This window comes from Paenibacillus jiangxiensis (assembly GCF_046098255.1).
Taxonomy (GTDB): Bacteria; Bacillota; Bacilli; order Paenibacillales; family Paenibacillaceae; genus Paenibacillus; species Paenibacillus jiagnxiensis.
Genome location: NZ_JBJURI010000023.1, coordinates 1 through 57,671 on the forward strand (window position 1 = coordinate 1; position 57,671 = coordinate 57,671).

General features: G+C 51.7%; 53 protein-coding genes, 1 pseudogene and 2 riboswitches (1 of these 56 running past the window's edge). Of the genes and pseudogenes, 13 read left to right on the plus strand and 41 right to left on the minus strand.

The window, feature by feature from the left end; translation table 11 throughout:
- The 4 genes and pseudogenes from ACI1P2_RS20580 to ACI1P2_RS20595 form a co-directional block, all read right to left on the minus strand.
- Positions 1–243, minus strand: a pseudogene (locus ACI1P2_RS20580) (hypothetical protein); the annotation flags it as partial.
- Positions 244–1,040: 797 nt separating this feature from the next.
- Entirely contained in the window at positions 1,041–1,211 is a 171-nt protein-coding gene (locus ACI1P2_RS20585; RefSeq protein WP_355322149.1) for a hypothetical protein, read from the minus strand.
- 3 nt (positions 1,212–1,214) lie between these two features.
- Positions 1,215–1,586: a hypothetical protein gene (locus ACI1P2_RS20590; RefSeq protein ID WP_355322151.1), complete on the minus strand. Its 372-nt coding sequence runs from the start codon at positions 1,584–1,586 to the stop codon at positions 1,215–1,217.
- A gap of 77 nt (positions 1,587–1,663) precedes the next feature.
- Positions 1,664–1,873 (minus strand): hypothetical protein, encoded by a 210-nt coding sequence (locus ACI1P2_RS20595; RefSeq protein WP_375356836.1) that lies wholly within the window; start codon positions 1,871–1,873, stop codon positions 1,664–1,666.
- 137 nt (positions 1,874–2,010) lie between these two features.
- On the opposite strand from ACI1P2_RS20595, the gene ACI1P2_RS20600 reads away from it, so the two are divergent.
- Positions 2,011–2,232, plus strand: coding sequence for a YvrJ family protein (locus ACI1P2_RS20600; RefSeq protein WP_355322153.1), 222 nt, complete (start codon positions 2,011–2,013; stop codon positions 2,230–2,232).
- A gap of 546 nt (positions 2,233–2,778) precedes the next feature.
- Here the strand turns inward: ACI1P2_RS20600 and sdhB are convergent.
- The 3 genes from sdhB to ACI1P2_RS20615 all read right to left on the minus strand — a co-directional run bounded on the left by sdhB (position 2,779) and on the right by ACI1P2_RS20615 (position 6,122).
- The gene (gene sdhB / locus ACI1P2_RS20605; RefSeq protein WP_355322155.1) at positions 2,779–3,534 is read right to left on the minus strand and encodes a succinate dehydrogenase iron-sulfur subunit; all 756 of its coding nucleotides are present in this window, start codon (positions 3,532–3,534) and stop codon (positions 2,779–2,781) included.
- Positions 3,535–3,638: 104 nt separating this feature from the next.
- Entirely contained in the window at positions 3,639–5,384 is a 1,746-nt protein-coding gene (sdhA, locus tag ACI1P2_RS20610; protein WP_355322157.1) for a succinate dehydrogenase flavoprotein subunit, read from the minus strand.
- Between the two features lie 69 nt (positions 5,385–5,453).
- Complete coding sequence (locus ACI1P2_RS20615; RefSeq protein WP_355322159.1) at positions 5,454–6,122, minus strand: succinate dehydrogenase cytochrome b558 subunit; 669 nt, start codon at positions 6,120–6,122, stop codon at positions 5,454–5,456.
- Positions 6,123–6,395: 273 nt separating this feature from the next.
- On the opposite strand from ACI1P2_RS20615, the gene ACI1P2_RS20620 reads away from it, so the two are divergent.
- Positions 6,396–7,301, plus strand: a complete 906-nt coding sequence (locus tag ACI1P2_RS20620; RefSeq protein WP_355322161.1) for a LysR family transcriptional regulator — start codon at positions 6,396–6,398, stop codon at positions 7,299–7,301.
- Positions 7,302–7,556: 255 nt separating this feature from the next.
- On the opposite strand, the gene ACI1P2_RS20625 is transcribed toward ACI1P2_RS20620, so the two are convergent.
- Positions 7,557–8,222 carry a potassium channel family protein gene (locus ACI1P2_RS20625; RefSeq protein WP_355322163.1) on the minus strand — a complete coding sequence of 222 codons (666 nt, stop codon included), beginning with the start codon at positions 8,220–8,222 and terminating at the stop codon, positions 7,557–7,559.
- Between the two features lie 18 nt (positions 8,223–8,240).
- A complete protein-coding gene (locus ACI1P2_RS20630; protein WP_355322165.1) occupies positions 8,241–9,584 on the minus strand; it encodes a TrkH family potassium uptake protein in 1,344 nt (447 codons plus the stop codon).
- A gap of 55 nt (positions 9,585–9,639) precedes the next feature.
- Positions 9,640–9,785, minus strand: a riboswitch (cyclic di-AMP (ydaO/yuaA leader).
- A gap of 226 nt (positions 9,786–10,011) precedes the next feature.
- Here ACI1P2_RS20630 and ACI1P2_RS20635 point away from each other — a divergent pair.
- A complete protein-coding gene (locus ACI1P2_RS20635) occupies positions 10,012–11,706 on the plus strand; it encodes a CPBP family intramembrane glutamic endopeptidase (protein WP_355322167.1) in 1,695 nt (564 codons plus the stop codon).
- Here the strand turns inward: ACI1P2_RS20635 and uvrC are convergent.
- The 4 genes from uvrC to ACI1P2_RS20655 all read right to left on the minus strand — a co-directional run bounded on the left by uvrC (position 11,675) and on the right by ACI1P2_RS20655 (position 16,735).
- Positions 11,675–13,666 (minus strand): excinuclease ABC subunit UvrC, encoded by a 1,992-nt coding sequence (gene uvrC / locus ACI1P2_RS20640; protein ID WP_355322169.1) that lies wholly within the window; start codon positions 13,664–13,666, stop codon positions 11,675–11,677. The genes ACI1P2_RS20635 and uvrC overlap by 32 nt on opposite strands.
- A 131-nt stretch (positions 13,667–13,797) precedes the next feature.
- Positions 13,798–14,115 (minus strand): thioredoxin, encoded by a 318-nt coding sequence (gene trxA / locus ACI1P2_RS20645; protein ID WP_355322172.1) that lies wholly within the window; start codon positions 14,113–14,115, stop codon positions 13,798–13,800.
- 138 nt (positions 14,116–14,253) lie between these two features.
- Positions 14,254–15,207 (minus strand): primosomal protein DnaI, encoded by a 954-nt coding sequence (gene dnaI, locus ACI1P2_RS20650; RefSeq protein ID WP_355322174.1) that lies wholly within the window; start codon positions 15,205–15,207, stop codon positions 14,254–14,256.
- Between the two features lie 28 nt (positions 15,208–15,235).
- Entirely contained in the window at positions 15,236–16,735 is a 1,500-nt protein-coding gene (locus tag ACI1P2_RS20655) for a DnaD domain protein (RefSeq protein WP_355322176.1), read from the minus strand.
- 258 nt (positions 16,736–16,993) lie between these two features.
- Here ACI1P2_RS20655 and hemQ point away from each other — a divergent pair, with 258 nt between their 5' ends.
- Positions 16,994–17,761, plus strand: a complete 768-nt coding sequence (hemQ, locus tag ACI1P2_RS20660) for a hydrogen peroxide-dependent heme synthase (RefSeq protein WP_355322178.1) — start codon at positions 16,994–16,996, stop codon at positions 17,759–17,761.
- Positions 17,762–17,835: 74 nt separating this feature from the next.
- On the opposite strand, the gene ACI1P2_RS20665 is transcribed toward hemQ, so the two are convergent.
- On the minus strand, positions 17,836–19,026 hold the full coding sequence (locus ACI1P2_RS20665; RefSeq protein ID WP_355322180.1) for an NAD(P)/FAD-dependent oxidoreductase: 1,191 nt from the start codon (positions 19,024–19,026) through the stop codon (positions 17,836–17,838).
- 156 nt (positions 19,027–19,182) lie between these two features.
- On the opposite strand from ACI1P2_RS20665, the gene ACI1P2_RS20670 reads away from it, so the two are divergent.
- A complete protein-coding gene (locus ACI1P2_RS20670; RefSeq protein ID WP_355322182.1) occupies positions 19,183–20,184 on the plus strand; it encodes an NAD(P)/FAD-dependent oxidoreductase in 1,002 nt (333 codons plus the stop codon).
- Between the two features lie 148 nt (positions 20,185–20,332).
- Here the strand turns inward: ACI1P2_RS20670 and sda are convergent, their stop codons facing one another.
- Together sda and ACI1P2_RS20680 are read right to left on the minus strand one after the other, a co-directional pair.
- On the minus strand, positions 20,333–20,473 hold the full coding sequence (sda, locus tag ACI1P2_RS20675) for a sporulation histidine kinase inhibitor Sda (protein WP_355322184.1): 141 nt from the start codon (positions 20,471–20,473) through the stop codon (positions 20,333–20,335).
- 277 nt (positions 20,474–20,750) lie between these two features.
- Positions 20,751–21,410, minus strand: a complete 660-nt coding sequence (locus tag ACI1P2_RS20680) for a YheC/YheD family protein (RefSeq protein WP_355322186.1) — start codon at positions 21,408–21,410, stop codon at positions 20,751–20,753.
- Between the two features lie 224 nt (positions 21,411–21,634).
- Between ACI1P2_RS20680 and ACI1P2_RS20685 the strand changes: the two genes are divergently transcribed.
- Positions 21,635–23,167 (plus strand): Ppx/GppA phosphatase family protein, encoded by a 1,533-nt coding sequence (locus ACI1P2_RS20685; protein ID WP_355322188.1) that lies wholly within the window; start codon positions 21,635–21,637, stop codon positions 23,165–23,167.
- Here the strand turns inward: ACI1P2_RS20685 and ppk1 are convergent.
- Positions 23,127–25,235, minus strand: coding sequence for a polyphosphate kinase 1 (ppk1, locus tag ACI1P2_RS20690; RefSeq protein WP_355322190.1), 2,109 nt, complete (start codon positions 25,233–25,235; stop codon positions 23,127–23,129). The genes ACI1P2_RS20685 and ppk1 overlap by 41 nt on opposite strands.
- Before the next feature lie 277 nt (positions 25,236–25,512).
- Between ppk1 and ACI1P2_RS20695 the strand changes: the two genes are divergently transcribed.
- The 3 genes from ACI1P2_RS20695 to ACI1P2_RS20705 all read left to right on the plus strand — a co-directional run bounded on the left by ACI1P2_RS20695 (position 25,513) and on the right by ACI1P2_RS20705 (position 27,407).
- Positions 25,513–25,743: a hypothetical protein gene (locus ACI1P2_RS20695; RefSeq protein ID WP_355322192.1), complete on the plus strand. Its 231-nt coding sequence runs from the start codon at positions 25,513–25,515 to the stop codon at positions 25,741–25,743.
- Between the two features lie 142 nt (positions 25,744–25,885).
- Positions 25,886–26,563, plus strand: coding sequence for a futalosine hydrolase (locus ACI1P2_RS20700; RefSeq protein WP_355322194.1), 678 nt, complete (start codon positions 25,886–25,888; stop codon positions 26,561–26,563).
- Position 26,564: 1 nt separating this feature from the next.
- Positions 26,565–27,407, plus strand: a complete 843-nt coding sequence (locus ACI1P2_RS20705; protein ID WP_355322196.1) for a 1,4-dihydroxy-6-naphthoate synthase — start codon at positions 26,565–26,567, stop codon at positions 27,405–27,407.
- Between the two features lie 163 nt (positions 27,408–27,570).
- On the opposite strand, the gene ACI1P2_RS20710 is transcribed toward ACI1P2_RS20705, so the two are convergent.
- The 5 genes from ACI1P2_RS20710 to ACI1P2_RS20730 all read right to left on the minus strand — a co-directional run bounded on the left by ACI1P2_RS20710 (position 27,571) and on the right by ACI1P2_RS20730 (position 30,168).
- The gene (locus tag ACI1P2_RS20710) at positions 27,571–28,581 is read right to left on the minus strand and encodes an LLM class flavin-dependent oxidoreductase (protein WP_355322198.1); all 1,011 of its coding nucleotides are present in this window, start codon (positions 28,579–28,581) and stop codon (positions 27,571–27,573) included.
- 75 nt (positions 28,582–28,656) lie between these two features.
- Positions 28,657–28,968, minus strand: a complete 312-nt coding sequence (locus tag ACI1P2_RS20715; RefSeq protein WP_355322200.1) for a hypothetical protein — start codon at positions 28,966–28,968, stop codon at positions 28,657–28,659.
- A gap of 243 nt (positions 28,969–29,211) precedes the next feature.
- Positions 29,212–29,493 carry a hypothetical protein gene (locus ACI1P2_RS20720; RefSeq protein ID WP_355322369.1) on the minus strand — a complete coding sequence of 94 codons (282 nt, stop codon included), beginning with the start codon at positions 29,491–29,493 and terminating at the stop codon, positions 29,212–29,214.
- Between the two features lie 127 nt (positions 29,494–29,620).
- Complete coding sequence (locus ACI1P2_RS20725) at positions 29,621–29,980, minus strand: HesB/IscA family protein (RefSeq protein ID WP_355322202.1); 360 nt, start codon at positions 29,978–29,980, stop codon at positions 29,621–29,623.
- On the minus strand, positions 29,977–30,168 hold the full coding sequence (locus ACI1P2_RS20730; RefSeq protein WP_355322204.1) for a hypothetical protein: 192 nt from the start codon (positions 30,166–30,168) through the stop codon (positions 29,977–29,979). Before ACI1P2_RS20730 ends, ACI1P2_RS20725 begins: the two co-directional genes overlap by 4 nt.
- A gap of 145 nt (positions 30,169–30,313) precedes the next feature.
- Between ACI1P2_RS20730 and mqnE the strand changes: the two genes are divergently transcribed.
- Together mqnE and ACI1P2_RS20740 are read left to right on the plus strand one after the other, a co-directional pair.
- On the plus strand, positions 30,314–31,420 hold the full coding sequence (gene mqnE, locus ACI1P2_RS20735; protein ID WP_355322206.1) for an aminofutalosine synthase MqnE: 1,107 nt from the start codon (positions 30,314–30,316) through the stop codon (positions 31,418–31,420).
- A gap of 58 nt (positions 31,421–31,478) precedes the next feature.
- Complete coding sequence (locus ACI1P2_RS20740; RefSeq protein ID WP_355322208.1) at positions 31,479–32,546, plus strand: NAD(P)/FAD-dependent oxidoreductase; 1,068 nt, start codon at positions 31,479–31,481, stop codon at positions 32,544–32,546.
- 194 nt (positions 32,547–32,740) lie between these two features.
- Here ACI1P2_RS20740 and ACI1P2_RS20745 read toward each other — a convergent pair whose 3' ends face one another.
- Positions 32,741–32,992 (minus strand): YuzB family protein, encoded by a 252-nt coding sequence (locus tag ACI1P2_RS20745; RefSeq protein ID WP_355322371.1) that lies wholly within the window; start codon positions 32,990–32,992, stop codon positions 32,741–32,743.
- Positions 32,993–33,078: 86 nt separating this feature from the next.
- Between ACI1P2_RS20745 and ACI1P2_RS20750 the strand changes: the two genes are divergently transcribed.
- On the plus strand, positions 33,079–33,321 hold the full coding sequence (locus ACI1P2_RS20750; RefSeq protein WP_355322210.1) for a NifU family protein: 243 nt from the start codon (positions 33,079–33,081) through the stop codon (positions 33,319–33,321).
- A 77-nt stretch (positions 33,322–33,398) separates the two neighbouring features.
- Here ACI1P2_RS20750 and ACI1P2_RS20755 read toward each other — a convergent pair whose 3' ends face one another.
- The 8 genes from ACI1P2_RS20755 to ACI1P2_RS20790 all read right to left on the minus strand — a co-directional run bounded on the left by ACI1P2_RS20755 (position 33,399) and on the right by ACI1P2_RS20790 (position 41,482).
- Entirely contained in the window at positions 33,399–34,166 is a 768-nt protein-coding gene (locus ACI1P2_RS20755; protein ID WP_355322212.1) for an SDR family oxidoreductase, read from the minus strand.
- 149 nt (positions 34,167–34,315) lie between these two features.
- Complete coding sequence (locus tag ACI1P2_RS20760; RefSeq protein ID WP_355322214.1) at positions 34,316–35,152, minus strand: MetQ/NlpA family ABC transporter substrate-binding protein; 837 nt, start codon at positions 35,150–35,152, stop codon at positions 34,316–34,318.
- A gap of 69 nt (positions 35,153–35,221) precedes the next feature.
- Positions 35,222–35,890 (minus strand): methionine ABC transporter permease, encoded by a 669-nt coding sequence (locus ACI1P2_RS20765; protein ID WP_355322216.1) that lies wholly within the window; start codon positions 35,888–35,890, stop codon positions 35,222–35,224.
- The gene (locus ACI1P2_RS20770; protein ID WP_355322218.1) at positions 35,890–36,906 is read right to left on the minus strand and encodes a methionine ABC transporter ATP-binding protein; all 1,017 of its coding nucleotides are present in this window, start codon (positions 36,904–36,906) and stop codon (positions 35,890–35,892) included. The genes ACI1P2_RS20765 and ACI1P2_RS20770 overlap by 1 nt, the downstream gene beginning before the upstream one ends.
- 123 nt (positions 36,907–37,029) lie before the next feature.
- Positions 37,030–37,172: riboswitch (SAM riboswitch) on the minus strand.
- Positions 37,173–37,341: 169 nt separating this feature from the next.
- Positions 37,342–38,061: a Cthe_2314 family HEPN domain-containing protein gene (locus ACI1P2_RS20775; protein ID WP_355322220.1), complete on the minus strand. Its 720-nt coding sequence runs from the start codon at positions 38,059–38,061 to the stop codon at positions 37,342–37,344.
- 47 nt (positions 38,062–38,108) lie between these two features.
- On the minus strand, positions 38,109–39,875 hold the full coding sequence (locus tag ACI1P2_RS20780; protein WP_355322222.1) for a UbiD family decarboxylase: 1,767 nt from the start codon (positions 39,873–39,875) through the stop codon (positions 38,109–38,111).
- A 168-nt stretch (positions 39,876–40,043) separates the two neighbouring features.
- Positions 40,044–40,967 carry a COX15/CtaA family protein gene (locus ACI1P2_RS20785; protein WP_355322224.1) on the minus strand — a complete coding sequence of 308 codons (924 nt, stop codon included), beginning with the start codon at positions 40,965–40,967 and terminating at the stop codon, positions 40,044–40,046.
- A 170-nt stretch (positions 40,968–41,137) separates the two neighbouring features.
- Entirely contained in the window at positions 41,138–41,482 is a 345-nt protein-coding gene (locus ACI1P2_RS20790) for a thioredoxin family protein (protein ID WP_355322226.1), read from the minus strand.
- A 362-nt stretch (positions 41,483–41,844) separates the two neighbouring features.
- On the opposite strand from ACI1P2_RS20790, the gene ACI1P2_RS20795 reads away from it, so the two are divergent.
- A complete protein-coding gene (locus ACI1P2_RS20795) occupies positions 41,845–43,104 on the plus strand; it encodes a DUF2515 family protein (RefSeq protein WP_355322228.1) in 1,260 nt (419 codons plus the stop codon).
- 6 nt (positions 43,105–43,110) lie between these two features.
- Here the strand turns inward: ACI1P2_RS20795 and ACI1P2_RS20800 are convergent, their stop codons facing one another.
- The 10 genes from ACI1P2_RS20800 to ACI1P2_RS20845 all read right to left on the minus strand — a co-directional run.
- Positions 43,111–44,748, minus strand: a complete 1,638-nt coding sequence (locus tag ACI1P2_RS20800; protein WP_355322230.1) for a putative polysaccharide biosynthesis protein — start codon at positions 44,746–44,748, stop codon at positions 43,111–43,113.
- Between the two features lie 24 nt (positions 44,749–44,772).
- Complete coding sequence (locus ACI1P2_RS20805) at positions 44,773–45,252, minus strand: DUF456 domain-containing protein (RefSeq protein WP_355322232.1); 480 nt, start codon at positions 45,250–45,252, stop codon at positions 44,773–44,775.
- Positions 45,253–45,349: 97 nt separating this feature from the next.
- The gene (locus tag ACI1P2_RS20810) at positions 45,350–46,087 is read right to left on the minus strand and encodes a Cof-type HAD-IIB family hydrolase (RefSeq protein ID WP_355322234.1); all 738 of its coding nucleotides are present in this window, start codon (positions 46,085–46,087) and stop codon (positions 45,350–45,352) included.
- Between the two features lie 161 nt (positions 46,088–46,248).
- Positions 46,249–48,324 carry a peptidoglycan D,D-transpeptidase FtsI family protein gene (locus ACI1P2_RS20815; protein WP_408976289.1) on the minus strand — a complete coding sequence of 692 codons (2,076 nt, stop codon included), beginning with the start codon at positions 48,322–48,324 and terminating at the stop codon, positions 46,249–46,251.
- Between the two features lie 220 nt (positions 48,325–48,544).
- Entirely contained in the window at positions 48,545–50,863 is a 2,319-nt protein-coding gene (locus ACI1P2_RS20820) for a glycoside hydrolase family 3 N-terminal domain-containing protein (protein WP_355322236.1), read from the minus strand.
- Between the two features lie 18 nt (positions 50,864–50,881).
- A complete protein-coding gene (locus ACI1P2_RS20825) occupies positions 50,882–52,480 on the minus strand; it encodes a response regulator transcription factor (protein ID WP_355322238.1) in 1,599 nt (532 codons plus the stop codon).
- On the minus strand, positions 52,428–54,257 hold the full coding sequence (locus tag ACI1P2_RS20830) for a sensor histidine kinase (RefSeq protein ID WP_355322240.1): 1,830 nt from the start codon (positions 54,255–54,257) through the stop codon (positions 52,428–52,430). The genes ACI1P2_RS20825 and ACI1P2_RS20830 overlap by 53 nt, the downstream gene beginning before the upstream one ends.
- Before the next feature lie 37 nt (positions 54,258–54,294).
- Positions 54,295–55,125, minus strand: a complete 831-nt coding sequence (locus ACI1P2_RS20835; RefSeq protein WP_355322242.1) for a carbohydrate ABC transporter permease — start codon at positions 55,123–55,125, stop codon at positions 54,295–54,297.
- A 275-nt stretch (positions 55,126–55,400) separates the two neighbouring features.
- Positions 55,401–56,276 carry a carbohydrate ABC transporter permease gene (locus tag ACI1P2_RS20840; RefSeq protein WP_355322244.1) on the minus strand — a complete coding sequence of 292 codons (876 nt, stop codon included), beginning with the start codon at positions 56,274–56,276 and terminating at the stop codon, positions 55,401–55,403.
- 185 nt (positions 56,277–56,461) lie between these two features.
- Positions 56,462–57,671, minus strand: the 3' portion of a protein-coding gene (locus ACI1P2_RS20845) for an extracellular solute-binding protein (protein ID WP_355322246.1). It continues 101 nt past the right edge of the window; the window shows 1,210 of its 1,311 coding nt (coding positions 102–1,311); the start codon falls outside the window, past its right edge; the stop codon is at positions 56,462–56,464.

A 57,671-nucleotide genomic window follows, 5' to 3' on the forward strand; every position in this document is an offset into this window, starting at 1 on the left:
TGAATTTGCAAATCCTAAAAGCTTCTCAACTTTCCAAGTTCCATAGAAATATTTTTCAGTTTCACTATCCAAATTTATAAGTTCTGCATTAAGACAATCGGATGTGTTTTTTGGAATAATAGACTCATCCGTTGCAGGTTTAGGCTCACTAGAAGTATTTGGATTTGATGTCGTCTCAACATTTCCACAAGCCGATGCTAGCATCATCATTATCATGATACAAACCAATAATATTTTTTTCATATTTCACACTCCCAACAATACCGACGAGGCTAATAGCAATACATTTTTCTTGATAATATCATCCCGCTTTCATAATTGTTTTACCTTAATTATACACAAGGAAAAATCCAAATAGTTTAAAAAAATCTATTTAAAGTTAAAATTATGTAATGTTTTGAGTAATCGTTCCCTGTGTCACTAATCCCCAGATCACAGTTTTGCTCATATATAACAAACGCAAAAAATATAATGTAGCGTATCAATACGCAATATGGTATGATGTAACTAACCCAAATAAAGGAAGACATAGTAAGAAGTTGTCTCCCGTTTTCTGTCTAAGTCATATCCATAATTTCACTATTTTTTAACTGAATTGTAACCTGGAAAATCGAAACATTTTGCATCTTTCTGACGTAAAAAGAATACCTCTACGAGATTTAGGCTCTTAACACACGAACTCATGTTTGGTATAATGTAATAAACTGGTACATAATCGGCATTCAAGAAAGGGGGCTCCTCGTCTATGCTAGTCTATGAAAACCAATCAGTAGACTTCGCTTCAAAATTGCCCGTACAAGTACAGCAGCATATTATGGGGTTGGTAGATGCAAGTCCAACGTCTGACTTTTATTGTCATATAACAACGGAAATCCCTAATGTGCATGTATACTTGATCGAACGTAACCAGTTAGAATTGTACACTCTTTGTCATGTGTTCTCGTGTGACCAAATCGGACAGGACTATTCCTATCAAAGTTTCTCTGCAGGAGAAATCATTACGATGTATCAATTGGTTGCTCAGGCTGAGCCTTCTTAGGCTAAGCCTCTTTATCCTTTTTTTCTCGAATAACACGTTCGTATTCTTCTTCGATGGTTTTGGACAAGAGTTCTGTAGCTGTCATATTGACTTTCTTCGCGGCTGTGGCCAGTTGCTTTTTTATATAAGCAGGCACATCATAATGAAATTTGACTTTATTTCCGTAAGCCAAGTTTTATTCCTCCTCCATAATCTCGTGGTATTTATTTTCGATAATGCGGATCAGTAACTGCGTAGCTGATATTCCTTGTAGTGCAGCTGCTTCAATTAGCTTCTCCTTAATTTCGGGCTGAAACTCATAAGGCAACTTCAATTTAGGTTCTACCATACGGCCATCTAATGACTTTTCAGCATCCAAGGCCAGTTCCACTAAAGAATCAAAGGACGACTCCTTAGAAGCTTCTCTTCCGTATTTGGGCAACACCCTTATCAGATACTGCTTTAAGGCCCTTTGACTATCCTCCGCTAATTCGATTCCAAATTTCTTGCCATCTATCTTAATGTCACAGTCCACATTCAGCCCAAATAAATTGATACTATACTTCATGCTTTCCCTCCTTTTCAACTATGGATATTATATAGTGATTCGTTACGTACCACAACATTTATCCTTTATTTTATTACTCATTTGTCATTAAATTGCGAAGAAACTCCTAACAATTCAGAAAAAATCGCGTGGCCTTTTTCCCTGTAGTTAGCTATTAAACTTAAAGTGGCCATGACTACCAACTGTGATTGAGATATTCCCGTATCCTGAGCAATTTTCAATAACTCCGCTCTGGGTTTCTCCGGAAGGTACACGGTTAACCGCGAGGGCTTTTCTTTGGATTCCATTAACATCACCTTAATCTATTTTCTATCATTATAACACATATTTTATGTTAAACAAGCATATTAAATATGTTACTGTAATTTATATAGCGTAACGTCACGTTATATGTTATTATATTGTTGAGAAAGGAGGCTTCCTTATGGATCTACAAGCTGCTGTTCAGTTAATTGGAAACGTTGGATTTCCAATTGCCATTTCGCTCATTCTTCTGCAGACCATTCTCGTTAAATTTAACAAACAAATGGAGGGATTAGAGAAGCGATTGGCTCAGCTTGATAAGACGATGAACTTGCTTGTCAGGACGATTCATCAAACTCCCCCAAAAACAATGGATCTCCAGGACAAAAAAATCGATTTGTGAAGGGTTTCATTAAAGAACCGGCATTAGTCGGTTCTTTCCTTTTGCTACTTTTCCAGCCTACAATCCGACCATCCTGAAACTGCTGCCTCCCCCTCCTTCGGAGGTTCACCACATTCTACCCTATCCCTCCTTTTTCGCGCCCACAGTTTCTTGAAAAGGTCTAACATCCGAATCCTTTGTAACGTTACTAATGGCTGAAACATACTCCCCATATGAATCGGATCAAGATTGCTCAAAATAAGCTACAGAGTCGTCAGGGATATAAATTCGTGTCCCTACATTTTTAATACTCCGGTTCGGGAACTGAAACTTATAGGTGAACGTGGTTTCGCCACGTATCACCTTATTCGGCTGCCGCCTGGACTGAATCACTTTGGAAATGGACGAGGGGCAACTTCAGAATGAGATTATGTCACCCCACTCTGCTCAAAAACACAAAAAACACCGTTCATCAACCACTGGTATGGGCTAGTGAACGGTGCTTCTGTCACATCATCACATATTTTTACAGTTAGAGTATCACAACATCATGAAACAGGCAAGTTTTTATACGGTTAACCAACGTCTGAACATGCGCTTTGTCGTTTCCTTATTCATTTCCGCGATCGAGGTCGTCAGCGGAATGCCCTTTGGACAGGAGCGAACGCAGTTTTGCGAGTTGCCGCAGCCTTCGATTCCATCGTCTTCCATCAGGGCGTCCAGACGCTCATCCTTATTCATCTCGCCTGTAGGATGGCTATTGAACAAACGGACCTGGGAAATGGCCGCTGGCCCGATAAAATTCGTCTTTTCGTTTACGTTCGGACAAGCCTCCACACAGACACCGCAGGTCATGCATTTGGACAGCTCATACGCCCACTGGCGCTTCGTCTCGGCCATGCGCGGTCCCGGACCGAGATCATAGGTTCCGTCAATCGGGATCCATGCCTTCACTTTCTTGAGCGCTCTGAACATGCGGCTGCGGTCAATAACCAGATCCCGCACGACAGGGAAGGTGCTCATCGGAGCCACGGTGATCGGCTGCTCCAGCTTGTCGACCAGAGCGGCGCAGGCCTGGCGGGGCTTGCCGTTAATGACCATCGAGCAGGCGCCGCACACCTCCTCAAGACAGTTGGACTCCCAGCAGACCGGAGCCGTATGGCTGCCTCCGCTATTGACCGGATTGCGCTGAATCTCCATAAGCGCACTGATGACGTTCATGCCCGGACGATACGGCACTTCAAATTCTTCCTTGTACGGTGCCGATTCCGGTGTGTCCTGGCGGGTAATCTTAAATTTCACCGTTTTGGTCACTGTGGACATCGCTTCTTCATCCTTTCTCTCCGGCCCTGTCCTCCTGCATAGGACGGCCACGGCCGGGCAGTTTGGCTGCATGTATTTAAAACAGGTGTTTAAAGGTTCAGCTCTTATTTGCTCTTGGAGTAATCGCGGATCCGTGGCGGGATCAGCGACACATCAACCGGCTCATAGGAGATTTCCGGTCCGTCAGGCGTCCATTCAGCAATCGTCGTTTTCAGGAAATCCTCGTCATTGCGGTCCGGATAATCCGGCTTGTAATGCGCACCGCGGCTTTCGTTGCGCAGCAGCGCACCCTTGGTCATCGCTTCGGCCAGCTCCAGCATGTTCCAGAGCTGACGTGTAAAGGCCGCACCCGAGTTGTTCCAGCGCGAGGCATCGTTAATATTGATTTTGGTGTAGCGTTCCTTCAATTCCTTGATTTTGTTGATCGTCGCTTCCAGCTTGTCATTGTAACGAACAACCGTCATATTGTTGGTCATCCACTCGCCAAGCTCTTTATGGATAACATAAGCGTTCTCGTTGCCCTCGTTGCGCAGAATCTTTTCGTACTTCTCCGTCTGTCTCGTTTTGTAGCCTTCGAATACGGAGGAAGACACGTCCTGGGCCGATTTCTTCAGGCCTTTGATGTACTCAACCGCTTTAGGCCCTGCAACCATGCCGCCAAAGATGGCGGACAGGAGGGAGTTTGCGCCCAGACGGTTTGCGCCGTGATATTGGTATTCGCATTCGCCGGCGGCGAACAGCCCCGGGATGTTGGTCATCTGGTTGTAGTCGACCCACATGCCGCCCATGGAGTAGTGAACCGCCGGGAAGATTTTCATCGGAAGCTTGCGCGGGTCGTCCCCTACGAACTTTTCATAGATTTCGATGATGCCGCCGAGTTTGACATCCAGTTCCTTCGGATCCTTGTGAGACAGGTCCAGATACACCATGTTCTCGCCGTTGATGCCCAGCCCCTGATCCACGCAGACGCTGAAAATCTCGCGGGTAGCGATATCGCGGGGCACAAGGTTGCCGTAAGCCGGATATTTCTCCTCCAGGAAGTACCATGGCTTGCCGTCCTTGTAGGTCCAGATCCGACCGCCCTCACCGCGCGCGGATTCGGACATCAGCCGCAACTTGTCATCTCCCGGAATGGCCGTCGGGTGAATCTGGATGAACTCGCCGTTCGCATAGCGTACGCCCTGCTGGTATACCGCTGCGGCGGCTGTACCCGTGTTGATGACGGAGTTCGTCGTCTTGCCGAAAACAATGCCAGGCCCGCCGGACGCAAGAATGACCGCATCGGACGGAAACGTCTGCACTTCCATCGTCTTCAAATCCTGAGCGACGATGCCGCGGCAGATGCCCTCATCATCAACGACGGCCTGCAGGAACTCGGAGTTCTCGTATTTCGTGACCAGACCCGCCGATTCCCAGCGGCGGACTTGCTCGTCCAGGGCGTACAGCAGCTGCTGTCCAGTCGTTGCGCCCGCAAACGCCGTACGGTGATGCTGGGTACCCCCGAAGCGGCGGAAATCCAGCAGCCCCTCGGGTGTGCGGTTAAACATTACGCCCATACGGTCCATCAGGTGAATGATGCCGGGTGCGGCTTCGCACATTGCTTTTACCGGCGGCTGATTGGCGAGGAAGTCTCCACCGTATACCGTATCGTCAAAATGAATCCAAGGGGAGTCGCCCTCCCCTTTCGTATTTACCGCTCCGTTGATGCCGCCCTGGGCGCATACGGAGTGCGAACGTTTTACCGGAACCAATGAAAACAGATCTACGTGAACCCCTGCCTCAGCCGCTTTGATGGTCGCCATCAGACCGGCCAGGCCGCCGCCCACGATAATAACTTTGGTTGCTGCCATGACTGCTCACTCCTTCTTGAAAATTGCATGGGTATATGCTCCGGGACGTTTTCGTCCTGGAAACGGGATTTAAGCCTTAAAAGCCCCAATCCACTGCGCAAGTGCCGTTGCCTCCTGGAATTCAGCCCCGCGGAATGCGAAGAGCGTTGCAATAAACATAATCGACATGATGGCAAAGATGCTCATGCAGATATAGGATGACACACGCTGCGCGCGCGGTCCAACCGTAATGCCCCAGCTTACGCAAAAGGACCACAGGCCGTTGGCAAAATGGAAGGAAACAGATACAACGCTGATCAGATAAAGAGTAAAGTACAGAGGATTGGTCACAATATTGTGCATCACTCCGCCGAGCTCCTCATGTGTCACATTGCCGAGCGCAACCTGAAAGCGTGTATCGTACACGTGCCAGATGATAAACACGAAAGCGATGATTCCCGTAATGCGCTGCAGGAGATATCTCCAGTTCCGCTCGTATCCGTAATTGTTCACGTTTGGTTTGGCCTGAAACGCGATATACAAACCATAAATGCCATGAAACAGCAGCGGCAGATAAATGAGGAAGATCTCCAGCACCAATACGAGCGGCAGGCCGTTCAGGAATGCCACGCTCCTGTTAAAGCCTTCCTTGCCGCCTTCCACAGCCGTAAAGTTGGTGATCAAATGCTCAACGAAAAACAGAGCAAGCGGAATGACACCAAGCAGGGAGTGAATCTTGCGGGAATAATACCCTTTCATACGTTGTGTACCCCTTTCCAATAACAGCGTTTTCATAAGACATATACATTATAACAGCCCCCCGCGGGAGGATGCGACAAAGTGTTCCATAAATTTACACATCCAAATTTGAACAACTTGTGTCGCTTACATGTTACTCCTTTTTATCTTATAATGGAATTGCAATATATTTATTAAAACTTATACCTTTTATGCATATATGGCCAGAGGGCCTCTGAATCCCGCCAATCTGGTCGTACCGCCGAAAATTCGGCAGAAAGGAGCAATATTTTTATGTTTGAAGAAATGAACGCCTACGCCATCGTAGTTGAACAGTCCAGCCTGAATAAAGCCTCGAAGCTGTTAAATTTGTCACAACCGGCCCTGTCCCGCAAAATCGTCAAACTCGAAGAGGAATTGGGCGTCAAGCTATTCAACCGTCGCGGCAAGCGCCTTGAGCTGACTTCTCCCGGCCGGTTCGTGTATACCTTTGCCCTGGAGCAGCGGCAGCGGCAAATCCGCTTCCTGCAAAAGCTGTCGCAATATAAAAACGAAGGCGGCAGCGAACTGACGCTTGGAGCGAGCCTCACGACGATTCAGACGACCCTGCCCACGCTGGTCGAAGCTTTCATGAACAAGCATCCGCACACCGAGCTCAAACTGCTGACAGGCAAGACACATGAAATCGTCGGTTTTGTGCGCGACAAGAAGGCCGATGCCGGTATTGTCGGCTCCGCCATTGAGGAACCGGGCATGAGCTGTGTCCCCCTCTTTGACGACCATCTGGAGCTGGTCGTTCCGAGCGGCCATCCGCTGACTTCCCAAAACGGTTTGATCGGCATGTCCACTCTGCAGAGCTTGCCGATGATCACCTTCTCCAAAGGCACCTGGTACAGGCGGCTGACCGACGAATTGTTCCAGCTGAGCGGAATCATGCCCGATATCCGCATGGAAATCGACTCCTTTGAGGCGATTGTCCGGCTGCTGCCGACCTGCAAGGCAGCATCGCTGCTGCCGAAGTCTTATCTGCGGCCCGAGCTGCTGCGGGATAACGGCTTAGTGGCGCTCTATATTCCCGAGCTGAAGGAGACCCGGCGCACGACCTGCCTCATCTATTCCGAAACGGCCGAGCACGGTCCGGCGGCAAGACAATGGATCGGTGAAACCCGCGCTTCCTTTGCCGGCTACCGGATGGTGTGAAGTAAAAGCTTTACGCTCCGAGGCGCTCCGAAAACGAAGCATTCCTCCAATCGCTGTTGACCCTCCGGGCCAAAGGCGAACGCTTCGCTTTTCCGGAATTGCTTCGTCTTCTCCGCTGATTCGTGCATATCCCCTTTTTCAAAAAGAATAAATAAAAGGTCAAGGACAAAGACCATCCTTGACTTTTTTGCCAGTGAAAAGAGAGGGAATGACTTCTAACAAAATAAAGCATTCTCTGTATAATAGACAGGATGATTACCGATTAACCACTTCTTCTTCAAAACGTCCGATATTATCGTTTGTGCCGATGATGACCATGATGTCATCGCAGTGCACCTTATCCATTGCCGTAGGCGCAATCAGCACCCCGTTGCTGGTGTGAATAGCCACGATGCTGCAGCCGAATCGGGTCCGCGTATTGAGCTCGGACAGCGTTTTTCCATCCAGGCATGCCGGCACGTTCAGTTCCGCGATCGTGTAGTCCTTGGAAAGCTGCAGATAATCAAGCAGATTGGGGGTGACCAGCTGGTGGGCGACCCGTATGCCCATATCCCGCTCCGGGTATACAATGCGGTCTACCCCCAGCTTTTCCAGCGCCCTTCCGTGCAGCTTGGAGATCGCTTTGGCCACCACCGTCTTGATGCCCAGTTCCTTCAATAAAATGGTGGCGAGAATGCTCATCTGGATATCATCTCCGATGGCCACGATGCCGCAATCCATATTGCGGACCCCGATGGAGCGGAGCAGCTGCTCATCGGTTGCATCACCGGCCACCGCATGGGTCAGATGCTCGCTCATTTCCTCCACGACATCTTCATCCCTGTCGATGCCGAGCACCTCGCATCCCATTTCCATAAGCTGCAATCCCAGGCTGGAGCCAAAACGTCCCAAACCGATAATCACGAACTGCTGAGTCTTCATTGCTGATCTGTAACTCCCTTATCCTATAATCATTTTGCCTTCCGGGTGACGGTAAAGCTCTTTGTCCTGTTTTTTCCCCAAAGCGTACGCGAGCGTGATCGGCCCAAGCCTGCCCGCAAACATCGTGAAGCTGATCATTATTTTGCCGATCACCGTCAAATCAGGCGTCAGCCCCATCGAAAGTCCAACCGTGCCAAAAGCGGAGGTTGTTTCAAACAAAATCATCAAGAAATGATGATCCTCAGTAGTTGTCAATATCATCGTGACGGCAATGACGAGAAAAAGGGCGAGCAGCGTGATCGTAAGTGCCTTCAGAATACGCTCCTGCGCCAGCCGATAACGATAGATCACGACATCTTCCCTGCCGCGCACCATAGACACCACAGCTCCCGCCAGGATCGTAAAAGTCGTCGTTTTAATACCGCCGCCTGTTGAGCCCGGAGAAGCACCGATAAACATCAATATAATAATGAAAAACTGCGTGGCCTGACGGAGTCCGGCGATATCCAGCGTATTGGCGCCAGCCGTGCGCGGCGTAACGGACTGAAAAAGCGAAGCCAGAATTTTGCCTGACCATGGCAGGCTGCCGAGCGTCCTTGGATTTGTGAATTCGAAGACGAAAATGACCAAGGCCCCGGTAACAATAAGCACTGCTGTCATCGTAAGCACAACTTTGGTATGCAGGGACAACTTTCTTTTCTTGCGGTACCCCACCAGATCCGACATGACCACAAAACCGATACCGCCTGTAACGATCAAAAACATGGCTGTAAAATTGACAACCGGATCATTCACATACAACGTCAAGCTGCGGAATTCGCCGAACAGGTCAAAACCCGCATTGTTGAACATCGAAATGGAATGCCATACGCCAAAGTAAATAGCTCTGCCCACAGGCATATCAAAGGACCAGCGGACCGCGAACACCACGGCGCACACCGCTTCTATGATGAGCGAGTACAGCAGCACCTTGCGGATCAGGGCGACGATGCCCTCCATGGAGGTCTGATTCATCGCTTCCTGGAGAATGAGCCGTTCTTTCAGTGAAATTCTGCGTTTGAACACGAGAGCTACCAAGGTGGCCATCGTCATGAAGCCAAGACCACCGATCTGGATTAACAGCACGATGACGACCTGACCGAATACAGTAAAATGTGTGCCTGTATCCACTACGACCAGACCGGTCACGCAAGTGGCCGACGTCGCGGTGAACAAGGCGTCAATAAACGGCAGCGGCACCCCCGACGTATTGGATATGGGCAGCATAAGCAGCCCTGCTCCGAGCAAAATAATAAGGGCAAAACCACTCACAAGAATGCGCGGAGGAGAAAGAGCAAGCCACTTTAGTTTTGGAATTATCATTCTACACCCCTAGAAAAAGTCAATAAAAAAGACACCGGAAAACCGAGTGCCCTGACCAGGTTCCTGCTGCAGCCTACGAGGTTAGCTGACGGATTCGGACCGCAGAATTGTCCTATTCGGACCCGGCCATGACCAGGCACGAAATTCACCCCAATTTAATGGTTCCCCCGTTTTCATAATGAAATTCGGCATTTATGCAATTGCAAACAAATTATAAACCTTCTCCCTGGACATCACAAAAGAAGCTTTTCATGAAAAAGACTCAAATAACGCCAATTCAGTGCAAAAGATGCTGTCCTGCTGCAAGGAATCCTACATTATTGTATTCTTTCATCTTTTTCATCGTATTTGCACACGCTTATGAAGCGGTTGGCGGTCAACAGAACACTATGTTATCTTAAAATGGTCCAGATGAAGGAGGTATTAAATGAATCCCATAGGAAAACCGGTTAAATTAACCGCTGATTTCAAAAAGCTGAGCATCCTGGGCATCATCGGCCTCGCCGTGTTTCTGCTGCTGCAGGTGCTGCTGCCGGTGCTCGCATCCTTAAACCAGAATCAGCCGGGGGATGTAATCAGCAAACAGCAGGCAGTAGAGAGCGCTGAAGCTTTTGCAAAGTCCGTTTTAGGCTACGAAGGCTCAGCGGAAGAAATTCCGGCCCCGGCCTATGAAGCACAATCCGAGCTGTACGGTTATCTTTCCAGGGAGCAGCTGCTTCCCGAATACAACCGGGTGTGGAGCGGCAAATATCCTTATGAATTTTACCGGGTCAGTCTTCCCGACCCGGCTCAGGATCGAACCGTGATGGTTGATGTGGGGCTGCAGACGGGAAAACCTGCCGGTTTTATTATCCAAATGAGCGACGGATTTTATAACAGCACCGAAGCCCTCCCTGAGGGGGAAACCCGAAGCGGGCTGCTGCGGACGTACGAAGCGGGCCTGTCGCTTGCAGATAAAGAGGCATTGGCAGCGCCCGTGCTGAAGCAGATGGGATATAACACGGAAAATCTGACAGTGGAGAGCCGCGAAGACGAACCAGGGCTCACCTATTCGGATAAAGGAAGCATGATCGGGGATGCCGCGCTTCAGATCAGGTTGACGTTTGAAAACGGGGAAGTCCGTTCCCTGGGGTCCTCCTTTGCCGTGCCTCCTTCCCAAACGGAATATGTGGATCAGCAGACAAAGCTTGCGAACCTTCTGTATTATATTGGCTATATGCTGTTTTCCTTTGTACTCGGCGTGCTTGCCGTGGTGTATAGCAGCTTGACCCGGCGTCATACCTCGTTTACCCGCGGCATTGTTCTGAGCTTCGTTTATTTTGCCATTTCGGTGCTGACCCTGTTCAACATGATGCCTTATTTGCAGGCCCAATCCGCCAACAGAGACGCTTTGATCTTCGGCATCGGACTGCAAATCATCTTTAACCTGATGATGGGGGTTATTATTTATTTCTCCTTTGTAGGAGGCAATGGGCTTTGGAAAAAGGCTGGCCTTAATCCGTGGCCGCGCGCCAAGGAGCCCGGATACGGCGTGTATGTGCTGCGCAGTATGGGCGCCGGATATCTGTGGGCTTTCATCCTGCTGGGGGTTCAGTCCGTCATCTTTGTCATTCTCAACCTGCTGATCGGCAGCTGGTCCACCATAGATGAAACGCAGTCGCCGTATAATATGGTCTATGCCTGGCTGTTGCCGATCATGGCATGGATGGCCGGAATCGGGGAAGAAGCGCTTTACAGGCTGTTCGGCATCCCGATGCTGAGAAAGATCGTGCGCAGCACGCTGGCCGCAAGCGCCATCAGCTCCCTGATCTGGGCGTTCGGGCATACCTTGTATCCGATTTACCCTGTTATTACCCGTCCGATCGAGCTGCTGTTCCTTGGCCTGATTTTCAGCTTTATTTTCCTGAGATACGGCTTTATTACCGCAATGTTCAGTCATGTCGTGTTCGACAGCATTCTCATGGGAATCAGTCTGATGTCGATGGGAGATCCCGTCAACATCGCCGTAGGGGCCATCGGAATGGTGCTGCCGGCTGTTGTCGGCTATGTAGTGTACCTCTTTAACCCTACAAAAAAGGAGAAGCCGTATATTACGACTCCTCATCCTGAAGGGCAGCTATAATTTGTCTGGCGAGCTTGTCGCCAATGGAGAGAGGCCGGAAATCTTCAACGCTGGCCTCTTTTATTTTTTTGATGGAGCCGAAATGCTTGAGCAGCATTTTGCGCCGTTTTTCCCCGATGCCCGCAATAGAATCCAGTCTTGAGGTCACCATGGACTTGCCGCGCTGCTCCCTGTGGAAAGTGATGGCAAAGCGGTGAACCTCCTCCTGAATTCGCTGCAGCAAGTAAAATTCCTCGCTGCTGCGCGGCAAAGCCACCGTCTCCGGCGGATCGCCTACCAGCAGTTGGGACGTCTTATGCTTGGCATCCTTGACGAGGCCGCATACCGGGATGAACAGGCCCAGCTCGTTCTGCAGCACATCCACCGCTGCCGAAATTTGGCCGCGGCCGCCGTCCACCACAATCAGATCGGGCATCTCCAGGTTTTCCTTCAGCACCCGTTCATAACGGCGGCGGATGACCTCACGCATCGTTTCATAATCATCCGGTCCCTGTACAGAGCGGATTTTGTATTTGCGGTATTCCTTCTTGGCAGGCTTGCCATCGATAAACACGATCATTGCGGATACCGGATTGGCCCCCTGAATGTTGGAGTTATCGAACGCCTCTACGCGGTGAAGGCTCTCCAGGCCGATGGCGCGTCCCAGATTATCCGCCGCTTTGGACGTTCTTTCCTCATCCCTGGCGATCAGACGGAACTTCTCATCCAGCGCAACCCGGGCATTCTCGGTGGCCATGCTGACCATCTGGCGCTTCAGCCCTCGCTGCGGAAGCAGCACCTTGACCTCAAGCCATTGCTGCAGCGCGGCTGCCGCCGTATGAGGGTCCTCCAGACCGCCGCCTGCCAATGACTGCGGGTCTTCCTCTGCCTCCGCCGGCTTGCTCTCGCCCGTCGTGTAGGAAGCAGCCGATTCGGCCGCTTGATCAGCCTTCGGCAGGTCTGCTCCCTCCGCACTCTTCTCCTCCACGGAGGCGGCATCCTGCTCGGAGGGCGCGTCAGGCAGCAAAATTTCCTGCGGCAGCGCCGGATTGTCGCTGTAGTATTGGGTCACGTAAGAAATAAAGTCATTATACGGCTCACCGTAGAACGGGAAGGTCGACATATGGCGTTCGATCATTTTGCCCTTGCGGACGTACAGGATCTGCACGCACATCCAGCCTTTGTCCACGGCAAAGCCGAACACGTCACGGTCCTTCGTATCCGCGGTAGTAATCTTCTGCTTCTCCATGAGCGCTTCGATGCTGATGATTTGATCCCGCAGTTCCTTCGCCCGCTCGAAATACAACTCCTCGGCAGCTTCCTGCATTTTGCGCTGCAGTTCCTTCTTGATCTCCTCATGCCCTCCGCCGAGAAACGAGCTGATTTCCTCTCTGATCTGCTGGTACGTCTCCTGGCTCACTTCATATTCACACGGACCGAGGCATTGATTCATGTGATAATACAGGCATACCTCCTTAGGCATGGCCCCGCATTTGCGCAAGGGATACATCCGGTCCAGCAGCTTCTTCGTTTGGTGGGCCGCATAAGCATTGGGATAGGGCCCGAAATATTTCGCTTTATCTTTAAGCACCCGCCGCGTAACCTCCAGGCGCGGATGCGGTTCATTCGTTATTTTGAGGTAAGGAAACGTTTTGTCATCCTTCAGCAGCACATTGTAGCGCGGCTGATATTTCTTAATCAGATTGCACTCAAGAATAAGGGCTTCCATGTTGCTGGCTGTTACAATGTATTCAAAATCGCGGATCTCGGAGACAAGGCGCTGGGTCTTGCCGTTATGGCTGCCCCGGAAATAAGAGCGGACCCGGTTTTTTAATACCTTGGCCTTGCCTACATAAATGATGGTGCCCTCCCGGTTCTTCATCAGGTAACAGCCCGATGAGTCCGGAAGCAGCGCCAGTTTGTTATTGATGTTCTCCAACGCCTTCTCCTGCTCCCGCAGGGCATCCGCATAGGATTCCATTCTCCCGGTCTCTCCTCCCATGATGGTCTTGTTCTATTATATAATACGAAAAAATACCCCCGGCTAACACCGGGGGCATCCATCAGACCCTGAGTACCGGAGGCCGATGCCGGCCCCGGATCCGGGTGCTGTTACTGATGCTTGCTGATCATGTTTTTCAGCGCTTCTTTGGAGTTCAGACCCACAACCTTGTCAACGGGCTGGCCGTCTTTGAATACGATCAGGGTAGGAATGCTCATTACGCCGAAACGGGAAGCGGACTCCGGATTTTCATCCACATTGACTTTAGCGATCTTTAGATCGTCGCCAACTTCTGTGGACAGTTCTTCCAGAATTGGAGCAAGCATTTTGCAAGGCCCGCACCATGGAGCCCAGAAATCAACAAGAACTGTTCCTTGACCTTCAACTTCTGTATTGAAAGACTGATCGGACACGTTCACAATAGCCATTGCAAATTCCTCCTTATGGGAAAGTCGTATAAGTATATTATAACCTGTTGTGTCTGATAAGACACTTCACACATTATAGCACACAATTGTTTCGATAGAAATGAAAATATAAAAATATCAGTCAATGTACTCCAAATTCTACTCCGATCCGCGCTGGTTCTTGCCCTTCACCGGGACCACATCCACAAACGGACGAATCCGGTCCATCAGGCGCTGCCCTTTGTATAGCTCCTCCCCGTCCCGGCTCGTAAAGCTCAAGTGCCGCTCCAGATCCTGCAGCGAATAATTGGAGGTGTAAAAAGTAGGCTTGCGGTTCATACGGTAATTCAGGATGGAGCCCAGCACATGGTCCCTGACCCAGGGACTCAGATTTTCCGCCCCGATGTCGTCAAAGACAAGCAGATCGCAATTTTTCAAAAGCTCCGTCGTCTCCTTCAGCTTCTGTCCGTCCTGGATCATCGATTTCAAATCCTCGACAAAATCCGGCATATAGACGATGACTCCATTATACCCCACCGCAGCCAGCTCATTCAGCATATATCCCATCAGGTATGTCTTACCGGTGCCGAAGGAGCCCTCAAGATATAAGCCGCTCGTTTGCAGTCCATTATCCTTCGTTTCCGCAATATAACGGAATACCTGGGTCACTGCTGGAGCACGCTGAGGATCCTTGCGGGCAATCTCCACCGCATCATATCCTTCCCGCAGCGCCCGTTCGTCAACATAAAAGCTGCGAATCCGCTGCTTAACCTGCTGCTCGTGTTCATGCGCCAGCTGAAGCCCGCACGGCGTATGTGAATCCACAATCTGCGCTTGTCCGTTGATCTGTTCAACCGAAAGCTTGCAGTAGTGGCCTTGAAAATCATTCGGACACCGCTCCAGCCCCGGACACTGGCTGCAGTTGCGGCGGTCCCGCGCATATTGGTAAAGCCGGCTCATGTTCAGCCGCAGCAGTTCCTCCTTCACCTCCGGATGCCCGGCGCGGAATTCCATAACCAGCGGGTCGTTCATCACCTGGTCGGCAATGCTGCGGGAGCGTTGACGGAAGGAGGGACTTTGCAGCTGCTGCAGCAAGTCTCCCATCGATTCCATGGCCTATCTTCCTTTCTAGTCTATTGCATTAACTGTTTTTCCGTCCGGCCTGCAGCTGTTCCGCCATGCGGAGAGCTTCCTCCAGTTCTTCCTCCGTTACCAAATCTCCTGCGGATTGATTCTGGATGACCGGGATCGACGGTTTGCCCGATGTGCTCTTATACGCACGCGAGCGCGTGCTCCCGGCGGTCTGCTTGCCTTTTACCTTGGCCTGATCACGTATATATTCAACAGCCTTCTCATAGGTATTCACCTGCTTCAGCAGCATATTGGAGGCGATTGCTTCCACAAAATTGCGGTTGATCCGCTGCTCATTGCCCGTCGTAAGCAGGGTGAGCAGATAATGAATCAGCACGTTAATGACCTCGCCAGGCAGCTTATAGCTTAAATCCAGCTTCTCGAAAATGTCCAGGAGATTTCCCGGAACCGTGCCGGGAAAAAAGGTTTGCAGCAGCCGGTTATACGGTTCATTGCGCAGCATCATATTATATTGATGGATATCACATTTGTCGGCAAACTGCGGAGGAACCTCCACATAATATTCCATTTCTACAGGCTGCTCGTCCGGCAGCTCATCTGTCGCAGCATTAAATTCCTGACGGAGGGCAACCACCTTGGCCGCCTTGATCCGCTGCTCCTCTTGCCTTTTCAAATCCTGTCTGAACTGCATGCTGGCCTTGTACTGCAGCTCGTCCAGCAGCAGTTCGCCCTGCGCGTTAAATATTTCGTCCTCGTCCAGCAGGCGGCTGATGTCCTGGGCTGTCAGCGAGTATTTGCGGGCGACGTACTTCACGACTCCAAACTGCTCATGATCAAAGCGCAGCCGCTCTACATGCTTGCGGTTGGCCGACTCCCGCGGAAAGCGGAGAATGATGTCCGCATAGTTGATGCTCTCCTCATCTTCCAGGGGGATTGTCCCCTTTTGCCGGGATACGGACACTTCGGACAGCGCCTGCTCCAACTCATAATCAATAACATGGGTGTTGAGCTCGAACAGCTCGTAAAAGGGTACGGAAATATTCTCCTTGCTGCGAGAGGTGCTCGTCCATTCAGCCGTCTCCTCGCTCCACAGGGAGGAGCGCAGGGACAGCACCGCGAATTTGCCGATTTTGTCGCGCAGCAGCAGCGTAAGATGCTGGGTGCGGAAAAACTCCGGCGGCGATAGCGGCGGCTGCAGCTCGTATTCATACATATAATCATCCGCTTCAGGTACGTAAAGGCGTGAAGTCTGCAGGAGACCAACCGCTTCCAGTTTGGACGTCTGCTCAATCAGGAACTTGCGGCCTTTTTCGCTCGGCTCAAGGCCAAGCGTCAGAAACAGGCTGCGCTGCTGTTCAGGCGGCGAATAGCCGATCCGGCCCGCGGGAACCTGCTGGAACAGCAGCCGGTACAGACTGATGGCAAATGCGCCTGCAAGGGGTTGGTATACCTGGCCGAGCATGACCTCATCCATGGTGCTGAGGCCAAACTCCCGGTATACGCAGAAACGGTGGTTTTCGGTGAAATGCAGCAGGTTCTTCATGCGCATCGTTCATTCTTCCTTTCCTCACATCACGTTCTCCAAGATGTTTTACTATTCTATCATACTTGGGCCTCTCTTCGATGCGGAAATAAAGGTAAAATTGCGGTATTTTGGCTGCCGCAGCCGCCCGCATTCGTCAAATTTCACGAATTCGTCTTTTTGCGGCTCCTCATGAATTGTTCACCATTCGTTCATTTGCCCCGCTGCTTTTGAATGGGATAGAATGGGAGGGGTGAAACATGCCAAGAACAGGAGTGAACGTGAATGAACCAACCCGCATCAACCACAAATGAAGCGGCAGCCACACTGGAAGGCTGGTATGCGCTCCATGATTTCCGGTCCATCAACTGGACAGCCTGGAAGGCGGCGGATGATGAAGAACGCGCCGGCGCGTTGGACGAGCTGAATGATTTTATGAAGGAATGGTCCGATGTGGAAGCAGCGGCTGCCGGAAGTTCGACGGCGTATGCTATCGTCGGCCAGAAAGCCGACTTCGTCATGATGCACCTGCGCGAGACACTTGAGGATTTGAACAAGCTTGAAACGGAGTTCAACAAAACTACCTTTGCCAAATATACTACAAAAGCCTACTCTTATGTAAGTGTTGTAGAGTTGAGCAATTATCTTGGAGGCAAGGACGAGGACCCGATGCAGAATCCGCAAATTGTCGCACGCCTGAAGCCGATCCTGCCGAAGAATCGTTATATCTGCTTTTATCCGATGAACAAGAAGCGCGACTTGAGCGATAACTGGTACATGCTGTCCATGGAAGAGCGGAAGGGCATGATGCGCAGCCACGGCTTGATCGGACGCAGCTATGCCGGAAAGGTCAAGCAGATCATTACAGGTTCCGTCGGCTTTGACGATTGGGAATGGGGCGTAACCCTCTTTTCCGATGATTCGCTGCAGTTCAAGAAGCTTGTATATGAAATGCGCTTCGACGAGGTCAGCGCCCGCTTCGGCGATTTCGGCTCGTTCTACGTCGGTAGTCTGCTAGACGTGGAGTCGTTCGGAGATATGATGAAGCTGTAAAACGCAGCGCATGAAAAAAGCCGTTCACAGATTTAACCGTGAACGGCTTTTTAATTTGCAGGAGAGGCGCTCATTTAAAAAAATCTTCCCTTCTTCAACACCAGCGGAATGCCGCCGATGATGAACAAATACCGGATGTCGACCATTTTTTTGAGCTGTGCCGCCACCCATCCCTTGATCTTTTTCTCGCCTACGACGGCAACCGCCTCTCCGCGGCCCAGGGAAGCCACCGTCCCTTTATTGCTGAACTTGAATTTTTGCAGCTCCTTGCCGCGGATGGCGGCAGCGATATTTTTCGCACAGACGACTCCCTGCTGCATCGCAATCTGGGCAGTCGGCGGATAAGGACGCCCTTCCGGGTTCATAAACACGGAGTTATCGCCGATCATATATACATGATCATGGCCGGGAGCACGCAAATACTCGTCGACCTTAACCCGTCCGCGCATCACCTCAAAGCCTGCTTCCTCGATCAAGTGATTGCCGCGGATGCCCCCAGTCCAGACAACCATGCCCGCAGGAATCATTTCACCTTCACCGATGATGACACCGTCAGCAAGACATTCTTTAATCGGAATACCGATTCTGAAGGCAACTCCTTTGCGCTTCAGAACGTCCATTGCATATTCGACCAGTTCGGGGTCGAAACCCGGCAGCGCCGTCGGGGCTGCTTCGACGTTGATGATTTTAATATCCTGCGGGTGGATATCGTACTCTCTGCACAGCTGCGGCAGCCGGTCCGCCAGCTCAGCCACAAATTCAATGCCTGTAAAGCCTGCTCCACCGACAACAAAGGTCAGTCTGGCCGGGTTACTGTCATTTTTATACTTGGCCAGTTGATAAGAAATATGGTCCCGGATCAGCCGTACGGAATTAATGCTGCGGATCGTGAATGCATTTTCCAGCATGCCGGGAATGCCGAAGGTTTCGGGATCCCCGCCGAGTCCCAGCACCAGATAGTCATAATCAAGCGAGCCTTTATCCAGCATCACCTTCTTTTCGTCCAGCTTGATGGCCTGAACCGTGGACTTGATAAAATCCACCCTGAGCTTATCAATCAGTCTGGAAATGGGAATTCTCGCGTGCTCAATGGAGTCTGTGCCCGCAGCCGGCATATGCAGGTGGGTCGTGATGTAATGATAATCATGACGGTTTACGAGCGTCACCTCAGCCTCTTTGTGCCTGAGTTCCTTCTGCAGGCTCTGAGCGGTCAGAATGCCGCCGTAGCCAGCGCCAAGAATTACAACTTTAGGAACACTGCCCATATGGATACCCCTTCCGGTTTTTCTTTCTTTGTCAGTGAGGCTCTTAACTTTCCAACAACCTGCTGTGCGTTTATAATAATAGAAATTGAATCAAACGTTCGGCGGATACAACCAATATACGAATGATTCAATGTACATTGTGGAGGTGTTGAACCAGTGACAGAGCAAATAACAGGCGCTGACATGAGCGATCTGATTATTATAGGAGGCGGCCCTGCAGGCTTATTCGCCGCATTCTATGGCGGCATGCGTCAGGCATCCGTCACCTTGATAGAAAGTATGCCCCAACTTGGAGGCCAGCTTGCAGCATTGTATCCTGAAAAATACATATATGATGTGGCAGGTTTTCCGAAAGTGACCGCACAGGAACTTGTAAACAACCTGGTGCAGCAAATGAATCATTTTAACCCAACGATTCGCCTTGAGGAAAAGGTGCTGTCCGTAGAGAAGAAAGAGGAGCGTCACTTTGTCGTTACGACCGATGCCGCCGAATATCACGGAAAAGCCGTTATTATTACTGCAGGCGTAGGCGCCTTTGAGCCCCGCAGGCTTGATCTTCCGGAAGCGGCCCGCTTCGAGAAGAGCAATCTTCATTATTTTGTCAGCGATCTGAACCGCTTTGCCGGCAAAAAAGTGCTCATCAGCGGCGGTGGCGATTCGGCGGTGGACTGGGCGCTTATGCTGGAGCCGATTGCGGAGCAGGTCACGCTGATTCACCGGCGCGACAAATTCCGTGCCCATGAGCACAGTGTCGAAAACCTGATCGCATCCAAGGTGCAGGTGATTACACCGACCGAAATTACAGAACTGCACGGAGAAGACCGGATTGCCAAGGTTACGCTCTCTCATGTAAAAACGAAGGAAACGCAAACCATTGATGTAGATGATGTGATCGTCAACTTCGGCTTTGTTTCTTCGCTGGGTCCTATTTCTGAATGGGGGCTGGAAATCGAAAACAACTCCATTGTGGTCGATACCCGCCAGCAAACCAATATTCCCGGGCTATTCGCGGCAGGGGATATTACAACCTATCCCGGCAAGCTGAAGCTGATTGCCGTCGGCTTTGGCGAAGCGCCTACAGCGGTAAATAACGCCAAGGTGTATTTTGATCCAGATGCCAAGCTGTCGCCGGGGCACAGCAGCAATATGAAGCTTTAAAAGTGGGGCTACCCTAGCATATGACATGAAAAGGCGCTTTACTCCCATTTTCATCATTGGGAATAAAGCGCCTTTGATTTAGGTGTTCATCTGGCTGGCAGCATAAACGGACTACCCTCTACCTGAGCAACAGAACATTGAAGATTTCTTATTGAAGAGAATAATCCGTAATGGTCAGATTTCTTCTATAGATCTCTGCCAATAGCAAGGAGATAAAATCGTCCTCTAGATCAAGCTCGATTGCCAAGTGGTAGGATTCCAGCAGCATTTCGTCCGTCAGCATACCCATCTCCGACACACCTTTCCTTTTTTTTCCTCGCCTCTTATTCTATCAAAATAGATAAACAGGAACAAGCGTTCTTGTTATCCACAAGCAGCTGTGGAAATCCTGTGTACAGTTTGTTGGTAAGTAGTCCAAAGCTTGATAAATCACAGTGGACAATGTGGATAAAAATTATACACAACCTTGTCGACTGCAAATGTGGAAAAAATTTTTTTTTAGATTGGCTTGTCAGAAATCTATTACCCTCGCAACTGCTGCCATAAACGAGCTCCCCATACTGCTATTACTGCGGACGTGTATTGACTTCCAGAATCCATATCCTTCCGCTGCGGTCTATGCCGTAGTCAAAGCCCAGTTGGCCCAAACCCGGAAAATGGCTCTCCAGAACAGAAATGCAAAGCCGGGTAAGCCCCCTCATTTCTTTTAATTTGGCCGAAGCCGAAGTACCTCTCAAAGATCTGCTCAGCCCTGCACGCCCCGGAAGCAGTGTGCCTCCTTTGCACAGATTGGTGACCACCAGACCGGGACGGGCGAGCCTGCCGACCATTGCGCGGAATTCCCAATGCTCTCCGTTCTTTACCGTTTTGACCCTGTAATCGATCGGCCTGCCCCCGATGGTTGCCAGCTCGATTCCCTGCTGTATGAGATAGGATCTTTTTAGCTTAATGGAGGATAGAACCCTTACAAGATCCTCAAAACGTGAACAGCGATATGTCTGGGATAGGCGTGTGCAATAATAGCCCGCAGCATGCCGCCCGACTTTGATGACACCGTGTCCTCCTCCTCCCTTTACCGGCTTGATGAATACGAATCTGTGCCGCTCCAGCATCCGTCTTAACTCTTCAGGAGAATATTTAACCGTCTGGGGAATATGAGCAGCAACCTGTCCGTTTTGCAGTAGCGCTTCCGTCTTCAGCAATTTGCTTGCAAGCTGTCTAGCCATAGCAAATCTCCTTTCCGGTCCTCCTAATACTATATCTACTCAAATAGACTCTTTCTTTCTTGTATGTTTGTCCAAGGCTGAGGCCTGTTTTGTCCACATAGATTTGAAATAGTAGTATCTGTGCTGCGGTATTGGTACAATATAAACTACAGCTTGACACTACAGGGCTGCGGCTTTCGCATCAGCCTTCGACCTGCCAAATCACTGTTAAGGGAGTGTACATAATGCACAGCAGTATAGGCATCATGGATATCGGCTCCAACTCTATCCGGCTGGTTATCTATGAAATAAAAGATACGGGGGCCTACCGTATCGTGAGAGAATATAAGGAATCGGCACGGCTTAGCGAGAAGGTCGGACCCGACGGAAGAATGGGACGGGAGGCGGTACTGGGCATCGCTCCCCTTTTGCGCCAATTTAAGGCGATATGCGAGCAGAATAATGTGTCCCGGATTAGAGCCGGAGCAACGGCAGCCATACGAAATGCGGTTAACTCTGAAGAGGTCCTGGCCTGGATCGAAGAAGAAACCGGATTGCTGGTGGAGGTGCTCTCAGGAGAGGAAGAGGGCAACGCAGGCTTTCTCGGCGTGGTCAACTCGATGAACGTACGTGACGGCATGATCATTGATATTGGCGGGGGAAGCACGGAGGTCACCCTGTTCAGGGAGCGGAAACGGCTCAAAACGTTCTCCTTTCCTTTCGGAGCCGTGAATATGAACCTCCGCTTTGGCCAGGAGAGCAGGGACGGAATCTGGGATGCGGAACAGATCGCCAGGCTGGAACAATACGTTCAGTCCGCCCTTGAGGAGCATCCATGGATCACTTCGAATCCGGGTCTGCCCTTTATCGGTCTTGGGGGGACGATGAGAACACTGGCCAAAATCAGCCAGCGGACACGGGATTACTCCCTGCAGGTGACCCACCATTATGAGATGGCGGCGGATGAGGTTGACCGGATGTTCGCCCATCTGCCCCGTCTCAGCAACGGACAGCGCAAAAAAATTGCCGGCCTGTCCAAGGACAGAGCCGACATTTTTATTCCAGGTCTGATTATACTTCAGACCATCTTCCGCGCAGCCCAGGGCGCATCCTTTCTAATCAGCGGGGCGGGCCTGCGCGACGGGCTCTTCCACGAGCTTGTCCGTCCGGAGAATCCCGTGCTGCCTGATCCGCTTCAGAGCTCGCTGCGTAATGTGCTGGAGTTCGGCGTTCCCGCCGCCCCGGATCACCTTGACCGGGTATTAAACTACACGCAGCAGCTGTACCGGCTCCTAACAGGAGAGAGCTGCCTGCTTGATGAACGGGTGACCCGAACCGCAGCTATGCTTTACAAAGCCGGGACCGCCCTGAATTATTATCATTACACGCAGCACAGCGTGTACTGGATCATGCGCGCCGGATTAGCCGGCTTGTCGCACCGGGAAATGGTTCTGGCAGCCATCGCCGCTGATTACCATCCGAAAAACCGGACCGAGCGCCTGCTTCATGCCCATAAAGACATCTTGCAGCCGCTGGATATGCAAAAAGTCCACCGCATCGGTTCCCTGCTCCAGCTGGGGATCGCGCTGGACCGCAGTGAAACCGGTTTGGTGGACAATATGGTGCCTTCCTTCGACGACGGCTCCCTTCATTTGCGTCTGCACAGCCGCGAGGAGCCTATCCTGGAGCTCAAGGCCATGGAAAACGCGGCCAAGGATGTGCAAAAAGCATGGGATATTATTTTATCGTGGTCTGTATTTCTTTCTTCCAATTCGTGACCTTCATCGCCTCAAATTGACTGCGGACGGGCGGGCTGTCGTTTTTCACAAAACGATAGCTTCCGTTCGGCATCAGTTGTCTGGCTTTTTCATTGTCACTGAGGGAAAGCTGGAGAATATCAACTACCATCTGCTTGAGTCCTTCATCAAACACAGGGCACATCAGCTCGATCCTGCGCGATAAATTGCGTGTCATCCAATCCGCACTGGAGAGGAACACTTCCGAATGGCCTGCATTCTCAAAATAAAAGATTCTTGAGTGCTCCAGAAAACGGTCGACGATGCTGATCACCCGTATGTTTTCGCTTAGTCCCGGAACCCCTGGACGCAGGCAGCATACTCCGCGCACAATCAGGTCGATTTTGACCCCGGCCTGGGAAGCTTCATACAGCTCATCAATCATCTCCTGGTTGGACAAGGAGTTCACCTTGGCTATAATTTTTGCCGGCCTTCCTGCTCTGGCATGTCCGGATTCCCGGCGAATCAATTCAAACAGCTTCGGCTTTAGCCCTGTCGGAGCGGCAGAAAGAGCCTGCAGCTGCTTAACCGTGGAAAAACCGGTGATTTCGTTGAACAGCCCCGATGCGTCCTCGCCAATAACCGGATTGGACGTGAACAGCCCGACGTCTGTGTAAGCTCTGGCCGTGCTTTCATTATAATTGCCTGTCCCAACATGCACATAGCGTTTGAGGGAGTTCTGCTCATGCCTTACGACAAGGATGATTTTTGCATGCGTTTTGAGGCCGACCAGCCCGTACACGACATGGCATCCCGCCTTTTCCAGCTTGCGCGCCCAGGCGATATTGCGTTCCTCATCGAATCTTGCCTTCAGCTCAACCACAACCGTAACCTGCTTGCCGGATTCGGCGGCGTGCGCCAGAGCGGGAATGAGACGGGATTCCCCGTTAACCCGGTACAGCGTCATTTTGATGGCCATCACATCCGGATCCTCGGAAGCCTCCAGCACAAAATCCGTAACCGCATCAAACGATTCATATGGATGGTATACCAGCACATCGCGGCTGCGCAGCACCTCGAACATGTCCTCGCGCAGCGGCAGCTCCGGCGGATACAGAGGCTTGATCTGCGGAAAGCGCAGATGCGAATAGCCTTCAAGACCGTCGGCAAAGGAGGACAGAAATCCGAGATCCAGCGGCCCGTCCGTTTCGAATACGTGATCGAACAACTCGAATTCTGTCTGCAGCTCCAGCAGAGCGTATGGATGAATGCCTTTTTCAACCTCCAGCCTTACAGGGGCTCCCCTTCTCCGTCTGCGCAGCTCCTTCTCGATCTCCTCCAGCAGATCCTCCGCTTCCTCTTCATTGATGCTCAGGTCAGCATTGCGCGTCACCCGGAAGCCATGAACAGATTCCGGGATGTAGCCGCTGAACAACGTATGGATATGGTGCTTGATTAAATCCTCAATCAGAATAAAATGCTTGTTTTTACTGTTCGCGCGGCGCGGAACGGCAACGACGCGCGGAATATTCGAAGGAACCTGGACAATGGCGAAAAACGGCTTCTCATCGGGACCGTCCCCCTTCCGCCGCAGCACGACCGCGAGATAGATATATCTGTGATGCACAAGCGGAAACGGACGGCTCTGATCGACCGCCATCGGTGTCAGCACCGGAAAAATAATGTCATGGTAGTAGGTGTCCAAAGCCTTGCGCTGGGTAGCGTTCAGATCCTCGTAATCCAGGAATACAAGCCCTTTCTTCACCATCTGGCGCGACACTTCGCGGAAGGTCTTGTACTGCTCGGATACCATTTCCGAAATTCTTTTGACCAACCGCTTGTACAAACCTGGCGAAGTGTAGCCGGTAAAATCCTTCTGCATGAAGCCTGCTTTGATTTTCTCCCGGGTTTCCGCTACACGGACGGACATGAATTCGTCCAGGTTGCTGGAGACGATGGCGAGAAACTTGGCCCGTTCCAGCAGCGGAGTATCCGGAGCCTGCGCTTCCTGCAGCACCCTGCGGTTAAACTCGATCCAGCTGAGATCACGATTGAAATAACGGGCTGCCCTTGCTTTGTCGCTCTCGGCGTGACTTTCTTCTTTGATCATAGTGACCTCCATTATTTGCCCCATAATTGAATTGTCTTTGTCTTCAATGTTGTCCCGCTTATTCCCGTAATGCCGGAAGAACGAAATCTTACCTGGTTATTGTACTATCGGTATCGTCTGCATTCACCATCAGTATATCAACAAAATGTAAAATCTGCGTAAACGCACAACTTTTGTCCTTTACAAAACAGCCTATACACGTTAAAGTCATTACTTGAATCAAATTTTTTATGTGGCATCACTGGCCCAGCAAAGCCAAAATCCGGGAGGACGATCTATGGATTCGAAGAAAAAACCCCGCATTCTGCAAAAAAATATCGATTTTTTTATAGCCGCATTGTCCCAAACCCCCGTTACGGTATGGCAGGAAGATCCGACAGGTGTATACTGTGAGATCGGAAGCGGGCTTATTGAAATGTTCTCGGATACGACTATACGCGTCCGCAATGCTGATGGCAGCAAAAGTCATTTCGACCGGGACATCACCATGTTCCAGGGTATTCATTAATTTTAGGGTACTGATTTTTTTCAGCTATGCAAGCGCCTGAAGGCGCTTTTTTTGTTTTTTCATAAGCTGCGGTTATTTTGAATGCTGCTTTCAAAAGGTGTATGATGAGTAACGAATCGAATTATGGAAGCAGGGATCACTTGTGCAAGAGACATCTTCCTTTAACCCTTCCGTCCAGGAAGGAAGCATATTGATTATGACGGCGGTGGAAGCCGAGCGGGAGGCTGTTCTGCGCGGCCTGAACGGCAGCCCACGCTTTGATGTGCAGCTGGCCGGGGTAGGCCCGGCTTCGGCAGCCGCCCTTACGGCAGGGCGGCTGGCCGCTGGCGGCTACCTGGCTGTCATCAGCGCCGGCATCGGCGGAGGTTTCGCCGGAGTTGCGCCGGTGGAATCGGTCGTGGTGGCGACCTCCATCATCGCTGCGGATCTTGGCGCCGAAACGGCGGAAGGCTTCAGCAGCGTGGACGAGCTCGGCTTCGGCTCCAGCCGTCTGCCGGTGGACGCCGGGACCGCCGCCCGTTGGGTCCAGCTCCTTGCGGCCGGCGGTCTGCAGGCCTGTGTCGGCCCGGTGCTGACCGTGTCCACGGTGACGGGCACCGCCGCCGCGGCGGCGGCGCTGGCCGAGCGGGTACCGGGCGCCGCCGCCGAAGCGATGGAAGGCTACGGGGTCGCCATGGCCGCGCGCTACGCAGGGCTGCCCGCGTTTGAGCTGCGCGCCATCTCCAATGCCGTCGGCCCCCGCAACCGTGCCGAATGGCGGATCAAAGAGGCGCTGCAGTCGCTTGAAGCTGCATTCAAGATTTTAACGGAGGTTTTATAAGATGAAGATTGCATTTTCGCCATGCCCCAACGACACCTTTGTATTTCACGCATTGGTACACGGATTGGTTGAGGGCGCACCCGAGTTTGAGGTCAAATATGCCGATATCGATATTACGAACAATCTGGCCGTAACGCCCGAGGGACTGGATGTCATGAAAATCTCCTATGCCGCCCTGCCATGGGTGCTGGATGACTACGCCCTGCTGCCTTGCGGCGGCGCGCTGGGACGCGGCTGCGGCCCGCTCGTGCTGACGCTGGACGGCTCCACAGACCCGGTAGCCCTGTCAGGCAAGCGCGTGGCTGTTCCAAGCGAACGCTCCACCGCCTACCTGCTGTTCCGCCTCTGGGCGGCCAAGCATGTGCCGGGCGGCGTGGGCGAGATCGTTGTCATGCCGTTTGACCAGATCATGCCGGCTGTACGGGATGGACAGATGGACGCGGGACTGGTTATTCACGAAGCACGCTTCACTTATCCCGAATACGGGCTCAGCCTGCAGGTGGATCTGGGCAGCTGGTGGGAAGAGGATACGGGACTGCCGATTCCGCTTGGGGCTATCATTGCCCGCCGCAATCTGGATCTGAAAGCGATCGCCGGCTGGATCCGTGCCTCCGTGGAATATGCGTGGCAGCATCCCGAGGCTTCCCGCGATTACGTTTTATCACACGCCCAGGAAATGTCTCCGGACGTGGCACAGTCCCATATCAATCTGTACGTTAATGATTTCACGGCTGATCTTGGCGAGAGCGGTTATGCCGCAATTGAGGTTCTGCTCGGCCGCGCCGCCGCCGAGGGCCTGGTTCCTTCATTTGATCCCGCCAAGCTGCGTCCGGATCACGTATAACATTCAATAGTCAATTAGAAAAAGACAGTCCGCCATGCCTGAACTGCACCAATTTGTTTGATACGACTAGCAGTGGAAGTGCAGTTCACAAGCCGCGAACTGTCTTTTTTGTTTTTCATGAATAATTTCCCGAAATACAGAAAAAATAATATTCCGCTAAAAATTATAGATCATCAACAGCTTCTTTCAGCAGCTCCAACGAACGCTTGCGCTGCTGGAAATCATAAATCAGCGACAACGCCATAAGCTCATCAAACCGGTAGCTCTGCTGCAGCTCACGAATTTTTCGGCGGATGGTGGAAGGGGAACCGATCACGTAAATGCTGCGGATTCGTTCCAATTCCTCCAGTTCGCCAGCGGACAGGTTCTCCAGCGCTGCTCTGGCTGACTGCGGATCTGCCAGCCTTACGATGCGCCCCTTATTCAGCATCAGGCTGAAACGCAGTGAACCAACGGCCGCTTCCTCCGCTTCTTCGTCTGTATCTGCGGCAATGATTCGTATGGCAAGCATGCTGTAGGGCTGTTCTATAACATCCGACGGGCGGAACGTGTCCCTGTACCGCTGGAAGGAAAGCAGCGCCTTCTGCTGCTGGGTTTCGGAAAAGAAAGCAAAAGCGTAAGGCAATCCTGCCGTCCCCGCCAGCCTAGCGCTGGAAGGGCTCGTGCCAAGCATCCAAAGCTGCGGCTTTACCGAAATTCTGGGGGTAGTCATCAAACCGTGCAATGGATGCTTCACTGGAAGGATGTCCTTCAAATATTCCTGCAGCTGTCTCAGTTGATCGGAAAAAGTATCGGGGTCCCGCAGCTGCAAATCCTGCAGCGCTTTGGTGGACAGCGGAACACCGCCGGGCGCCCGACCTACACCCAGATCGATCCGTCCCGGCGCCAATGCACCGAGCACGCGAAAATTTTCCGCTACCTTGTACGGGCTGTAATGCGGCAGCATGACGCCGCCGGAGCCCACGCGTATCCGTCTTGTCCTGGCAGCCAGGAAGCTAATGAGCACCTCGGGGGAGGAGCCTCCCAGCGCATCCGTGCTGTGGTGCTCCGATACCCAATAACGCTCGTAACCCAAACTGTCCGCATGCACCGCCGTTTCCACTGTCTGCAGGAAAGCTTCCTCAGGCGATTCCTGATCCCGCAGCACAGTTTGATCAAGTACGCTAACTTTCATTTGGACTCACATCCTAACCAATACAGAAAAAGCCTTGAGCGTGCGGTGCACCCAAGACTTGATCCCATTTTTTCATTAGGCCTCTATTACTTCCGGTTTAAATACATTGTCCAGCTTCGTGCCCAGCCTTTTCACCAAAGGGACCTTGATATCCCGGCTCAGCTCTTTAAGAAAAGTCTCCACATCGCAGTTCACGCGCTCCAGCCGCAGTTCTATAGAACCATCGCCGATAATGCTCGAATTGGCTTCTTCGGGCACCACGACTTCAACGTCATACTTTTTGGTCAGCGTGTTGCTGTAACGGGAGAAAATTTCAATCAACTCGTCATTGCTGAACTTTTCGATCGCTGTCTTCCCTTTGTTTGTAAATTTCAGTTTCACTCTCACTTGTCCTGTCCCCTTTTCGTTCAACCATAAAATTTGTGCAAATCACGGAAGCTGCTCTGGCTGCGTATGGGCCCATAAAGAGACGACCTGAAATCCTATGATGAACCTTACATAATTATATCAATATTTTCATTATTTTTCACCACAAGTTGTTCGCTTATTCGTTCTCCTTTAGTAAAGCAAAGACGATTGCCGGAAAGACAATCGCTTTTGCTTGAGGGGGGACTTGGCCAAACATCCCCATTATACAGGCTTGGTGCATGTCCAGCCGTGGGACTCGTATTCCCGGACCGCATCCCGCAAATCCTCCGCATCATCGGAATAGATCGTGACCGGAGGAAGGGCAACCAGACATTCATCCGCAGCGTAATCGATCATGACATCCTCGACCTCGTAATACAGCATGTCCCCAAAAGCGGGATCGGTTATTTTATGTCCTGTATTTGGCAGACTGTAAGATTCGAACGTTCTGGAAACCTTCGTATATTCCTTTACGCCCGTGGCGGATATTTGCTGGGTGATCACTATTTTCAAGTTAAATCTCTCCTTATGAATACCATGGTCCAACAGAGCTTTTAAGCCGCAAAAAACCTCCATAAGCAGATAGGATGCTATCCTGCTATGGAGGTTTTTAACTGCTGACATCTCTGCCTCAGCACTGCTCCGGATTCGGCGCGCCTGCGTCTTCGCGTGTGCGGAAAGAGGAGCCGCAGCCGCATGTAGCGATGGCGTTCGGATTATGGATGGTGAAGCCGCCGGACATGCCGGATTCCTCGAAGTCGATTTCCAGACCGTTGAGGTAGGGGAGACTCTCCTTCTCCATAACCACCTTCAAGTCCTGGACGTCCATATATATATCCTGATCGCTTTCCTGATCATCGAAACCCATTGCATATGAGAAACCTGTGCAGCCACCTGGTGTTACACCCAGACGCAGGAACATATTCGGCACTTCCTGCTGTGCAAGCATTTCCTTCAGGCGCCCGGCAGCTGAATCTGTAATTGTAATCATTGCTTTTCCTCCTTTTCCTTGCATTCTACCTCTTCAGTATACTCCAGTTTCGGCAGAGCCTCAAGCCATGGAAGCGCCCGTCCACCAAGGACAAAAGCACTGTTTTTCTCGCCGATCCGGTTGAACACCCGGCAGGTCAGGTTTATAATAGATGGGTGCGTAACAAACAAATGTCGGAATTTCGTCATAGATAAGACCGATATCGTTCGTTTTGTAACATTTTTCACAGCATAACATGCTCCGCGAAGCCGGAAGCGTACCGACGGAACGGGACATCCTGTGTGTATCGGCTGACAATGGCTGATCGCTCAGCATTTTGGAGGAGGAATAGGTATGTCCACATTAGTATCACCCTTTACAGAGCGAAGAATGGCGGAGATTGTTGAGAAGGTCCGCAACGGCGAGCGTCTGACGCTTGAAGACGGCGTGTACCTTTATGAGACCGACGATCTTCTGACCTTGGGCCAGCTCGCTAACGAAGCCAATTTGCGCAAGAACGGCAAAAAAGTGTATTTCATTGAAAATATGAGCCTGTACTTCACCAATGTATGTGAAGCCCGCTGCGCGTTCTGCAATTTCCGTAAGGACCTGGGCGAGGAGGGCTCCTATACATTGTCCGGTCAGGAAATGATCGACTATGTTGAACAGCATATCCATCCCGGAGTGCGTGAATTTCATATCGTCGGCGGGCATAATCAACATGTGCCTTTTCAATATTATGTTGATTCGCTGAAGGTGCTCCATGAAAAATATCCTCATGTCACCCTTAAGGCTTATACGGCTGCCGAGATCGATTTCTTCACCCGCATCAGCGGACTCAGCATAGAGGAAGTGCTGCAGGAGCTGCGGAAAGCCGGACTGCAAACACTGACCGGCGGCGGCGCTGAAATTTTATCAGACCAATACCGGCAGAAAATGAAAGTCACTAAGGCCAACGTGGATCGCTATCTGGAGGTTCATCGGACGGCTCACAAGCTTGGCATGAAGACCCACACGACCATGCTGTACGGATCGGTTGAGTCTTATGAGGACCGGGTTAATCACATGCTGCAAATTCGCGAGCTTCAGGATGAAACCGGCGGTTTTATGGTGTTTATCCCGCTGTCCATGCAGCCAAAGAGCAAAAATGCCGGCATCATGCGGCGTAATTCAGCCTACGAGGATCTTAAGACGATTGCCATCAGCCGCCTGATGCTCGACAACATCCAGCACGTCAAGGCCTACTTCATTAACATCGGGCCGCAGCTCACGCAGGTGGCGCTCTCCTTTGGCGCGTCCGATGTTCACGGCACAATCGTGCGCGAGCAAATCAGCCATGCTGCCGGAGCGCTTACGCCTGCCGGTCTGACCCGCAAAGAGCTCATCTGGCTCGTCAAGGGAGCCGGCCGCATTCCGGTTGAGCGGGACACCTTCTATAACGAAATTGAAGTGTACGAGTAATCTGTTGTAAGCAACTCAGGTTGGCACAATCGTTGACTAGAAAGGGCGTTACCTTATCATGAAGAAATTCGTCATTCTTGGTGGCGGCTACGGCGGTCTCACCATTGCAAAAGAACTACTGGACAAATCCTTACCAAAAGATACCGAGGTTGTGCTTGTGGACCGGATGCCGTTTCAGGGACTTAAAACGGAATATTATGCGCTGGCTGCCGGAACAGTATCGGACTTTGAACTGAGAGTCACCTTCCCGGAGCACGATCAGCTTACCCGCAGATACGGGGAAGTAACCTCCATCGATCTGGATGCCAAAACCGTCCACTTTCAAGACGGTGAGCCGTTGGAATATGATCAGCTCGTGATTGGCCTGGGCTGTACGGACCGTTTTCATAATACCCCCGGAGCTGAAGAGTACGCCAGCACGATCCAATCGTTCAACAGCACACGGCAGGCTTATATGCGCTTGAATGAAATCATGCCCTACGGGAGCGTCCATATTGTCGGGGGCGGTCTGAGCGGGGTGGAAATTGCAGCCGAATTGCGGGAGAGCCGTCCGGACCTCAACATCTCTATCATGGATCGGGGCGAACGGGTGCTCTCTTCCTTCCCGCAACGTCTATCCGCCTATGTGCATGCATGGTTCAAAGAGCATGATGTGAACGCTATGTCCCATGTCTCGGTGACAAGGGTTGAACCTAACGCAATCTATAACCGTGATGAGCTCATTCCTACCGATGCCGTCGTATGGACGGCCGGGATCCAGCCGGTGAAGATTGTTCAGGATCTGAAGGTAGCCAAGGACCCACAGGGACGCATCGTTCTGAATGGGCTGTACCAAATCCCGGATCATACCGAGGTATATGTCGTCGGGGATTGCGCGAGTCTTCCTTATTCACCGAGCGCACAGGCGGCAGAAGTCCAGGGTGAGCAGATTGCCCATATCGTCCATGCGCTCTGGAAAGGGGAGTCGCCACATGTGCACCCTATCAAGCTGCGCGGCACCCTTGGATCATTGGGCAAAAAGGCCGGATTCGGCTACGGCTTCCTGGGCGGAACGGCCCTGCGCGGACGTATTCCACGTCTGCTCAAAAGCGGTGTCCTCTGGAAATCGAAGCGTCATTTTGGCTAAAGTTGAGGATTACACTCCTGTCACGGAAAGACTATGATGAAAAATTCATCGTAGTCTTTTTCTTTTAAAGCTGTTCTCACTAACGTTCGTTCTATTCTTGCATAATATGATATGAATAGAAAAAAGGCTACGATGAAAACCTTCACCATAGCCTTTGCCCGCTAAGTATCACAAAAGTTAAATTTTCCTGGCAATCAGTCAATATCGAGACTATCCCATGCTTCGGCTTCCTTGATTTTGGCGATAATTGCATCATACAATGCTTCAGGCGAATCCGCCGCCACAATTTCACCGTTAACCATGGCGTATGGCTGGGCATAACACTGCCCGCAATTGTTCAGACAGCCGTATTCCACGACATCGTATTCGGGGTTCTCCTCCAGTCTGGGCATAACATCCTCAGTGCTGATATTGCTGCTGCAAAATTCTATGATCGGTCTCATGATTTTATTTCACCTGCTTTTGACGGGAGCATTTTATTTTGCTCTCGTTTGTAATATAATAAACCTTATAGGAAAGGAGTTGAATTTTAATGAGCGATAACACAATCACCATGTATGATGAAGTGTTGGAAGTTTTGGATAAATTGCGTCCGTTCCTGCAGCGTGACGGCGGTGACGTAGAGCTGGTTGACGTGGAAGACGGCATCGTGAAGCTGAAGCTGATGGGTGCCTGCGGCAGCTGCCCGAGCTCGACCATTACGTTGAAAGCCGGCATTGAACGTGCTCTTCTCGAAGAAGTTGACGGGGTGCAGGAAGTAATACAGGTATTCTAATATGCTTCAGGCATATTGATGGTAAGGGTCTTGGCTTCGCAAGAAGCCAAGGCTCTTTTTTGTGGACTCCTGCCCATCTACAATATCGAAGGGCGGATCGGATCAAGGCCTCCGGAGATGTCCATAATATTGCCTGTAATGAAATCGGACGAATCCTCGCATAAATAGGCAATCACGCGCGCGATATCCTCACCGCTGCCCGGTCTGCCCATGGGCGTCTCATCATCCCGCAGCCCCCTGACCTCGGCAATCGTTTTCTCCTTATTATCACCACGAATGTCTCCGGGACAGATCATATTGACCGTAATTCCCGACGGAGCTTCTTCAACAGCCAGGGTTTTCGTAAAAGAAACCAGCCCCACCTTCGCCGCCGCATATACCGCCCGGTGCGGCCACGCTCTTCCCTCAGCAGCATGTCCAAAGCCAAAATGGATAATCCTTCCCCATCGCTGTCTGCGCATATGCGGAAGCACCAGATGATCCAGCAGCATCGTGCCGACAAGATTCCCGTTCAGCATAGCATGAATTTCAGCAGGCGCATAGTCAGCAAACAGCTTGCGTTCTCGTATAAACGGCCCTGCATTATTCACCATGATATCCACACCGCCGAGCTTAAGCTCCACCTGGCTCACAAGCTTTTCAATATCCGGCTGCTTGGAAATGTCCGCCTGAACGGCCGTACATCGTACGCCCTTGGCCTGAATAATTTGCTCCAGCTCCAGAGCTTCCCCCCGGCTGTGTACATAGTTTATCGCAATATCGAACCCTTGATCCGCCAAATGTAAAGCTGTCATTCTTCCCAGCCCTTTGGCGCTTCCTGTAATCAGGGCAACCTTTGGTTTCAACGTACTTCTTCCTCCTCTGCAAAGAGAAAACGCCACAGGAACAGTATAAAAGATTTAGGTCCATGCCTCAACTAACCGGAGCGCAGCATGCAAAAAACCGCTCTGTCCGAAGGCAGCAGCGGTATATAAGGCATAACAGTGTGTTTTATTTAAAATGCAGGGACGATAGCTCCCTTGTATTTATCTTCAATAAACTTCTTGACTGCGTCGGATTGCAGTGCTTTGGCCAACAGCTGAATGCCTTCGGAGTCCTTGTTGTCCGGACGGGCTACCAGCAAGTTCGCATACGGGGAATCCTTGTCTTCGATGAACAGGGCGTCCTTCGTCGGATTCAGATTGGCTTCCAGCGCATAGTTCGTGTTAATGACCGCCAGATCCAGGTCAGGCAGCTGGCGCGGCAGGATAGCCGCATCCGCTTCACGGATGTCCAGGTTTTTCGGATTGGCAGTGATATCGGCGAGGGTAGAATTGATGTCCGTATTGTCTTTCAATGTGATCAGACCTTGCTTGGCCAGCAGCATCAGAGCACGGCCACCGTTGGTGGCATCGTTCGGAATACCTACAATCGCGCTGTCAGGGATTTCATCCACTGATTTGTATTTTTGCGAATACGCCCCCATTGGTTCAACGTGCACCGGAACTACAGGCACCAGATTCATTTTGCGTGCTTTGTTCTCGCTGTCCAGATACGGTTGATGCTGGAAAAAGTTCGCATCCAGCTGCTTGTCGAACAGCTGCACGTTCGGCTGCACATAATCGTTAAAAGTAACAACTTGCAGACGTACGCCCTGCTTTTCCAGTTCAGGCTTGATCGCTTCAAGAATCTCGGCATGAGGAACGGCGGATGCGCCGACCTTCAACTCAATGCTGCGCGGTGTTCCCGGATTATTGTCTGCGGCTGCTCCAGAATTTGTCTTAGCGTTCCCACAGGCGCCCAAAATCAGCAGCAATGCAAGGCTTAACAAAGCAAATGACCATTTTTTCATAACATGTACCCCTCCAAAATTTATTTTTAAAAGATTGGGTAAAAATAAGGATCTATATATAATGTTTCCTTATTTCCTTGTATAATGCCGTACCAGACGGTCACCCGCCATTTGCAGCACCTGCACCAGCACAACCATGAGCACAACGGCAACGATCATGACGGCCGTATCGTAGCGGTAATAACCGTAGTTGATCGCCAGCGCACCCAAGCCGCCGCCGCCGATCATACCGGACATGGCCGTATAGGACACGAGTGTGACAATCGTAATCGTTAATGCGGCGAGCAGACCCGGTCTTGCTTCACGGAGCAGCACCCGGAAGATGATCTGCCCGGTCGAGGCTCCCATTGCGTGAGCCGCCTCAATGACGCCCCGGTCCACCTCACGCAGGGAGGTCTCGACAAGCCTTGCGAAAAACGGCGCCGCCCCGATCACCAGCGGAGGAATCGTGCCGGTCACGCCAATGGAGGTACCGACGAGCAGCCTCGTTACAGGAATCAGTGCCACGATCAGAATGATAAACGGCACCGATCTCAGTATATTAACGATAAATGACAGTACGGTGTAGATTACCTTCATCAGGGCAAGTGACGAACGGCTGGACAGGAACAGCACAACACCGAGCGGCAATCCCAGAATCAGCGTGAACAGCCCGGATATGAGCAGCATTTGGATCGTATCCAGCGTTGAACTACCGATCTCATTCCAGTTAATTTGCGAAAAATCGAGCCCATCCATCAGCCGATCACCTCCACATCAAGCCCCTGTGCCGACAATTCCTGCATCGTCTCCCGGATCGCCTTATCGTCTCCCTCAAAGCGTACGGTAAGCAATCCGTAGGGCACATTTTTCAGCGTGGAGATCGTGCCCTGCAGGATGGCAAAATCCACACCGGTCTGGCGGACCGTCCGTGATAAAATCGATTCATAGGTTTTGTCGCCCAGGAACGAAATTTTAACGGTCTGTGAGGAGGCCGGGTTAGGTGCGGCAATCGCTGCCTGCAGCTCTTCTCCCTGGTCCGTCTCCCTCATAATGAATTCCCTTGTCACCGGATGCTGCGGCTTGATAAAGACTTCAGCCACCGGGCCCTGCTCTACGATTCCGCCTTCATGGATAACGGCGACGCGGTCGCAGATCCGCTGTATCACATGCATCTCATGCGTAATCAGCACGATGGTCAGATTGAAGCGCTGATTAATATCCAGCAGCAGCTTCAGAATAGAATCCGTCGTCTGCGGGTCGAGCGCCGACGTGGCCTCATCGCACAGCAGCACGTCCGGATCGCTGGCAAGTGCACGGGCTATGCCGACGCGCTGCTTCTGGCCGCCTGACAGTTGTGCCGGATATTTGTTGGCATGCTGCTCCAGCCCGACAAGTGCGAGCAGCTCTTTCACCTTCTTGTCGATATTCGCTTTCGGCCTGCTGTCCAGACGAAGCGGAAATGCGATATTGTCATATACCGTCGCGGATGACAGCAGGTTGAAATGCTGAAAAATCATCCCGATTTTACGCCTTCTGGCCTGCAGCTGCTTCCGGTTAAGGCCGGTCATGTTCACTCCGTCGATCCACACCTCGCCCGAGCTTGGACGCTCCAACAAATTGATGCAGCGGATCAGCGTGCTTTTTCCTGCCCCGGAGTGGCCGATAATGCCGAAAATTTCACCTTTGCCGATCGATAAGTTCAGGTTGGACAATGCAGGTGTCTTCCGGCTGCCTTTGCCATAAAATTTTGTTAGCTTCTTGATTTCAATCAAGTTGGTACGTCCCCCTTCTCTTCCTTTTACCCCTTCCCGCCGGATCTGTCTCTATTTTGTCCAATTAAAGCAAAGAGCCCTTTTCGCAAATGAAAAGGGCTCCTGCTATGCAGCAAAATCCGGTTCTCATCTGCCAATACTACTTAATCATAGTGGTATTGTTGGAATTAGCACCATGACGCTGCCCTCTAAGCGTGTAATAACGCCGGGGTGCAGCCGGTTGCCGGGCTTCATCGGGCCAGTCCCTCCGCCTCTCTCGATAAGAGATATATAGTTGTTTCAATTAATTTAAGTTTGGAATACTAGAGTCCTCATAAAGCTGACATTAAACTAGATTTCAGTATAGATACTTTACATGGCTTTGTCAAAGGTATTTTTGCGAAAACATTCGGAAAAATTTCTGGCAGTTACAAAGAATGGCTGCATCCTGCGACTTTATTTACTCGCTGAATGTCTTTCCCACTGCTGATTCGTATATTCGAACGCTTCCGCTACCGACCGGCATACCATGTCCAGACCCTGCCGCAGATCATCAAGATGCTCGTCCAGATCCTCAAGCTTGATTTTCCCGTACAAAGCCCGCTGCTTTTGCCACAGATCATCCTGCATTTCCACGTTCATGTAGTGCACTTCCGTATTTCTGCGTTTGCGCAGTCGCCCAAGCGGCTCCCTGAAGCGGTCCTTAAGCTCAAACAAAGAATCAGCAAGCCTGTCGTGGATTTTCAAATACCGGAACTGCCGCAGCACGGTAAAGTAGGAATAATGAGCCTTCACCCTGGAAGTATTCATATCGTAAAAGTCGTTCAGCAGATTGCCAAGCTTGTCCAGCATGGAGAACACCCGGATAAACCCGTTTTTGTAAAAATACACATAACGTTCATAATCCGCACGCTCCTGCTCGCTCATTTCCTCGGAAAACTCTGCGTGTACCCTCTTACGGAAAAATGCCGCGGCGAACGCGCTCTCTTCCAGCTCGGTCAGGGAGGAGATCAGCCCAAGCGTCAATATTTCGGCCTTGCGGAAATCAAATGTCGGATCCCCGCTTTGCTCCATCTGGCGCTGCAGCAAGCCCAGCGTCCGCTTCATGTTGTTCATCGCCTGCAGCAGTATTCCATTATCCTGCCTTGGCGGTTCTCCCAAAAGCTCACGCAGCATATGCTCAACCTCCCAGTGTCTGTTCCTGCTTATGACTCAGAAACCCATTAGAAACCGTAGCTCTTCCAGCGTTCATCCACCAGGCGGACAATGTCCTCACGCGGCAGTACCTCATCCGGGTAGCCTGGCTTCATGCGCGCATCCACTACGATCGGCAGCTTGTAATTCAAATGATGCAGCTTGACTTCATGATCGGCAAACATATCCGTTGCCGGATTGAAGCGGGTAAATACCGTCCACAGGAAGGAGGCCTGTGACTTAACCACCTCTTCGGCGTTATCCACAATAAACACCAGCGGCCACTTTTGCTCCATGCCTGACATTCGCTGCAGCACCTGGGCAGGCAGCTCAGGATTCTGCTCATAGGAGGCGCCGGAGATGACAAGGCACCCGCCACAATAAGGCTCAATACGGGTGATGCCCGGCAGGTCTCCGCCCTCATACAACCGCGGCAGCTCACGCACCGGCTCGCCGACGCCCATCAGCACAGCCTTGCTGCCATGGTTAAGCTTGCGCCCCGTATAATCAAGCGTATCATGCGAGGTATGATTGATTATGAACAAATCCTGTGCCGGATTGAAGCGCTCCAGAATCGTCTCCAGCAGCACCGTAAAATTCGACAGGTCCAGCGGTTTGTCCGTCAGCATCAGGAACTTGGTCAGCGACAGCTGCCCTTGCCCCAGGATCGTAAAGGCGGAAACAAGCGCCTCGCGCGAGTAGCTTTCGCGTACAACCGCGGCAGCCAGTGCATGAACCCCCGTCTCCGCGTAGGCCCATAAAGAGCGCACGGCCGGCATGACAAGCGGATAAGCCGGTGACAGCAGACGCTGCAGGAATTCACCGAGGTAATAATCCTCCTGGCGCGGCTTGCCTACAATCGTCGCCGGATAGATGGCGTCCTTGCGGTGATGCATATGCTTGACATGAAATACCGGGAAATCATGCTTTAACGAATAATAGCCGAAATGGTCTCCGAACGGTCCTTCCGGACGGCGATCATGCGGAGGCACGTAACCGCTGATGGCAAATTCAGCCTCTGCAGGAATACGGTGTCCGCCCAACGGATCTTCCGCCATCGGCAGCTTGCCGCCCATAATCAGCGACGCGAGCATCAGCTCAGGCAGATTCTCGGGAGCGGGGGCAATCGCCGAAGCGATCAACGCAGGTGGACCGCCCAGGAAGATCGTGACAGGCAGCGGCTCGTTGCGCTGCTCCGCTTCATGATAGTGAAAGCCGCCTCCTTTATGAATCTGCCAATGGATTCCCGTTGTGGAGTCATCATAGATCTGAATCCGGTACATACCCAGGTTATGGTCTTTAGGCTGGCCGGGCTTCTCGGTGTACACGAGAGGAAGCGTAATGAACGGACCGCCATCCTCATGCCAGCTTGTGACACGCGGCAGCGGCGCAAGCGGTGCCTCTGTTCTCTGCACACCCAGGACAGGGGCTTCTGCGGAGGAGACCGTTTTTAACCCTACCTTAATCATGTCCCCGATCAGCCCCCGTTCATTCCACAACGCTTTCGGAGTGGGCGGAAGCAGCGTCTTCGTTGCATTGACAATCGTCTTCATCAGCTGCTCAGGACGGGGGCCGAAGGCCATATCCACACGCCGGTCGGTGCCGAACAGATTGGTGACGACGGGAAACGGCGTTCCTTTCACGTTGGTAAAGAGCAGAGCCTTGCCCTCCTGCTCAATCACCCGGCGGTGAATCTCCGCCAGCTCAAGATAAGGATCAACTGGTGCTTCAATGATATGCAGGTCATTCTCTTTGCGCAGCGCTTCAACAAACTGCCGCAGATTCTGATAGATCACGGGTATGTAGTCCTCCTATATTGAAAGCCGCCGCAGGTGCTGGGGCAGGCCGGTGATATCAAGCCTTAACCAAAACAAAGTCCTCGAGCAGCTCGCGGACTTTGCTTGTTCTGATCTTATTATAGGGGTTTACCCGCTTTTGGGCAAAACCGGATATTGCAGTTTTGTTTAAGTGCGTTGAAGGGAAGCGTTCCGCAGCGCCATTTTCTCCGGCGACAGCTGCCATACCCGGAAGCTCATGTAGCACAACACGGCAAACAGCGCTGCAATGATTACCATATGCGACAATACGACAAACATGTACAGCTCCGGTCTTCCCGCCGTATAAAGCAGGGCAATTCCCACAACAATCTGCAGGGCAATGAGGATAACGGAAGTTACGCCAAGAGCGCGGATATCGCCATGATCCGGATGCTTGCGATACGCGAAATGACCGACGGCCAGAATAACAACGAACAGGATGCCAGCTGCAATCTGGTGCAGCGATAACGGCGCAATCCCCAAGAAGGAGTTAATGCGGTTCTCGGTAGAGTGACTCAGGAACGCCCCTGTATATACTGCAATGTAAGTATAGACGGTTGACGCCCAGATGAAATTGCGGAAGCCGCGCGAGACAGGCTTCTTCTCATGACGCTGCACACGGCGGAAGTCACGATCCTCCTGCCAGGCGCCCAGCGTCATCATTGACGCGCTCGCAAAGGCAATCAGGGAAAATCCGAAATGGAGCGCCATCACCGCGGCGGACTGGGAGAACACGACGGCCAGCGCCCCCATCATCCCCTGAATAATCACAAAGGCCAGTGTCATGAATGAGAAAAACTGAAGATCACGGCGCTTTTTGAAATAGATCATAAACCCAACAAAGGTGGCAATGGACAGTAGCCCAGCCAATCCGCTGACCGAGCGGTGTGAAAATTCGATGACAGAAGCGATCGTATGAGCCGGAACAAACTTGCCGTTGCAGGTTGGCCATTCCCTGCCGCAGCCCAAGCCGGAATCGGTCCGTGTCACCACTCCGCCGCCAAAGGTTGCCAAAAACATGACAATACAGGTCGCCAGGGCCAGCCATTTTAAAATCCGTGTACTTTTCACTCTATCTCACCTGTTTTCATATATTTTACTTGAGATCATCTCGCTTAATAAAAATTATAACTGATACATACATCATTGACATAAATGCTTTGTGACAAAATGTTAACGTCTCCGGAAAGCAAAAAAACGCCCCCCTTGAATAACAAGGGAGACGTTCCGCCTGGATCGGCTTATGCTTTCAATGCGGTGTGGACTTCAACGGCCCGGTCGAGAAACTGTTCAATTTCCGCGCGGGATTTGCGCAATCTGTTCACAAGCCGCACCACTTCTTTGCCGTTGCTGAAGGCGATGAAGCTCGGAATGCCAAGCACGTTATGGGCTTCGCTGACTCCCTCCGCTTCCTCGACATCAACCTGGATCAGCTTCAAAGCATCAGCGTATTTCTCTTCCACATCCGGCATGAACGGATCTATAAATTTGCAGTCACCGCACCAGTCAGCCTTAAATACGGCCACCGTCAGCCCGGGAGCCTGCACTGCCTGATCGAATTCCGCCTTATTTCTGATTTGCTGCATATAACACACCATCCCTTCGAATCAATATATGAATCAGCCATCAAGGATTGTTAAAACCGAAGCTTGTCTTTATTCTAACCCGAAAAATGGTTTTTGCACAGCACCTGCGATTTCGGTTGGAACTCCGGCTCCCGAGCCATACTGAATAAAAAAGACTAAATGTGCGTGTTCAAAAAGTCAGGTTTTTAGCACCAAGAAGGTTGGATGAAGCTAGGGACTGAGGAGCGGAGCGTACAGGGGGTACGTGAGCACCGGAAGGCCCGGCTGAATTCAAGATTCGATGTCGAGTCCGCTTCCTGACTTACTTCGTGATCAAAAGATGACTTTTTGAACAACCTCTATATGAAAGGAGGAAAGGCATTATGCGGGACGACTGGCTGCGCACAGGCATGCGCCTGCTTGGAACGCTGCCCCGTACGGCCGGGGATGCGCTGAGAGGCAAATATGCGGCCTGGAAAGCCTCAAACAAGCTCCGCCATCCGCTGCGGGAACTGCCGTGGAACGCAGGCTCCGCCGCAGCGGCCCTGGCGGAAGCGGAACGCATGCTTTCCATGAGCGGGCGAAGCATGCGCGCACAGGTTGAAGACACATTGCATTCCGAGGAAGACCGGGAGCTTGTGGAACATATACACAGCGAGACCGCCAAGCATAACCGCAGCAATGTTACGCGGACAGCCGCATATCTGGAGTGCTATAACAGCTGCCCGGAGCTGCATTGGGCTCTGCTGGCCCACATGGTATCCCGCAATGGCGGTTATAACATGACCGATTTGAAGGGCGGCCTGATGGCAGACCTCGTGACAGGCAAAGAAAAAGATTGGACCTACCGCCTGCTTGAGCGATGCAATGCCCTTATTTTTCAGGACGCGTATCCCCAACTGCTGCTGTACGCGCACAGCCGCCGGCTTGGGCGCAGCTGCTTCCATCTGCTGCCTTTCTTCCACGTCTCTGCTTTCATGAGCCCGTTCTGGGAACGGTTTTGGACGCTGCGGGACAGTCCGCTTCTGACTGTCGCGCTCATCATTAACGAACAGCACTATATCGAGGGGCGAGTTATGCGCAACCCTTACTTCAGGAAACACGTTACCCGCAGCACTACATTTCGCATGCACAATTGGCTTCAGCTGAACCAGGTTGTATTTCCGCTTGGTCAGGACAGCGGGCTTGCCGGGCTCATCATCGAGCAATTCGCTGATTTGGGCGAGCGCATCGCCTTGGGCAAATGCCTGTATGCCCTGCTGTTCGGTTACGAGCAGGTGCTGACCCGGACCCTTTCTTTCGCCCGCAAGGTGCCGCACAGAGGCTCGCGCAGCGAATACTGGCCTGGCATCTTTACGCCTGACATCGAAAAAGCGCTGCACTCTCCCCACGAGAGCGCAACGCTTCATAGCAGTGAATGGCCTGCTTTAGGACGCAAATTATACAGTCCGGCGCTGGAGCAGGTCTGGTCAGACACTCCGTACGAACCCATTCCAAGGTATGACTGGTTCGAGGGATACCTGAATCCGTCATATCTGAGCAAACCGCGGCGGCCATTTTTGTTCGAAATGACCCATGAGCACAAATTCGGCATTCTGAAGACTGCCACCGGCCATGATGCGGAAGCACTTCTATTTCAATGAAGAATATTATCCCCGCTGCCCGGATGATCCAGGCTGAAGGCGCATCAGCGGGCGCAGCACTCTTTGCATGACCCGGGGATAGCTGCCCAGCTCGTCCCGGCGCAGCACGCGCAGCAGAACAAGCAAAACGAGGTAGGAGATGACAACGGTCAGCCCGGATAGAATGCAGGCTGCGAAAAAAACGATTCTGGACGGCGCCGCTCCCGCCACTGCCAGAACGAGCGAATTAACACCATACCCGGCGGCGCCTGCCACAAGCACGGTCAGGATAAAGCCTATCCATCTGCCACCCAGGATCGAGAACGAAACTACCTTTTTCAATACACGCAGATTCAGATAGGTAATAGTCAGGAAACAGAGGGCTGTAGCCGCAATAATGCCATAAATGCCGTAGATTCCGAACCATGTCGCCAGTATCCAGCTGGCCGCCAGTTTAACGATCAATCCGGCAGCGACGCTGATCATGGAGATATTCGGCTTGCCGATGCCGATGATAATGGAGTTGGTCGTCATCATCGTAATCTGGAATATCGTTCCAAAGGTCAGTGCAGCGATAATACCGCTTCCGTTGAGTGAGCTGAACAGCAGCCCGTTCACTGAATAAGCTGCAGCGCAAAGCGCAATGACAATCGGCATGCCTGTCAGAATCGAGATGCGCAGCGCGGATGTGATCTGATTGCGCAGATGATCACTGTCCTTGCGCGCAAAGGCCGCGGAAATAATCGGCAGCAGCGACTGGCTGAGCGCAATGGCGAGGATCGGCGGGATGCCCGCGATGCTCTGCGCCCGGTTGCCCAGGATACCCAGCGTTTCCGTTGCAGCTGCTTCACCGATCTTGTCAAGCAGCAATGTCTTGACGATCGAGGTGTCGATAAAGTTAACCGCTGGAACGGCAAGGGAAGAGAGCACGATCGGGATGGAGAGCGTAAAGATGCTCTTATAAATTTGCAGCAGCGGCACCTGTTCCGACAGCGGCTCGCTGATTCGGTTCGCCGCATCGGACCGGCGCATCTTAAACGTATAGTACAGCATGACCGCAAACGCCCCGATGCTGCCGAACACGCCGCCAAAAGAAGCCCCAGCCGCGACCTGTGTATCCGAATAGCCGGCCTGCAGCAGGAAATAAGCCAGCAGAATCGCTATTCCGACGCGGGCAAACTGCTCCACGATCTGCGATACGCCCCCTGCTGTCATGTTGCCTCTGCCCTGAAAATACCCACGCATCATTGCAATTGTCGGAAACAGTAGCAAGGCCGGCGCCAGCGCTTGGATCGACAGCGCCGCTTCCGGCGTCTTGGCGATATGCTGTGCATAAAATGGTGCGCCGAAATACAGCAATACCGTAATGACGATGCCGGCGCCGGCCGCAAAAATGAGAGCCGCCTGATACACGCGGCGTGCCTCCTGCGGCTTGTTCAGCGCATAACGCTCGGACACCATTTTACTGAGCGTGCTTGGTATGCCGGCTGTTGCAACCGTGAGCAGCATGAGGTATACGCTGTTCGCTATCGAGAACGACGCGTCCCCGATGTCTCCGAGCAGATGCTCCAGCGGAACCCGCTGCACGAGCCCCAGCACCCGGGCCACCAAGGCTGCCGCCGCCAATATCAATGTGCCTTTAATAAAGCTTTCCTTCTTGGACAATGTATGTTCCCTTCCAACCGTAATTTAGAATATATAAATCAGGAATACGACAATCATCACGAGCTGTAAAATAAACTTCATCACGGTGCTGGTGAACAAGCCGACGAGCGAGCCGAATCCGACCTTGACCGCTTTATCCAGTGGCTGGCGATTGATAAGCTCCCCTAGCACGGCACCGATAAACGGCCCGAGAATAAGCCCGAAGGCCGGGATGACAAAGGGACCGATAATCACGCCGACTGTACTCAGCACGGTGGACAGCTTTGAGCCTCCGAACTTGTTCACTCCCCAAGCATTTACAATATAATCCGCCACAAAGAGGACAACAACGATCAAAGTTTGGATAATCCAGAACCAGACGGTAAAGGATGAAAAGCTGAAAAACCATCCATAGACAAAAAACGCAAAATAAATCGCCAGTGCGCCCGGAAGAACCGGGTATACCGCTCCCGCCATCCCGATGACAAACAACGCGATAACAAGCACCCAACCGAGGATATCCATGGCTGCCTCCGTTTCTTTTCAATATTAGAGCTTCGGTGCTGGAAAACCTGACTTTTTGAACACGCACTATTAATAGCCCGCCGTTCTTAGGGCAGGATCAGACGAGAATATGGTCGCGGATGACTTCTACAATGCCGTCATCGTTATTGCTGGCCACAACCAGGTCCGCAGCTTCCTTTACCGTTTGCTGAGCATTGCCCATCGCCACACCAAGGCCGACCGCCTGGATGACGGCCAGATCGTTAAGGCTGTCGCCGACCGCGACGACTTCATCCATCGTAATGCCGAGCAGACCACATACTTCCTTAACGCCACTTTCCTTCGAGATGCCTTGCGGGTTGATCTCCAGATTGGTAGGGGAGGAGTTGGTGATCTCAAGTCCGCCCAGATTTTGCAGCTTGATCAGAATTTCATGCCGGATATCATCATTTTCCGTGTTATACCCGAATTTAAGCCATTCGAATTCATCCAGTGAATCCGGCCATTTCTCTGTATTAAACAGCCCTTCGGTGGTATAAGCCCAGAACCAGGAATCCGCCTCGTCCGCTATTGTCTTCATCTGGCGGATCAGCTCCTTATCCAGCAGATGGCGGCGCCACAGCTCGCGGGGTGATTTCCATACCTCGCCGCCGTTCACCGTGACCATCGGCGTTTCCAGTCCCAGCTCCTGTCCGTATGGCAGGGCGCTTGATGCCGCTCTGCCTGTCGACAGACAGACGTGAATGCCCTCCTGCATCGCTTTATGAATCCAGTTGGTCGTTTCCAGTGAAATTTCGTGGTTATCATTCAGCAGTGTGCCATCCATATCCAGTGCAAGCAGCTTGTATTTTCCCATGGTCCCTCTCCTCCTGTATGTCCGGTATGTATCTATATCTCTTCTTATGTTAGGCTTTGCAGCCCAACGACATTTTACCACATTTGAAAAGAAGCTCAAAAGAAAAAAGCTTCCCGCCCTTGGACACGAATGGGGGGACGCTCTTTAATGATCATGCCGGTTCAGGGCTGCTGCTGTTCATTTTGTGCATCCTGGTCTGTCTTCTTGGGCACACCATCGAGCCCGTATACGTCATCGTAAGCCTCGAAGATTTTGCGTGCTACAGGGGCTGCGCTTGTAGCGCCAAATCCCCCTTCCGGAATAACAACCGCTACCGCCAGCTTGGGATTATTGCGCGGAGCAAAGGCAATAAATACACCGTTATCCACCATTCCTTTTCCTTTAACCCACTGCTCTGAGGTGCCAGTCTTGCGGGCAAAATCATAAGGAAATCCGTTAAATGCCGCCACTTTAGTGTTCATGCCGCGAATGACTTCATTCCAATAAGCATCAGGAAAATCCACATCATTAAGCACCTTGGGCTTGATGGTCCGCACCACATTGCCATCAGCATCCCTGATTTCACTCACAAGATGCGGCTCCATTCGCTTCCCTTTGCTCGCAATGGTTGCGGCGTATTGTGCCAGCTGCAGCGTGGTATATTTACCCTGCTGCCCGAACGAACCCTGCACCATGCGTGTCAGCACGCTCTCTTCCTCATATTTGTATTCAAGCGTTCCGAGATACTCGCGCGGCAGATCCACACCAGTAGATACGCCCAATCCGAACTGCTTCATATATTGGTCCCAGACCGTAATAGCCTCTGAACCGTATTGGCCGTACAGCTTTTTGCCGATCATATCAACCATAAACGTATTGGAGGATACCTCGATGGCTCTAGCCGGACTCAATGGGCCGTAGGCATGCCTGCCCGAGTTACCTACACGGGAAGAGTTGTTCCGGCCATAATAAGCAGAGCCGTTATCGTAGTAGGTGTCCCACGTTGTAAACAGCCTCTCTTCCAAGCCGATCAACACGGACAGCGGCTTGATCGTGGAACCGAGCAGCAGCACCGATTCAGGATGATCGCCTGGCCGATACGCTTTCACCGGTCTAATGGTGCCGTTCGTGTACATAGGCTCTATTTCGTCCATAACACTTGGAGCAACTCCTCCAGTCTGCCATACATTCGTGTCATAATCCGGCATGCTCGCCATCGCCACCACATTGCCGGTCTCTACCTCCATGGCGACTGCATAACCTGTCACCGCATCCCTGTGAACCTTGCCTGACACGGCATGGGTCTGCAAATATCGCAGCTGATCCTGAATCGCCTGCTCTGTCTTCAATTGGATTTCTTTATGGATGGTTGAATAGATATTATGGCCTTTTTCGGGCGGTGTGATCGATTCGATCCCATCCGGCAGATTACGCGGATTGATGGTCACGGTTTTAAAGCCGTTTTTGCCGCGCAGCTCATCCTGATACTGCAGCTCCAACCCGTCATAACCCACCGTTTCCTCTTCTTGATACACCCGGCCCGGATTATTCTGGGAATCCGTTTTATTATGAATGGCACCATATTTGTCCAGACTCGTGCGTGCGTTCTTGTACCTCCGGATATAACCTACAGCCTGAACAGCCACTGTATCGGGATCATAATGGCGGAGCCCCTCCTCCACGATGTCAATGCCGGGGTAACGTTCCTTGTGCTGAAGGAAATAGGCGACTTCGTCAGGACTTAAACCTGTTTTGATTTTGCGTGGCGTAAAACCGCGGTGTGTCACGTAATTTCTGTCCATTCTCTCCATGATTTCTTTCGCCGTCAGCTTCTCTGCATCTTTGTCCCCATGTTCTGCGAACACTTTCTCAAGATTCCGGCTTAGCGCCTCCAGCTCCGGAAGAATCCGGTCCTCCTTGTCGCGCTTATCCTCCATGGCCTTACTGTAATCCTTCTGCAGAGTCAGATAAAGCGATTGCACAGGGGTGGAATAGGCCAGCCGGTTTTGGCCTGTCGCATCGTAGATCGTCCCCCTGACCGGGGACAGCGGCACATTGCGTGTAGTCGTGCCGGTCTCCTCTTCCTTGAGTTCTTCTCCTTCGACGAACTGCAGAACAGCCAGCCTGACAATCAGGACAGTAAAAAGCAGGAATGAGCAGAAGAAAAAAACGTTCATTCTGGTTATAAACCCTTTTCTCCGTTCTGCTTCGGTTTCTGCTTTTTCGCGCAGCTTCTGCCACAAAGAATGCTTCATCATTAAAAAATCAGCCCCCGATAGCGCACAGTTATCCTAATTTTACCTTATAGCGCTGTCAGGAAATTAACAACGAGATGACAATATTGTAAATAAGCTGGAGACCCTAAATAACACAAAAGAACCTCCGCAGCCGCTTTACGGCGACTGTGGAGGTTCTTGATGAATATGGATTTTATCTCCTCAGACGTATAGATGAGAAATGGCGAGCTTTGCAGGCGTCTTAATCCGCGGTTACCGCCAGCTCAAGCTCCAGTTCGGCCGCAGCCGCAGAGTTCGTGCCAACCATAACTTTAAGCCGGCATGGCTCCAGCGCGAATTCCATGCTCCGGCTCCAGATCGACAGCTTCTCCTCATCCAGCAGAAAAGTAACCGTTCTCGATCCTCCCGGCGCAAGCCATATCTTCTCAAACGCCTTCAGTTCGAGCCTGCGGCGTGTGATACTTGATCCCCCAGCTTGAATGTATAACTGGACCGTCTCGGCCCCGGCAGTTTCCCCTGTATTTTCAATGTCAACGCTGATCTCGAACACTCGTCCCTGCTGCAGCTCCGAAACGGTCAAAGAGGCAGACTGCGCACGGAGATCCGTGTAACGGAAAGTGGTATAGCTCAATCCATACCCGAACGGATATAAAGGCAGCGAGCTTGAATCGGCGTAATGTCTGATCCGGCTCGGCTTTTTCTGATTGTAATAGACTGGCAGCTGACCTACGGCACGCGGCAGCGAAACAGGCAGCTTGCCGCTCGGATTGACCCTGCCGAACAAAATCTCCCCGATCGCCTGGCCACCCTCCGTCCCCGGATACCAGGCGCACAGCAGCGCGCCGCAATGTTCATCAATCGCCGTCAGCTCATGGGGTCTTCCCTGGATCACGATAACGGCAACAGGAGTTCCGGTCGCATGGATCTCCCGCACAAGCCGCTCCTGAATGCCCCCCAGCTTCAAGCTGGCGACATCAACGCCTTCGCCGCAATCCATTTCCGTTGGTGCTCCTTCAGAGATGATGGCCTCGCCGTTGTTATCAAATTCGCCGCCGAACTGGCGGGCACTACTGCCGCCAACAACAAGCACGGCGACATCCGCGTTTCGCGCCGCCTTCACGGCTTCTTCCAGCCCCTCCGTGGATTCGTCGCGAATACCGCAGCCGCGCGCGTATACGATCTCCGTATCGGCGGGCGCCGCCATCCGAATTCCCTGCAGTACGGTCGTGCCTGTTCCTTTGCGCTGCACACTTGTATAATCGCCAAGCTGATTATACAGATTGTCCGCATTCGGGCCGATGACCGCGATGCGGTGAGCATTGGCTTCCAATGGCAGCAGTCCACCCTCATTGCGCAGCAGCACGACAGACTCACGTGCCAACTGCAGATTGACTGTACGCGCGGTATCGCTTTTCACGACAGATGCAGCACGGGTGATGTCCGCATAAGGCTGGTCAAACAGCCCCAGCCTGAACTTGAGCAGCAGCACGCGGGCCACGGCCCGGTCTATGTAAGTCTCCTGGATCAGCCCCTGCTCAACCGCCTGCTGCAAAGTAGTGAAGGCTGTATCCCACAGGCTCAAATCCACACCCGAAGATAGCGCCAGCGCAGCGGCGGCTTCATAGGATTCCGTCAGGGCAAGCAAACGGTCAACGGCCGCCCCGTCAGCCATAACGATTCCGTCAAATCCCCATTCATCACGCAAAATGCCCGTAAGCAGCTTGGCGTTGGCATGGCAGGGGATACCATCGATTTCATTGTAGGCCGCCATACATCCGGCAGCTCCAGCCCGAACGCCGGCTAGCATACCCGGCAGGTGAATCTCGCGCAGCTCGCGCTCGCCAATCGACGTCGGACCGGAGTTCAGTCCTCCTTGCGCTTCGCCCTGTGCACATAAATGTTTCAGCACAGCGGCAACCTTATCCGGCGCTTTCAGATCAGCGGCGTTGGTCCCCTGCATTCCCCGAACCACAGCCTCTGTCATCCGAGCCGCCAGATAAGGGTCTTCCCCGTAGCACTCTTCGGAACGGCCCCATCTCGGTTCATGCAGGATATCAAGCGCCGAGACCAGACCGATGTGGGCCCCCCTGGCGCGGATCTCCGCCGCAACCTGGCTATAAGCGCTTTCAAGCAGAGTCGGGTTCCAAGTGGAGCCTGCGTCCAAATTCACGGGCAGCAGTGTGCCGTCCAGCGCCTGATGTCCATGCGGGCATTCTTCGGACAGCAGCACGGGAATGCCAAGCCTTGAATGCTTGATCACATACCGCTGCACCTCGTTGGCCACCTGTGCATTGTCCAACGTAGGTATGCCATTCGAATAGTTCACTCCCGACCAGGGATCGCTGCGGAACAATCCGTAAAGGGCGCCCATCCCGCCGCCGAAAGCTACCTCCCGCTTAAATTCTTCTGTCAGTTCAATTCCCGTTTCATTGCGCCGGTAAGCATCCCAGCCATACATGTGCTGGTTCAGCTGTCCGACCTTTTCCTTCAGTGTCATCCTGGGCAGAAGATCAGCCGTTCTTTCCTCAGCTGAAAGCGAGCTGTCCTTATACTTTTCCATGCCTTGGTTCCCCCTCCGTCAATGTTTAACGTTCAGTGCCCGGAACTCCTTTGGCGTCATCCCCGTATGCGATTTAAATACAGACACAAAATACTTATATTCCTTATAGCCCACCTTGTCGGCAATCTCAAACACTTTATCATGGGTTGTGGCAAGCAGATGCTTCGCATGGTCAATACGCAGCTCATTCATGTATTCGGTAAAGCTTTTACTGGTGCTCTGCTTAAAAATATAACTAAAATAGCTTGGTGTAATTTTAAGCCAGGCCGCTACCTCAAACGCCTTGAGCTCGTTGCAGTGCTGCTCCTCCATATACTTCTTGGCTTTTTCGACAATCCAATAGGATTTGTCCAGCCCGTTTTTGCTCATAAGCTGCAGCAGATGCAGCATTTCCTCATTCATCAGCGCCTCTAAGCCGTCATAGGAATTATACACATACGGATCGGCAGTTTCCCCGCTTCCATGGTCAAGCTCTGTCAGTCCGCTTTGGCGGAGACGCTGGCGCAGCAGGATGGAAACCTCCTCACAGGCTTTAACCACCTCATGAGGCAAGAAGCTCCTCTCTTTGAAAAAAAGAAACATATCCCGCACAATCCGCTTTACATCTGCAGCGTCCTGCTTGAATAGGGCTGCCACTAATAGCTGCACCCTGGCGGCACTGTTATACTCGAGCATAGTTCTTCCGCTCTCGGCACGCTCCCGCGATTCGGGCAGCAGTACTGCCCTGTCATCCAGGACGTGATAATCCAAAATCCGGCGGGCCTCCATACAGTAATCAGCCGTGTCTTCCAATCTCTCATAAAGGCGGGAAGCGGCGCAGTACAGCCGGACGCCACCCGCCATAGGCCGCACCGCCTCCGCAAGTACCTTTTCCCATTCAGCGCACTCCAGCCTCCTGTCCGCAACGGCCAGGGTGAACAGCAGATTCATGTGATCGAATACGGAAATACTGCGCAAGGAATGCCTTTCAAGACGGCGGCGTACGGCTTGTAGCCATTGCTGCTGGACATCCGTATATTCCCGGTCGGACAATCCTGTGCGCCAGGCGGAGAACCGGTCGATTTGCATTGCAAGGATACGGTACTGTTCGCCTTGCAGATGAGGCGGCAGTTCTTTGTCATAATGAGGAACGCTGCGCACCATATTAGATAACCATAGTGCATCATTCGACAAACGCTGCGTTTCCTCTTTACCGGATTCCACATTTTTTTCATTCCTTATTTCATCCGCGACCTTGCGGACGACGGTAACAAGCTCATCGATATCCACCGGCTTGAGCAAATAATCGGACACGTTCAATCGTACAGCCTGACGGGCATACGCAAAATCTTCGTAACCGCTGATCATGATGACACGCACATGCGGATAGCGCTTCTTTAACTGAGCGGTCAGTTCCAGACCGTCCATTCCCTCCATACGGATATCGGTCAGGAGCAGATCGATGTTGTGTTCCTCCGTCAATTGCAGGGCCTCTTTCCCGTCATACGCTTCACCGGCGACTTCTATGCCGAGCTGCCCCCAGTCTATCGTACAGCGCAGACCCTGACAAATCACAGGTTCATCATCAACGATCAGCATCCTGATCGTCTGTTTCGACACCTCCAGGTTGTTCTTCATGCTCCAGACCTCCTCCGTTCCCGGTAAATGGAATCTTCAGCCGAATCCAGGCCCCTTCTTCATCCGATTGGACCACTTCCAGGCCATAACCCTCTCCGAAATAAATGGACAGCCGTTCATGGATATTATGGATCGCTCCCGTCCTGCCTCCGGAGCCTGTGCTCGTACGGCGCAGCGAGTAGTTCAACGCCTCCAGCTGTGCGGGAGGAAGACCTCTCCCGTTATCCCGCACATCGATCCAAACCTCGCCTTCCTGCTCGTAGCAGCGGACAGATACGGTGTTTACCCTTTTTTTACGGTCGAGACCGTGCTTCAGGAAATTTTCTACTAAAGGCTGAATCGTGGCCTTCAGCGTAATCGCGTTGGTAACCGTCGCTTCGGTATACAGCGTATAGACCAGCTTTTTCCCCAAACGGCGCTGCTGCAAGTACAGGTACGAACGCACAAACTCAAGCTCCTGCCGGATCGTGGTCACATAACTTCCGCTGTTCAGGCTGGAACGAAAAAACTTGGACAGCATTTCAATCAGCTGGCTTGACTGCTCCGCTTTCTCCAGCCGTGCCGTCCAGCGGATCATATCAAGTGTGTTGTACAGAAAATGCGGATCCATCTGGTTCTGCAGCAGCTTGAGCTCCGCTTCCCGTTCACGCAGCTCCAGCTTGTATTTGTGCTCAATCAGTTCGTTGATTGTGACGACCATTTCATTAAATTGGCTGTTTAACTCTGAAATTTCATCATTCGACTCAATGGGCACCCTGGCGCTGAAATCGCCCAGTTTAACCCGGTTGGTCTCCTTCTTCAGCCGTAAAATGGGGCGGATAATCGTATAATGGAAGCCGAACAGAGCAGCGAGGCCAAGCAGCAGTATGGAGCACAGAATCAGGTTCATCGTCCATTTAACGCCGCGCAGCTCATTATCGAGCACGGATTGGGGAACCATCGCCACAACGGTCCAGCCCGTATTTTTCATTTCATGGGAAAAGGTCAAATAGCTGCTATGCTTTAAATTATAGCTGACAAAACCATTTTCTCCCGCTTTAAGCCTGCTCAGCAGTTCAGCGTCCGGCCTGAATCCGTCCGGCAGCGGACTGCCGGTCTGTAAAATGCTTTCACCCTCAGGACCCATTACAAACACACTGCCATTTTCTTTGGCAATGCCGCTTTCCAGCAGCCTGGCTACACTGGATTCATCCATCCTGATCACCAAATGGCCCTGCGGAACCTGGATATCCGTGTAAGAATTGAGCACCCGAAACAGGGAAATCAGGCGGACATTTCCGCTCCAATCACTGTATATAGGGTAACCTTCACTCCAGACAATGCCTCCCTTGCGGAGATCAGCCTTATTCAGCCAGAACTGTTCGCTGCCCCGCACCGGCTCCCCCATTTGAATGGAATTGCCGTTAAAACCGGAAATCGTGATGGATTTAATATAATTTTTGGACATCAGTTGAAACGTAAGGAAATCTTCAATGTTTTGTTTGCGGTTATCCAGCTGTTCTCCGCTTAACGGAGCGTTGATACGCAAAAAATCCCGCATATCCGGGTTCAATATCAAATAATCCGCGATATCCCCCACCATTTTGATTTGCTCCTCAAGCTGATTGGTTACCGTATCCAGACTCACTTTGGTGGCCTGCACGAACTGATCGCGCAGCACCAGTGTAAACCGGTACTGCACAATCACTCCCACGCCAAGGGTCGGAAGAATGATGAAGAGCAAAAAGATAATGAGCGCTTTTTTGGTCAAACCAAAGCTTTTGCGTTTTGCCGCCATAACTTTTCGCCCCCCGAACGCCCGGCTGGACGGATGATCAACCCTTGACGGAACCGGCGGTCATTCCGTTAACCAGCTGTTTTTGCAGCAGCAGGTAGAAAATGAGGATCGGAATGAGCGCAATGGTCAATGCGGCCATTTGCAGTGTAAGACTGGCAGTTTCAATGCCGACAAAATTGGCGAGGCCAAGCGGCAGCGTTTTCAGTTCGGACGAGTTGATCAATACCAGCGCGAACAAGTATTCATTCCAATTATATATAAAATTGAGGATGACGACAGTCGCCATCGCAGGTCTTGTAATCGGCAGAATGATCGACCAGAAGATACGGAACACGCCCGCCCCGTCCATAACGCCGGATTCCTCCAGATCTTTGGGAAAACCTTTCATAAAACCTTCCAATATAAAAATCGTCAAGGACAAATGGAAAGCTGTATACGGCAAAATAAGCGACATCATGGAGTCAAGCAGGTGCAGCTTCTGCATAATGATAAAAATCGGAATCAGTGTCGCGTGAATCGGCACAATCATCCCCAGCAAAAACAGACCGTACGTGACCCCCCGCAGCTTGAACTGAAAACGGGACAAAAAGTAGGCCGCGAGCGCTCCCAGCAAAACCGTCAAAACCAGGGAGGCGATCGTTATAATCACACTGTTCAGGAAATAGACATTCATGTTGGCTACTTCCCACGCCTTGGAGTAGTTGGAGAACTGCAGCACCGTTGGCAGCGAAAAAGGATTTTGCGCATATTCCTGCTCTGTTTTGAAAGAATCGACAACCATCCAGAAAAGTGGAAATATATTCATGATGGCAAATACACCAAGCACCAGGTATGTCAAAAATGTCAGCAGACCCGATTTTTTTCTCATCAGATGTTCCCCCTTTCTTTAAATGCGTGTTCAAAAAGTCAGGTTTTCAGCACCGAAGCGTATGCTTCCGAAGTGCGTTTTTTCAAAACGCTGGAGTTGAATGAAGCTAGGGACTGAGGAGCGGAGCGTACTTGGGGTACGTGAGCACCTGAAATGTTTCCGCAGGAAACATGCTTCGGAAGCATCCGCTTAGCCCCGGCTGAATTCAAGATTCGATGTCGAGTATGCTTCCTGACTTACTTCGTGATCAAAAGATGACTTTTTGAACAACCTCTTTAAGCGTCTTTTTCTCTGCTCACACGGTTCACAATACTGATGACAATCAGGCTGAAAACCAGAATCAGAATGGATACGGCGCTGCCGTAACCAAAACGCATGTTCATAAACGCGTTGTTATACATATAGACCGTCATGACTTCCGTGGCATGAGCCGGTCCGCCACCAGTCATGATCTGAATCAAGTCGAAGACCCGGAACGAATTGCTGATGCTAAACACAATAGCGACAATAAGCGTGCTGCGGATCATCGGTATCGTGATGAGGAACGTCCGTTTAAGCCCCGTCGCACCATCCAGTTCGGCTGCTTCATTAACCTCGGCGGATATGTTTTGCAAGGCTGCCAGGAAAATGACCATGTACAACCCGCAGTTCTGCCAGATATACGCGATGCTTATCGAGATCATGGACCAGGACGTATCGCCAAGCCAGTTTCGCTGCCAGCTTTCCAGGCCCACCGCTCCAAGCAGACTGTTCAGCATCCCGTACTCCGTGTTATAAATCATCCCCCAAATCAGTGAAACCATAACGGAGGAAATGACGACCGGCAGAAAACCGACAGTGCGGAAAAACCCTGCGCCTTTCAGTTTACCGTTCAGCAGCAACGCGAGCAGCAAACCAATCGGAATTTGCCCTACGACCCCTGTCAGCATAATGAACAAATTATTTTTAACAGATGTCCAAAAGACGTCGTCCTTAAAGATTTCAATAAAATTATCGAGACCCACAAAGGTCATTGGACTGATCCCATCCCAGTCCATCAAGGCATAATAAAACGACATTCCGATCGGAACGAGGGCGATGCCGATATAAATGACAAGTGCGGGCAGCAGCCCGATAAAAATGGCAAATTTCGTTCCTTTTAGCGTATGCACTGCAATGACCTCCTTTTTCAAAGCTTCCTTAATCCCTCCGCCGCTTTAAGAAAGAAAACCCGATAACGGATTCTCTGGTTGGTCAGGAGAATTCGGGTTATACGGGCTTCCTTCCTGGCTGCGGCCAGTGACATCATTGGTTTTTACGTTACAGCAGACTGCTTCTTTCTGCCCGTAATGTATTACTACTTGCCACCCAGCTTTCTGTCCAGAGCTTCCTGGACTTCCTTGGCCAGCTCCTCCGGAGTGGTACGGCCAACCGTCATGGCCTGCAGACCGTTTTGCATAACGTCAACGACTTGTGTCGGGATAATGCTGTCAAATACCGGAGACGTACCCTTGCTTGTCAGCTCGATCATTTCCTTCAAATATGGGCTGGCATCGGCAGGAATATCCACCTTGGCCGGCACGACAACTCCTTTACTGATCAGTTCCTTGTACAGATCCTCATTTACAAAATATTTCATAAATTCAAATGCTGCCTGCTTCTTCTGCTCATCGAGACCGCTTTTGACGGCGATTCCATACTGCACGACACCTGCGGATTTGGCCGCATCACCGTTTCCACCCGGCATGCTTGGGAAGAGGGCTATGCCAAATTTGTCGCCTTCCTTGTTTTCGATGCGGATTCTGCTGTCCACCGTGGAGGAAGATACGTGCATGGCGGCTTTTCCTTGAATAAAGTAATCCTGCGCCTGTACGGAATCCATATTGTTAGCATCCGTATTGAAGGCATCCAGTTTCGTCAACTCTTCAACGACACCGAGGGCTTTCACAAATTGCGGGTCGGTAAACTTGGCTTCGCCGCTCAGTACTTTATTCAGGAAATCACTGCCTACAAAACGCTCTGTGAGCGCCGACAGGTAAGATGACTGCAAGGGCCATTTCTCCTTGTTGCCCAGAGAAAACGGCGTAACGCCGGCAGCTTTCAATTTTTTGACCGCATCGATGAATTCATCGTATGTCGCTGGAAAATGGTCATATCCCACGCTTGCAAACATTTCCTTGTTGTAATAAACAATATCGACAAAGGTCTGCTTGGTCGGAACCGCATACTGCTTGCCATCGAGGGCAAAACCGGCCAGAGCATCCTCAGGCAAAATGTTCTTCCAGGCGTCCATTTCCGAATCAATCGGCTCCAGCAGACCACCGCTCGCGATTGGCTGTAAATCGGCCCCCGGCCATACGACATTGATATCCGCCAAGTTGTTGGCGGCGGCCAGTGTACGCAGCTTTGTTTTATATTGCGCCGCCGGAACACCGTCCTGCTCAATGACAATATTCGGATGCTCTTTCTCAAAAGCGGCAATGCGCTGCTTGTACACTTCATTGTCCACATTCGGGGAAGTCCACGGATGCATCATCGTCAGTGTGATTTTTTCCGTTCCTTGTGCC

Coding starts and splice junctions, on each gene's coding strand:
- ACI1P2_RS20590 (WP_355322151.1), bottom strand. CDS start 1,586: ATGAAGTATAGTATCAATTTATTTGGGCTGAATGTGGACTGTGACATT.
- ACI1P2_RS20595 (WP_375356836.1), bottom strand. CDS start 1,873: ATGGAATCCAAAGAAAAGCCCTCGCGGTTAACCGTGTACCTTCCGGAG.
- ACI1P2_RS20600 (WP_355322153.1), top strand. CDS start 2,011: ATGGATCTACAAGCTGCTGTTCAGTTAATTGGAAACGTTGGATTTCCA.
- sdhB (WP_355322155.1), bottom strand. CDS start 3,534: ATGTCCACAGTGACCAAAACGGTGAAATTTAAGATTACCCGCCAGGAC.
- sdhA (WP_355322157.1), bottom strand. CDS start 5,384: ATGGCAGCAACCAAAGTTATTATCGTGGGCGGCGGCCTGGCCGGTCTG.
- ACI1P2_RS20615 (WP_355322159.1), bottom strand. CDS start 6,122: ATGAAAGGGTATTATTCCCGCAAGATTCACTCCCTGCTTGGTGTCATT.
- ACI1P2_RS20620 (WP_355322161.1), top strand. CDS start 6,396: ATGTTTGAAGAAATGAACGCCTACGCCATCGTAGTTGAACAGTCCAGC.
- ACI1P2_RS20625 (WP_355322163.1), bottom strand. CDS start 8,222: ATGAAGACTCAGCAGTTCGTGATTATCGGTTTGGGACGTTTTGGCTCC.
- ACI1P2_RS20630 (WP_355322165.1), bottom strand. CDS start 9,584: ATGATAATTCCAAAACTAAAGTGGCTTGCTCTTTCTCCTCCGCGCATT.
- ACI1P2_RS20635 (WP_355322167.1), top strand. CDS start 10,012: ATGAATCCCATAGGAAAACCGGTTAAATTAACCGCTGATTTCAAAAAG.
- uvrC (WP_355322169.1), bottom strand. CDS start 13,666: ATGGAATCCTATGCGGATGCCCTGCGGGAGCAGGAGAAGGCGTTGGAG.
- trxA (WP_355322172.1), bottom strand. CDS start 14,115: ATGGCTATTGTGAACGTGTCCGATCAGTCTTTCAATACAGAAGTTGAA.
- dnaI (WP_355322174.1), bottom strand. CDS start 15,207: ATGGAATCGATGGGAGACTTGCTGCAGCAGCTGCAAAGTCCCTCCTTC.
- ACI1P2_RS20655 (WP_355322176.1), bottom strand. CDS start 16,735: ATGCGCATGAAGAACCTGCTGCATTTCACCGAAAACCACCGTTTCTGC.
- hemQ (WP_355322178.1), top strand. CDS start 16,994: ATGAACCAACCCGCATCAACCACAAATGAAGCGGCAGCCACACTGGAA.
- ACI1P2_RS20665 (WP_355322180.1), bottom strand. CDS start 19,026: ATGGGCAGTGTTCCTAAAGTTGTAATTCTTGGCGCTGGCTACGGCGGC.
- sda (WP_355322184.1), bottom strand. CDS start 20,473: ATGGGTATGCTGACGGACGAAATGCTGCTGGAATCCTACCACTTGGCA.
- ACI1P2_RS20680 (WP_355322186.1), bottom strand. CDS start 21,410: ATGGCTAGACAGCTTGCAAGCAAATTGCTGAAGACGGAAGCGCTACTG.
- ACI1P2_RS20685 (WP_355322188.1), top strand. CDS start 21,635: ATGCACAGCAGTATAGGCATCATGGATATCGGCTCCAACTCTATCCGG.
- ppk1 (WP_355322190.1), bottom strand. CDS start 25,235: ATGATCAAAGAAGAAAGTCACGCCGAGAGCGACAAAGCAAGGGCAGCC.
- ACI1P2_RS20695 (WP_355322192.1), top strand. CDS start 25,513: ATGGATTCGAAGAAAAAACCCCGCATTCTGCAAAAAAATATCGATTTT.
- ACI1P2_RS20705 (WP_355322196.1), top strand. CDS start 26,565: ATGAAGATTGCATTTTCGCCATGCCCCAACGACACCTTTGTATTTCAC.
- ACI1P2_RS20710 (WP_355322198.1), bottom strand. CDS start 28,581: ATGAAAGTTAGCGTACTTGATCAAACTGTGCTGCGGGATCAGGAATCG.
- ACI1P2_RS20725 (WP_355322202.1), bottom strand. CDS start 29,980: ATGATTACAATTACAGATTCAGCTGCCGGGCGCCTGAAGGAAATGCTT.
- ACI1P2_RS20730 (WP_355322204.1), bottom strand. CDS start 30,168: ATGACGAAATTCCGACATTTGTTTGTTACGCACCCATCTATTATAAAC.
- mqnE (WP_355322206.1), top strand. CDS start 30,314: ATGTCCACATTAGTATCACCCTTTACAGAGCGAAGAATGGCGGAGATT.
- ACI1P2_RS20740 (WP_355322208.1), top strand. CDS start 31,479: ATGAAGAAATTCGTCATTCTTGGTGGCGGCTACGGCGGTCTCACCATT.
- ACI1P2_RS20750 (WP_355322210.1), top strand. CDS start 33,079: ATGAGCGATAACACAATCACCATGTATGATGAAGTGTTGGAAGTTTTG.
- ACI1P2_RS20760 (WP_355322214.1), bottom strand. CDS start 35,152: ATGAAAAAATGGTCATTTGCTTTGTTAAGCCTTGCATTGCTGCTGATT.
- ACI1P2_RS20765 (WP_355322216.1), bottom strand. CDS start 35,890: ATGGATGGGCTCGATTTTTCGCAAATTAACTGGAATGAGATCGGTAGT.
- ACI1P2_RS20775 (WP_355322220.1), bottom strand. CDS start 38,061: ATGCTGCGTGAGCTTTTGGGAGAACCGCCAAGGCAGGATAATGGAATA.
- ACI1P2_RS20790 (WP_355322226.1), bottom strand. CDS start 41,482: ATGCAGCAAATCAGAAATAAGGCGGAATTCGATCAGGCAGTGCAGGCT.
- ACI1P2_RS20795 (WP_355322228.1), top strand. CDS start 41,845: ATGCGGGACGACTGGCTGCGCACAGGCATGCGCCTGCTTGGAACGCTG.
- ACI1P2_RS20805 (WP_355322232.1), bottom strand. CDS start 45,252: ATGGATATCCTCGGTTGGGTGCTTGTTATCGCGTTGTTTGTCATCGGG.
- ACI1P2_RS20810 (WP_355322234.1), bottom strand. CDS start 46,087: ATGGGAAAATACAAGCTGCTTGCACTGGATATGGATGGCACACTGCTG.
- ACI1P2_RS20815 (WP_408976289.1), bottom strand. CDS start 48,324: ATGATGAAGCATTCTTTGTGGCAGAAGCTGCGCGAAAAAGCAGAAACC.
- ACI1P2_RS20820 (WP_355322236.1), bottom strand. CDS start 50,863: ATGGAAAAGTATAAGGACAGCTCGCTTTCAGCTGAGGAAAGAACGGCT.
- ACI1P2_RS20825 (WP_355322238.1), bottom strand. CDS start 52,480: ATGAAGAACAACCTGGAGGTGTCGAAACAGACGATCAGGATGCTGATC.
- ACI1P2_RS20830 (WP_355322240.1), bottom strand. CDS start 54,257: ATGGCGGCAAAACGCAAAAGCTTTGGTTTGACCAAAAAAGCGCTCATT.
- ACI1P2_RS20835 (WP_355322242.1), bottom strand. CDS start 55,125: ATGAGAAAAAAATCGGGTCTGCTGACATTTTTGACATACCTGGTGCTT.